General features: G+C 39.3%; 53 protein-coding genes and 1 tRNA gene (1 of these 54 running past the window's edge). 21 read left to right on the plus strand and 33 right to left on the minus strand.

Annotation, left to right across the window (positions count from 1 at the left end; genetic code table 11):
• The first annotated feature begins 115 nt into the window (after positions 1-115).
• Positions 116-958, plus strand: coding sequence for a patatin family protein (locus tag D0T57_RS07620; RefSeq protein WP_163272491.1), 843 nt, complete (start codon positions 116-118; stop codon positions 956-958).
• On the opposite strand, the gene D0T57_RS07625 is transcribed toward D0T57_RS07620, so the two are convergent.
• The 26 genes from D0T57_RS07625 to D0T57_RS07750 all read right to left on the minus strand — a co-directional run bounded on the left by D0T57_RS07625 (position 950) and on the right by D0T57_RS07750 (position 30,940).
• Positions 950-1,561, minus strand: coding sequence for a polysaccharide deacetylase family protein (locus D0T57_RS07625; protein ID WP_163272493.1), 612 nt, complete (start codon positions 1,559-1,561; stop codon positions 950-952). The two genes, D0T57_RS07620 and D0T57_RS07625, sit on opposite strands and share 9 nt — an antisense overlap.
• A 60-nt stretch (positions 1,562-1,621) precedes the next feature.
• Positions 1,622-5,086 carry a DUF2723 domain-containing protein gene (locus D0T57_RS07630; protein WP_163272495.1) on the minus strand — a complete coding sequence of 1,155 codons (3,465 nt, stop codon included), beginning with the start codon at positions 5,084-5,086 and terminating at the stop codon, positions 1,622-1,624.
• A 187-nt stretch (positions 5,087-5,273) separates the two neighbouring features.
• Positions 5,274-7,085 (minus strand): UDP-N-acetylglucosamine 4,6-dehydratase family protein, encoded by a 1,812-nt coding sequence (locus D0T57_RS07635; protein ID WP_255490537.1) that lies wholly within the window; start codon positions 7,083-7,085, stop codon positions 5,274-5,276.
• Positions 7,086-7,425: 340 nt separating this feature from the next.
• Positions 7,426-8,565: a DegT/DnrJ/EryC1/StrS aminotransferase family protein gene (locus tag D0T57_RS07640; RefSeq protein ID WP_163272499.1), complete on the minus strand. Its 1,140-nt coding sequence runs from the start codon at positions 8,563-8,565 to the stop codon at positions 7,426-7,428.
• Positions 8,558-9,163: an acetyltransferase gene (locus D0T57_RS07645; protein ID WP_163272501.1), complete on the minus strand. Its 606-nt coding sequence runs from the start codon at positions 9,161-9,163 to the stop codon at positions 8,558-8,560. The genes D0T57_RS07640 and D0T57_RS07645 overlap by 8 nt, the downstream gene beginning before the upstream one ends.
• A 5-nt stretch (positions 9,164-9,168) precedes the next feature.
• Complete coding sequence (locus D0T57_RS07650; RefSeq protein WP_163272504.1) at positions 9,169-9,777, minus strand: sugar transferase; 609 nt, start codon at positions 9,775-9,777, stop codon at positions 9,169-9,171.
• On the minus strand, positions 9,770-10,948 hold the full coding sequence (locus tag D0T57_RS07655) for a glycosyltransferase family 4 protein (RefSeq protein WP_163272506.1): 1,179 nt from the start codon (positions 10,946-10,948) through the stop codon (positions 9,770-9,772). Before D0T57_RS07655 ends, D0T57_RS07650 begins: the two co-directional genes overlap by 8 nt.
• Positions 10,949-10,972: 24 nt before the next feature.
• Positions 10,973-12,055 carry a glycosyltransferase gene (locus D0T57_RS07660; protein WP_163272508.1) on the minus strand — a complete coding sequence of 361 codons (1,083 nt, stop codon included), beginning with the start codon at positions 12,053-12,055 and terminating at the stop codon, positions 10,973-10,975.
• A gap of 4 nt (positions 12,056-12,059) precedes the next feature.
• Positions 12,060-12,605, minus strand: coding sequence for a serine O-acetyltransferase (locus D0T57_RS07665; RefSeq protein ID WP_163272511.1), 546 nt, complete (start codon positions 12,603-12,605; stop codon positions 12,060-12,062).
• On the minus strand, positions 12,602-13,501 hold the full coding sequence (locus tag D0T57_RS07670; protein ID WP_163272512.1) for a glycosyltransferase family A protein: 900 nt from the start codon (positions 13,499-13,501) through the stop codon (positions 12,602-12,604). Before D0T57_RS07670 ends, D0T57_RS07665 begins: the two co-directional genes overlap by 4 nt.
• The gene (locus D0T57_RS07675; protein WP_163272514.1) at positions 13,498-14,592 is read right to left on the minus strand and encodes an EpsG family protein; all 1,095 of its coding nucleotides are present in this window, start codon (positions 14,590-14,592) and stop codon (positions 13,498-13,500) included. Before D0T57_RS07675 ends, D0T57_RS07670 begins: the two co-directional genes overlap by 4 nt.
• A gap of 97 nt (positions 14,593-14,689) precedes the next feature.
• Positions 14,690-15,889 (minus strand): glycosyltransferase, encoded by a 1,200-nt coding sequence (locus tag D0T57_RS07680; protein WP_163272516.1) that lies wholly within the window; start codon positions 15,887-15,889, stop codon positions 14,690-14,692.
• On the minus strand, positions 15,861-16,982 hold the full coding sequence (locus tag D0T57_RS07685) for a glycosyltransferase family 4 protein (RefSeq protein WP_163272518.1): 1,122 nt from the start codon (positions 16,980-16,982) through the stop codon (positions 15,861-15,863). The genes D0T57_RS07680 and D0T57_RS07685 overlap by 29 nt, the downstream gene beginning before the upstream one ends.
• A 292-nt stretch (positions 16,983-17,274) precedes the next feature.
• Entirely contained in the window at positions 17,275-18,339 is a 1,065-nt protein-coding gene (locus D0T57_RS07690; RefSeq protein WP_163272520.1) for a glycosyltransferase, read from the minus strand.
• 26 nt (positions 18,340-18,365) lie between these two features.
• A complete protein-coding gene (locus tag D0T57_RS07695) occupies positions 18,366-20,189 on the minus strand; it encodes a glycosyltransferase (RefSeq protein ID WP_163272522.1) in 1,824 nt (607 codons plus the stop codon).
• 5 nt (positions 20,190-20,194) lie between these two features.
• A complete protein-coding gene (locus D0T57_RS07700; protein WP_163272524.1) occupies positions 20,195-20,734 on the minus strand; it encodes an acyltransferase in 540 nt (179 codons plus the stop codon).
• Positions 20,735-20,900: 166 nt separating this feature from the next.
• Complete coding sequence (locus D0T57_RS07705; RefSeq protein ID WP_163272526.1) at positions 20,901-22,430, minus strand: polysaccharide biosynthesis protein; 1,530 nt, start codon at positions 22,428-22,430, stop codon at positions 20,901-20,903.
• A 37-nt stretch (positions 22,431-22,467) separates the two neighbouring features.
• Positions 22,468-24,810, minus strand: coding sequence for a polysaccharide biosynthesis tyrosine autokinase (locus D0T57_RS07710; RefSeq protein ID WP_163272528.1), 2,343 nt, complete (start codon positions 24,808-24,810; stop codon positions 22,468-22,470).
• Between the two features lie 6 nt (positions 24,811-24,816).
• Positions 24,817-25,629: a polysaccharide biosynthesis/export family protein gene (locus tag D0T57_RS07715; RefSeq protein ID WP_163272530.1), complete on the minus strand. Its 813-nt coding sequence runs from the start codon at positions 25,627-25,629 to the stop codon at positions 24,817-24,819.
• Between the two features lie 332 nt (positions 25,630-25,961).
• Positions 25,962-26,534: an adenylate kinase gene (locus D0T57_RS07720; RefSeq protein WP_163272532.1), complete on the minus strand. Its 573-nt coding sequence runs from the start codon at positions 26,532-26,534 to the stop codon at positions 25,962-25,964.
• Positions 26,535-26,550: 16 nt separating this feature from the next.
• Positions 26,551-27,090, minus strand: a complete 540-nt coding sequence (gene hpt, locus D0T57_RS07725) for a hypoxanthine phosphoribosyltransferase (protein WP_163272534.1) — start codon at positions 27,088-27,090, stop codon at positions 26,551-26,553.
• Positions 27,091-27,223: 133 nt separating this feature from the next.
• Positions 27,224-27,712, minus strand: a complete 489-nt coding sequence (trxA, locus tag D0T57_RS07730) for a thioredoxin (protein WP_163272536.1) — start codon at positions 27,710-27,712, stop codon at positions 27,224-27,226.
• Positions 27,709-27,867, minus strand: a complete 159-nt coding sequence (locus tag D0T57_RS07735; protein WP_163272538.1) for a hypothetical protein — start codon at positions 27,865-27,867, stop codon at positions 27,709-27,711. The genes trxA and D0T57_RS07735 overlap by 4 nt, the downstream gene beginning before the upstream one ends.
• A complete protein-coding gene (locus D0T57_RS07740; RefSeq protein WP_163272540.1) occupies positions 27,833-28,072 on the minus strand; it encodes a DUF6132 family protein in 240 nt (79 codons plus the stop codon). The genes D0T57_RS07735 and D0T57_RS07740 overlap by 35 nt, the downstream gene beginning before the upstream one ends.
• Before the next feature lie 13 nt (positions 28,073-28,085).
• Positions 28,086-30,533 carry an FAD-dependent oxidoreductase gene (locus D0T57_RS07745; RefSeq protein WP_163272542.1) on the minus strand — a complete coding sequence of 816 codons (2,448 nt, stop codon included), beginning with the start codon at positions 30,531-30,533 and terminating at the stop codon, positions 28,086-28,088.
• 47 nt (positions 30,534-30,580) lie between these two features.
• Positions 30,581-30,940: a MarR family winged helix-turn-helix transcriptional regulator gene (locus D0T57_RS07750; RefSeq protein WP_163272544.1), complete on the minus strand. Its 360-nt coding sequence runs from the start codon at positions 30,938-30,940 to the stop codon at positions 30,581-30,583.
• Between the two features lie 743 nt (positions 30,941-31,683).
• On the opposite strand from D0T57_RS07750, the gene asnA reads away from it, so the two are divergent.
• Positions 31,684-32,721 (plus strand): aspartate--ammonia ligase, encoded by a 1,038-nt coding sequence (gene asnA, locus D0T57_RS07755; RefSeq protein ID WP_163272547.1) that lies wholly within the window; start codon positions 31,684-31,686, stop codon positions 32,719-32,721.
• Between the two features lie 344 nt (positions 32,722-33,065).
• Complete coding sequence (locus D0T57_RS07760) at positions 33,066-34,733, plus strand: nucleoside kinase (RefSeq protein WP_163272549.1); 1,668 nt, start codon at positions 33,066-33,068, stop codon at positions 34,731-34,733.
• 17 nt (positions 34,734-34,750) lie between these two features.
• On the opposite strand, the gene rnc is transcribed toward D0T57_RS07760, so the two are convergent.
• Genes rnc through D0T57_RS07775 form a run of 3 tightly spaced genes read right to left on the minus strand, consistent with a single transcriptional unit; the run spans position 34,751 to position 37,129 of the window.
• Positions 34,751-35,602, minus strand: coding sequence for a ribonuclease III (rnc, locus tag D0T57_RS07765; RefSeq protein WP_163272551.1), 852 nt, complete (start codon positions 35,600-35,602; stop codon positions 34,751-34,753).
• Between the two features lie 6 nt (positions 35,603-35,608).
• Positions 35,609-36,871 carry a beta-ketoacyl-ACP synthase II gene (gene fabF, locus D0T57_RS07770; protein WP_163272553.1) on the minus strand — a complete coding sequence of 421 codons (1,263 nt, stop codon included), beginning with the start codon at positions 36,869-36,871 and terminating at the stop codon, positions 35,609-35,611.
• 21 nt (positions 36,872-36,892) lie between these two features.
• Positions 36,893-37,129, minus strand: a complete 237-nt coding sequence (locus D0T57_RS07775; protein ID WP_163272555.1) for an acyl carrier protein — start codon at positions 37,127-37,129, stop codon at positions 36,893-36,895.
• A gap of 159 nt (positions 37,130-37,288) precedes the next feature.
• On the opposite strand from D0T57_RS07775, the gene D0T57_RS07780 reads away from it, so the two are divergent.
• On the plus strand, positions 37,289-37,864 hold the full coding sequence (locus D0T57_RS07780; protein WP_185154644.1) for a phosphoribosylglycinamide formyltransferase: 576 nt from the start codon (positions 37,289-37,291) through the stop codon (positions 37,862-37,864).
• Here D0T57_RS07780 and D0T57_RS07785 read toward each other — a convergent pair.
• Entirely contained in the window at positions 37,861-39,237 is a 1,377-nt protein-coding gene (locus tag D0T57_RS07785) for a hypothetical protein (RefSeq protein ID WP_163272557.1), read from the minus strand. The genes D0T57_RS07780 and D0T57_RS07785 overlap by 4 nt on opposite strands.
• Before the next feature lie 423 nt (positions 39,238-39,660).
• On the opposite strand from D0T57_RS07785, the gene D0T57_RS07790 reads away from it, so the two are divergent.
• A complete protein-coding gene (locus tag D0T57_RS07790) occupies positions 39,661-40,179 on the plus strand; it encodes a hypothetical protein (RefSeq protein ID WP_163272559.1) in 519 nt (172 codons plus the stop codon).
• 94 nt (positions 40,180-40,273) lie between these two features.
• Here the strand turns inward: D0T57_RS07790 and D0T57_RS07795 are convergent, their stop codons facing one another.
• The 3 genes from D0T57_RS07795 to D0T57_RS07805 form a co-directional block, all read right to left on the minus strand.
• Positions 40,274-40,687 (minus strand): PaaI family thioesterase, encoded by a 414-nt coding sequence (locus tag D0T57_RS07795; RefSeq protein ID WP_163272561.1) that lies wholly within the window; start codon positions 40,685-40,687, stop codon positions 40,274-40,276.
• Between the two features lie 22 nt (positions 40,688-40,709).
• Positions 40,710-42,065, minus strand: coding sequence for a dihydrolipoyl dehydrogenase (gene lpdA, locus D0T57_RS07800; protein WP_163272563.1), 1,356 nt, complete (start codon positions 42,063-42,065; stop codon positions 40,710-40,712).
• A gap of 97 nt (positions 42,066-42,162) precedes the next feature.
• Positions 42,163-43,140, minus strand: a complete 978-nt coding sequence (locus D0T57_RS07805; RefSeq protein WP_163272565.1) for an adenosine kinase — start codon at positions 43,138-43,140, stop codon at positions 42,163-42,165.
• An 81-nt stretch (positions 43,141-43,221) separates the two neighbouring features.
• Here D0T57_RS07805 and D0T57_RS07810 point away from each other — a divergent pair.
• From D0T57_RS07810 to D0T57_RS07885, 16 genes are all read left to right on the plus strand, one after another.
• Positions 43,222-43,295 (plus strand) — tRNA-Asn (locus D0T57_RS07810).
• Between the two features lie 318 nt (positions 43,296-43,613).
• Positions 43,614-44,606 (plus strand): MoxR family ATPase, encoded by a 993-nt coding sequence (locus D0T57_RS07815; RefSeq protein ID WP_163272567.1) that lies wholly within the window; start codon positions 43,614-43,616, stop codon positions 44,604-44,606.
• Between the two features lie 159 nt (positions 44,607-44,765).
• Complete coding sequence (locus D0T57_RS15835; protein ID WP_255490538.1) at positions 44,766-44,879, plus strand: four helix bundle protein; 114 nt, start codon at positions 44,766-44,768, stop codon at positions 44,877-44,879.
• 82 nt (positions 44,880-44,961) lie between these two features.
• Positions 44,962-45,831, plus strand: coding sequence for a DUF58 domain-containing protein (locus tag D0T57_RS07825; RefSeq protein WP_163272569.1), 870 nt, complete (start codon positions 44,962-44,964; stop codon positions 45,829-45,831).
• Between the two features lie 55 nt (positions 45,832-45,886).
• Positions 45,887-46,954, plus strand: coding sequence for a hypothetical protein (locus tag D0T57_RS07830; RefSeq protein WP_163272571.1), 1,068 nt, complete (start codon positions 45,887-45,889; stop codon positions 46,952-46,954).
• 8 nt (positions 46,955-46,962) lie between these two features.
• Entirely contained in the window at positions 46,963-47,934 is a 972-nt protein-coding gene (locus tag D0T57_RS07835) for a VWA domain-containing protein (protein ID WP_163272573.1), read from the plus strand.
• A gap of 120 nt (positions 47,935-48,054) precedes the next feature.
• The gene (locus D0T57_RS07840) at positions 48,055-49,077 is read left to right on the plus strand and encodes a VWA domain-containing protein (RefSeq protein WP_368666907.1); all 1,023 of its coding nucleotides are present in this window, start codon (positions 48,055-48,057) and stop codon (positions 49,075-49,077) included.
• A gap of 73 nt (positions 49,078-49,150) precedes the next feature.
• On the plus strand, positions 49,151-49,930 hold the full coding sequence (locus tag D0T57_RS07845; protein WP_163272577.1) for a tetratricopeptide repeat protein: 780 nt from the start codon (positions 49,151-49,153) through the stop codon (positions 49,928-49,930).
• Positions 49,896-50,792 carry a BatD family protein gene (locus tag D0T57_RS07850; protein ID WP_163272579.1) on the plus strand — a complete coding sequence of 299 codons (897 nt, stop codon included), beginning with the start codon at positions 49,896-49,898 and terminating at the stop codon, positions 50,790-50,792. The genes D0T57_RS07845 and D0T57_RS07850 overlap by 35 nt, the downstream gene beginning before the upstream one ends.
• A 28-nt stretch (positions 50,793-50,820) precedes the next feature.
• A complete protein-coding gene (locus D0T57_RS07855; RefSeq protein ID WP_185154645.1) occupies positions 50,821-52,677 on the plus strand; it encodes a BatD family protein in 1,857 nt (618 codons plus the stop codon).
• 9 nt (positions 52,678-52,686) lie between these two features.
• Positions 52,687-53,511 carry a tetratricopeptide repeat protein gene (locus tag D0T57_RS07860; protein WP_163272581.1) on the plus strand — a complete coding sequence of 275 codons (825 nt, stop codon included), beginning with the start codon at positions 52,687-52,689 and terminating at the stop codon, positions 53,509-53,511.
• A 50-nt stretch (positions 53,512-53,561) separates the two neighbouring features.
• The gene (locus D0T57_RS07865) at positions 53,562-54,257 is read left to right on the plus strand and encodes a phosphatase PAP2 family protein (RefSeq protein WP_163272583.1); all 696 of its coding nucleotides are present in this window, start codon (positions 53,562-53,564) and stop codon (positions 54,255-54,257) included.
• 81 nt (positions 54,258-54,338) lie between these two features.
• On the plus strand, positions 54,339-54,593 hold the full coding sequence (locus tag D0T57_RS07870; protein ID WP_163272585.1) for a DNA-binding protein: 255 nt from the start codon (positions 54,339-54,341) through the stop codon (positions 54,591-54,593).
• A 149-nt stretch (positions 54,594-54,742) separates the two neighbouring features.
• Complete coding sequence (locus tag D0T57_RS07875) at positions 54,743-55,864, plus strand: universal stress protein (RefSeq protein WP_163272587.1); 1,122 nt, start codon at positions 54,743-54,745, stop codon at positions 55,862-55,864.
• Positions 55,865-55,950: 86 nt separating this feature from the next.
• On the plus strand, positions 55,951-56,805 hold the full coding sequence (locus D0T57_RS07880; RefSeq protein WP_163272589.1) for an aspartyl protease family protein: 855 nt from the start codon (positions 55,951-55,953) through the stop codon (positions 56,803-56,805).
• A gap of 296 nt (positions 56,806-57,101) precedes the next feature.
• Positions 57,102-57,671, plus strand: the beginning of a protein-coding gene (locus tag D0T57_RS07885) for a hybrid sensor histidine kinase/response regulator transcription factor (RefSeq protein WP_163272591.1). Its footprint extends 3,510 nt past the window's final position; only the first 570 of its 4,080 coding nucleotides appear in the window; the start codon lies at positions 57,102-57,104; its stop codon lies off the right edge, out of view.

Below are 57,671 nucleotides of genomic sequence, written 5' to 3' on the forward strand. Positions count from 1 at the left end.
TTATGCCTAAATTTGAAACGAGATACAAGAATAATTTCTCCACCAAGAAAATTCATTCTTTGTGGAGAAAACTATGAGGGAATTATTCAGTGAACCCTATGTATAACTTTGGCAAATGATTGATACTAAAGACATAGGGCTTGTGCTCGAAGGCGGAGGAATGCGTGGCGTGTTTACCTGCGGCGTGTTAGACTATTTTATGGACAACGATATAGAATTTCCATATGCCATAGGAGTCTCGGCCGGGGCATGCAACGGATTGTCGTATATGTCGAAACAACGGGGCAGAGCTAAGTTTAGCAATATAGACCTGCTGGACAAATATAAATATATAGGGATAAAGCACCTGATAAAGAAACGCAATATCATGGACTTCGACTTGCTGTTCCATGAGTTCCCCGAGAACATAATACCATACAACTACAACGCTTATTTTGCATCGCCTCGCCGCTTCGAGATGGTGACGTCCAACTGCCTGACAGGCAAAGCGGAATACTTTGAGGAAAAGAGTGACAGCAAACGGGTTATCGACATCGTGAAGGCTTCGAGCAGCTTACCTTTTCTTTGCCCTATAACTTATGTAGACGACATTCCCATGCTGGATGGAGGCATTTGCGACTCCATACCGGTGAGGAGGGCAATGGAGCAGGGATACAAGAAGAATGTAGTCGTGCTGACGCGCAACAGGGGATACCGCAAGGTGAGCAGGGATATAAAAATACCGTCATTCATCTACCGTAAATATCCGGCTATGCGCGAAGCCCTGAGCAACAGGAACAACCTTTACAATGCTCAATTGGAACTGGTAGAACAGCTTGAAGATAGAGGGGAGGTATTCGTTATCCGTCCTTTGAATCCGATAATGGTAGACAGGATAGAGAAAGATATAGACAAACTCACAAACCTGTATAATGAGGGGTATGAGTGCGGCAGGCAGGTTGAAGAATACTTAAAGTAGTTCGAAAGTATATCCCTGGTCTTTAAGCCATTCTATGCTAAGAGGTAAGGCACATTTCATATTATGCTCGGCTTTTACCGAGTCGTGGAATACAATAACCGAACCGTCGCGCGTGTATTTCTTTACATTCTCTAATACCTGTTGAGGTGTCAGCAGTTTGCTGTAGTCGCGGGTTACAACGTCCCACATTACAATCTGATAATGTTTTCGTAATGTAAAGAACTGAGGGATACGCATATGTCCATGTGGCGGGCGAAACAGGTCGGATTCGATATGCTCCGACGCCAGACGCGAGTTCTCCAGATAACGTTTCGAGAATGTCCTGATTCCTTGCAGATGATTGAAAGTATGGTTTCCGACTCTATGGCCTCGTTCGAGTACCATCTTGTAGATATCGGGGTGCTTATGTACATTGTCGCCTACACAAAAGAAGGTAGCTTTGATGCCGTACTTATCCAGGAGGTCGAGCACCCAGGGCGTAATCTCGGGAATAGGACCATCGTCGAATGTAAGGTACACAGTCTTTTGCCCTATTATGGGCTTTCGCCATATAGCTCCGGGAAAGAGCATGCGGTATATTATAGGGGGTTGTTCAATCAGCATATAGCCTGAAAAGGATAAGGATTCCGCTATTGCAGGGAATCCTTATACATCAATATAGTTTTAGTTTGAATAATACTTCTTCAATAGCTCGGGAGTGAACTTTTGCATCATTCCGCCAATACGGTCTATCAATGCTTTCTCCGAGTTCCTGACAACTGTGTCTTCGTCGAACATATAGCCACGCATTGTTATGCGCATAAGGTAATCCAGTGGATGGTTTCTGTCGTTAAAGTTAATCCTGTTGTTCAGGAACATCTCCGTTTCGCCCATTATCTGAGACGCGAAAACGTTATACTTATCTCTATCGAAGCGTTGGTAGACATCGAGTATCTGTAGTTTGATATTCATTATCTCGCGAATATCAGTACTACAACTTTGCATATCACGTACTTCCATGCTTGCATACCATTTCAGGCTTCCGTCTGCGCGGTACAGTATTTCATCTATTATCTGTTGAGCCTTTTCCGGCTTGCCCAGATGATAGTAGGCATCGGCAAAGGCAACAGACTCTATCCCACGAGGCACTGTATTGCCCGGAATAGCTTCCATGCATTTATCGAGAGCGATCAACGCCTTGTCGTCCTTACCCTGCATAAGCAAAGCGGAAACCAGTTCGGAGAACATCAGGCGGAACGAACGGCACATGCGCAGGCAGTTCTCGTCCAGGTAAATATTAGGGTTCTCTATTCCACCCCATTTGTACTTGTTGACCATGTTGTCGAACATCACATCGGTATGTACACCTGTGCTGTCTGCTTCGCCCGGTACAATGCGGTATGTTATACCTTCGAGCACCGAATGCTGGTTCAGCTTCAATGGTGGTTCGCCAATGGTAACGGCATAGTACATCGGGCGTTTCCAGCCATCTTTATTTATATTGTTGAGCATCTCCAGTATCATTATTTCCTGCCTGTAGATTCCTCCTTTGTTATCTCCTACGTTAATAATGAAGTCTTTAGCAGGTGTGCTGCCTAAAGCATTCCAGTTTACAGAAGATTCATCGATCGGCATCTTGAAGATGCTGGCAGGTACAATAACGCCCTTGTCTATCCCGAATGGGTTGTATGGGGCATAATTGTCTTTCGTCCTGACAATGTCTAATACGTCTGACAATAGCATTGTATCTTTATAGACTTGAGTATCATAGTAGTCTCCAAAATTGATGCGGCTGAGTTTATTCTCGTTCGAAGACTTGAACTCCCTTATCAGGACAGACTCGATATCTTTCTTCGATAATACATAGGCCGATTGTCCTTTCGAACCCTGATAGCGGTCTTCCGTCCACTCTATCGGCAGGGCAGGAGAATCGTAAGCGTCGCGGCGCATTTGGTCTACATACCAGTCTGTTTGTAGGTAGCTGAGGTTACATACACGTACATCGGTGCGGAAACCTTCTACCTCCTGTGCATACCACAATGGGAATGTATCATTATCTCCCATCGAGAAGAGGATAGCGTTTGGCTCGCAGCCAACAAGGTAGTTTTGGCCGAAGTCGCGCATTACGTAACGTCCGGAACGATCGTGGTCGTCCCAGTTTTCCGATGCCATTTGTATAGGTACAAATAAGGAAACGACGGTGGCTATAGCCGCAGCCGGTGTTTCCGGCAACCATTTCTTCAGCAGCTTCCAGATGAAGGCTACGCCGAAGCCGATCCATATGCAGAAGGCATAGAACGAACCTGCATAGGCGTAATCGCGCTCGCGCGGCTCGAACGGTTGTTGATTCAGATATATGATGATGGCTATACCAGTCATAAAGAACAGCATGAAGGTGACAAGGAACTGTTGTTCCCCTTCTTTACGTTTCGACAACTGGAAAGCAATACCCAAGATACCTAGTATCAATGGCAGCATGTAATACTTATTGTGTCCTTTATTTTCGGCTATACTTGGCGGCAGGTTGTCCTGAGGGCCTCTGCCCAATAGTTCGTCGATGAATCCGATGCCTGTTATCCAGTTTCCATCGGCAAGGTTGCCCACCGATTGTATATCATTTTGGCGGCCCGAGAAGTTCCACATGAAATAGCGGAAGTACATGAAATTCAACTGATAATCGAAGAAGAATCTCAGGTTTTCGAACATTGTAGGAGGTACGGAAGTGTCTTTTATTCCTCCCCATATCTGATATCCCAACACGTGCCTGCTCTCGGAAGAGTACATACGTGGCGCAAGCATTGTGTTGGTAAGCCCGTATGTCGGGATCGTGCCTGTAACAACATATTCGTCTTTCTGATCGGGAGATGTTTTTGCTACCTTGTCGTAGGTTTTCTTTTCGCTTTCGGGTGCAGCAAGGCGGCCAGTTGCGGCATCTCTTTTTTCTGTGGAAGCATATGTTTTACCATAGAACAGCGGGCGGTCTCCATATTGTTCACGGTTAAGGTAGCTAGCCAGTGTAAATACATTCTCAGGCGAGTTCTGATCCATTGGCGTATTGGCTATCGAACGAATAGGTATCAACGCGAATGATGAGTAGCCTATCAATATCACCAACAGGCAAAGGATACTGGTGTTTAAGAGCCGTGCTGTAACAATGTTCTTCGTAAAGAAGACAAAGGCAATAAGCCCACCCAACAAGATTATCCACAAGAGAATATCCGAGCCTATGAATGTAACGCCACTAAGTGCCATACAAACAATGAAGGCAATCTTGGCTCTTTTTATATCGCCTTTTGGGGAGATGGTTTCGTATAATCCCCAAAGGATAGAAATGCCAAGGAGTATAATGTATGTCAATGCTCCCGAATTGTATGAGAAACCTAAAGTGTTGACAAAGAACAGTTCGAACCATCCTCCTACTTTCGTAAACCCTGGAATTATACCATACATTAATATAACGATAAGCATGAACGAGCCAGCGAGAACGAGCAACGTATCGCGCAGACTTACATTTTTTGCTTTCTTGAAATAATATACCAACCCTATAGCCGGGATACATAGCAGGTTCAAAAGATGGACACCTATAGAGAGTCCCATTGCATATGCAATGAGCACAAGCCATTTGTCTGCGCCCGGTTGATCTGCCCGGTTCTCCCATTTCAGTATCAGCCAGAACACAAGAGCCGTGAACATGGATGAATAGGCATATACCTCGCCTTCTACTGCCGAGTACCAGAATGTATCGGTAAATGTATATGCTAATGCTCCCACAAGTCCGCTGCCTATTATAACGATAAGCTGTCCGAGAGTCATTTCTTTGGTCGTATCTGTATAGATAAGCTTACGGGCGAGATGTGTAATTGTCCAGAACAGGAACAAGATAGTCAATGCACTCAACAATGCTGACATCCTGTTTACCATAATGGCAACTTGGGTAGGGTCGGATGCAAACAGCGAAAAGAACTTACCGGTCAGCATGAAGAAAGGTGCTCCCGGAGGGTGTCCTACTTCTAGTTTGTAAGCTGATGTAATGAACTCCCCACAATCCCAGAAACTGGCTGTAGGTTCAACAGTCATAAGGTAAACAACTGCGGCAACAGCAAAACTGATCCAGCCGAAAACATTGTTTATCAGGTTATATTTTCTCATAATAAGAACGAGTATGAATAGTTTCGTCTATTTAAATGCTTGTTTTTTACACATTTGGATGCAAAGATAGTTAAATGCCCGAAAGTATCGTTTCTTTAGGGTTCGTTTTTGGCATTTAAATTAAAAAACTTCTTAAAAAGACCAAACCGGATAAGGAGTTAGGGGAGGGTAATAAGCTAGATGCTGCTTAATTGAGATTGGGTGAAACTACAGTTAAGAGATGCCTGTCTTTATCGAGGATTTCGTACTGGGAGTTTTGGCTTACATATTCCGGCACCAAGGTCTTCATAAGGCTCACCAACCGTATGATATCTTCTTCTCTGGCATATCCTATCATTTCGTCGATAATAGGTTCTATTTCCGAGAATTTATATTCACGCACTTTGGCTATCATCACCTTTTCGTGGGATGTAGGGATAGTTGTTTCCGAATCGTTCAGGAGTTCTTCGTATAATTTCTCTCCCGGGCGTAATCCGGAGAACTTAATTTCGATGTCTTTTTCCGGTTCTAAACCAGCCAGCTTGATCATTTTCTTGGCCATATCCAGAATCTTGACTGGTTCGCCCATATCAAAAACATATATATGCCCGGAATTTCCTATATGAGATGCTTCCAGTACCAACCGGCAAGCCTCTGGTATAGTCATAAAATAGCGGGTAATATCGGCGTGTGTAACGGTGAGAGGCCCTCCTGATTCAATTTGCTTGCGGAACAATGGTATAACAGAGCCATTGCTGCCCAGCACATTGCCGAAACGGGTAGTTACAAATTTTGTATTCGATTTATTCTTATTCTTGTCGATAGCAGCACTTTGGGTATAAATTTCGGCTATGCGTTTCGATGCTCCCATTATGTTTGTCGGATTTACAGCCTTGTCGGTAGAAACCATGACAAACATCTCCACTGAATGCTCTATAGACAAATCGGCGACGTTTTTTGTGCCTTTTACATTCGTTATGATGGCTTCGCAAGGACATTTCTCCATCATCGGTACGTGCTTGTATGCTGCTGCGTGATAGACGATATCAGGAGACACATTGTGGAAGACTTTGCTAAGTTTGTTCTTATTCCTTATGTCGGCTATAACGGCTATAAAGTTCAAATGCGGATATTTTTTCTCCAACTCTATATTCAGGTCGTTCAGTGGCGTTTCGGCCTGATCGAGACAGATAACACATTTGGGTGAGAAATTGGCTAGCTGCCTTACAATCTCACTGCCGATAGAACCGGCTGCACCAGTCACCATTACTGTCTTGCCATTGACGCATTCGCCTATGGAATCCATACTGATTTTTATTTCGGGGCGACTAAGCAAGTCTTCTATCTGCAATGGCCTGATCTCCTGATGGGTTGCATCATCAACCGATTTTATCCGCGACAGGTTCCTTAATGGGACTATATAAATCCTTATGTTCTTGGCTAAGAGTTTCTCAATATAGTTCGCATCGCGTTTTAGGATATCTCTATCCGTGAACAGGATGTTTTTTATATTGTATTTAGCAATATCCTCTATATCATTTATTATCAATATAGGGAGATTGGTCAATTGCCTGAAATTAGGGCTGTATTCTTTCAATATAAAGCCTTTGATTGTAAATCTGCTGCCTGGGGCATTTGTCATTTGTTCCAAAGATACGTCTTGCTCATCAGCACTCCATACATAAACCGGCGTCGGCTGATGTGTGGCAAATGCGGATACGAGGCGCTGAAATATGGAGATAACGACTATGCGGAAAAGAAACAGTCCTGTAAAACTCAGAAAAAAGAATGCGCAGCAGTAAGCTAATGTAACGCTTCCTGCCATTCCTAGGGCAAAGTGCAGTGTTGTGAAAATAAACGCATTTGTAGCTATAGAAGCCAGGAATAAGCGCTTTATCTCGTGAATAGTGGAGTAACGAACGATGCCTTGAAAGGTTCTCAGCAACAGGAAAAAGACTAAGCTATAGGAAAAGGCAATAATGAAATATGTGACAAAATCGGGATGTTGGATAGTCCCCATATTGTTATATATCTGCAATACTACAAAGTAAGACAAGAAAGACGCAAAAGATACGATAGCAAGATCTATTATAAGAACGAGCCACCTGCTTAAATATTTTTTTTCCAAGAAAGACTTAAATATCCTATCAAAAAACCTCTTTATTACATCCATAATGATTATAAATAAACAAGACTGGATAAAAATATATCCTGAAATCTTCGAAAAAAATCAAAAATAAATTGTCTTAGGTTCGTCTTTTGGCAAAGCATCAAGTTCAAAGATATGAATAAAACTGATGTTGTCCAAAAGCTTTTTCCATTTTTTGCGAATGATTACAATTTCCTTATCGTCCTCTCTATTACTTAAATAATGCCTTTACGACACCGACAACTCTCTCTAATTCATGCCTCTCTAATATAGAACCCGAAGGCAGACATAGGCCTCTGTCGAACAAATCGTCCGAAACGCCTTCTCCATAATAAGGGCAATCCTTAAATATTGGTTGCAAATGCATCGGTTTCCATAAAGGGCGCGACTCGATGTTTGCTGCATCTAAAGCCAACCTTAAATCTTCACGTGTTACACCATTCGATTTCTCCGTATCTATCAAGATTGATGTCAACCAATAGTTCGAATAGAAATCGGGTGTAGGCTCAGATTGAAAACTAATGGCATCTATGTTGCTAAAAGCTTCTCTGTAATAACAGTTATTGGCCCTTCTTTGTTCGATGCGTTCGGGCAGGACTAGCATTTGCCCTCTGCCAATGCCGGCCACAACATTGCTCATACGATAGTTGTATCCGATGTGAGTATGCTGATAATGAGGGGCTGCATCGCGCGCCTGTGTGGCTAAAAATCTTGCTTTCTTAACAAAATCTTCATCCTTTGCCACTAAAGCTCCACCTCCCGATGTTGTTATAATTTTGTTGCCATTGAACGACAAAGCAGAAATATCGCCTAATAGACCACAATGCGTATTTTTATATTTTGAGCCTAATGCTTCGGCAGCATCTTCCAGTATAGGTATCTCATATTTGTTGGATATTGCTATAATCTCGTCCATCTTGGCAGGCATGCCGTACAAGTGGACAGGAATAATGGCTTTAGGCTTTTTTCCTGTCGATAAGCGGTCTTTTATTGCCCGTTCTAAATGTTCGGGAGACATATTCCATGTATCTTTCTCACTATCTACAAAGATGGGGGTTGCGCCTTGATAAGCTATCGGATTGGCTGAGGCTGAGAATGTAAAACTTTGGCAAAGCACTTCGTCTCCTGCTTTTACATCTAATATAACCAAGCCGAGGTGCAATGCTGCTGTACCTGCACTCAATGCTGCAACATGGCTTCCTTCGCCTAAGAATGTTGCCAAGTCTTTTTCAAATGCATCTACATTTGGCCCCATTGGTACTACCCAATTGGTGTCGAACGCTTCTTGTATAAATTCTTGTTCGCGACCTCCCATGTGGGCAAGGGAGAGCCAGATACGGTTATTATTCATTATTTACAGTTTTATATATTTTACAGGGATTACCTACAGCCATTATGTTGTCTGGAATATTTTTACGAACAACTGAACCTGCACCTATTACAGCCCATTTTCCAATTTTTACACCGGGTATGATTATCGAACCTGCTCCGATAAATGAGCCTTCTCCAACTTCCACATTACCACAGAGGTTACATCCTGGGGCGATATGTACAAAATCGTGTATTATACAATCATGGTCTACTGTTGCTCCTGTATTAATAATAGTATGTTTCCCAACATTCACCGAAGATTGAACAATAGCACCTTGCATAATAACACTTCCTTGCCCGATATGTACAGTTTCTGAAACGACTGCAGTATGTGCTATAGCTCGAGTGTATATTACATCTTTAAGATTATCCACAATCTTTTTTCGGATTTCATTATTTCCTATACTAACGATTAAAGGAGAAGCAATTTCTTTATGATGAACAACTGGTATGCCTATTAGTTCAACAAGAGCTTCATTATCATCATATATCTCAGGAACAATCAGATTGTGTTCTTCCAAGATGTCAGCAATTACTTTGGCATGCCCTCCGGCTCCGTATAAATATACTTTTCCCATCTCTGTTAATTGGTGTTTCCTTTAAATTTTTCCATTGTGACACTTGTATCAGAACTTATTCCTTCTTTTCGAAAAACTTTTACAAAGGTCAAAAATAATATCCTCAAATCCAACAGAAAAGAGACGTTATCCACATACCATACATCGAATGCAAACTTCTCATCCCAGGAAATAGCATTCCGTCCATTTACTTGCGCCCACCCGGTGATACCCGGACGGACTTCATGCCTGCGCTTTTGTGTTTCGTTGTACAAAGGCAGGTACTCTTCGAGCAACGGTCTCGGTCCTATCAGGCTCATGTCGCCTTTTATGACATTCAGCAATTGGGGTATTTCATCCAATGAGGTTTTTCTTACAAAAGTGCCGACCGAGGTTAAACGTTCTGCATCGGATAATAAATTCCCATCTTTATCCTTTTTGTCATTCATTGTTTTAAACTTGATAACCTTGAAAATCTGACCATTTTTTCCGGGACGTCTTTGGAAAAAGAATGGTTTGCCATTGTTGGCAATTGCTAAAAATAAAGTTATAAGCAGGAATATAGGTGAGAGAAGAATGAATCCTACAAATGAAAACGAAAAATCGACCCCTCTTTTAATATATTTCTTATACATCCTTTTTGTATCGTTTTTCTAAAGCTTTATACTCTTCAAGTAAGGCTTCCCAGACTTTTTTTTGTTCGTAACGCGATATTATCATTTCTCGAGCATTCAATCTCAATTGTTGGAGATAATTCTTGTCGACTACAAATTTAATCATTTTATCTTCTAATACCATAGCATTTTTGGAAGGAATAATTGTGCCATTGTTTCCTTCCTCAATGATTTCGTTACAGCCATTTATGTTTGTAACAATTGCCGGTAAGCCCATTGCTCCGGCTTGCATTACAACATTGGGGAATCCTTCTCTATAACTGGGGAAAACTAAAGCATCGGATATTGCGAAATAGGGACGTACATCTGATTGCCAACCAATGGATATAATATGTTTATTTTTATTTATTACATCAAGTGTTTCTTCTTTTAACGGATCTAAATTAGACTCTAATGGGCCAACCAGCAGAAGTTTTACTTCTGTATATTTCTGGTTTATATTGTCAAAAGCTTTTATCAGTTCATTTATACCCTTGTCGGATACAAGACGGCCGACAAAAATGAATACGAAATCGTTTTCGTTTATATTTAATTCTTTTTTTAAACTTTGTTGTTGGCTGCTACTAAATAATAATGGGTTGAAAAAGGAAGTATCTATTCCATTTATATTACCATTGGCTATCACCTTGAGGGGTTTCGATGTTATTTTATATTGAATAAGATCTTTTTTTACACCCAGTCCTTCGGGATAAATGTTTGTTGCGCATCGGCATAATAGCCTATCCATCAGTATAAGAATAGATTGTAATATTCCATTTTTGGAAGGGAATATTAAACCTGTAAACGTGTGCATACGTATAGGAATGCCTGCAAATTTAGCGGCTAACATAGATAATAATCCAGCTTTTGGAGTAATAGAATGAACTATATAGGGTTGCTCTTTCTTAAAATATTTGTACAATAGATACAACGCCCTTAAATCTTTCAAAGGGCTGATTTTTCGTTCAATACAAATAGACCTGGTGCGAATGCCTTCTCTTTCTGCAACCGCATCTAAATCTTCGCCAGGGGAACTGATTCCTGTTATATCATAATATTGATTTAGATAACGCAGCTGTCCTTTAAGTAGTATATTCAAGGATATAGGGACAGTGGATATGCGGAAAAGCTTTTTTTTATGAGATAACTCCATTTGTTATGTTCATATTACATTTATTTACGACATTATTCTTTTATAGACATCTTCGTATGCATTAACGGTCTTTTGGATATCGTATTCAGAAGCTCGTTGCATACATTTTTCAGCTATTTGCTGATAGTAGGACTTATTATTCATTAGTTCTTGAATAATACGAGCCAAAGCTTTCTCATCTCCTTTGGGGAATAATATCCCTGCACCTTCTGTTATTTCATGCAATCCATCTACATCACTTGCGATAAAAGGCTTCCCAACCGACATTCCCTCTATACTTGATAAAGAAAGTCCTTCATAATGGGAGGACATTACGATTATATCTGATGCCTTCAATATCTGTGGTATATCGCTTCGTATACCTGTAAATATAACACGATCTGTTAATTCTAGTTCTCTGGCTAAGGTTTCACACACTTTACGTCGTGGGCCCTCTCCGACTAAACATAATTTATATTGCAATGGCAGATAAGAAAAGGCACGAATTACAGTATCTTGATCTTTTTCATGACGAAATCCAGCGACCATAGTTATTATTATAGCTTTTGGATCCGAAACGAGTTCTTTTTTATCCAATGTTTCCGCATCATAAAAAGTTGATATATTTATACCATTTGATATCATGTGAAATTTTTCACTATAACCAATATATTCACTCAAGAAATCCAATGTTTTAGGGGAAATAGAAATAATAGTATCGTATCTTTCGTATATGAATTTATCCAATAAGTAAAAACAAGGTGTTGACCGTCTTCGATTATTTGGACTATGTTCTGTTGTTACAAGTTTTACTTTACTAAAAGAAATATATTTAGCTAGAGCAACAAAATATTGGCAAGCGGTATTATGAGTATGTATTATATCATAATGTTTAAGAAAAGATATTATCTTAAAAATAAAAAGAGGATTATAAACGGATTGTCCTATTTCCAAATGATGTATGTTTACTCCTTTGTCTTGCAACTGTTTCTTGAAAGAGGTTTCGGTTCCATCAAACAATAGGACATCCACCTGATACCCTTTTTCGATATATAGTGGAACCATATCTACAATTAGCTTCTCGGCTCCTCCAAAATTAAGAGATGTTATGACCTGTAAGATACGCATATACTTAAAGTTTATATACAATATATTTCCCTGTTGGATTGTCTCTTCTTATTATTTTATTTTGAGAATTTATTACAATCGAATCATCAGGAACATCGAAGTTTACAAATGAATTGGGAGCGATTAAGACATTATTTCCGATTTTAATATTACCAACAACTACTGAATTGGGCTGCATACACACATTATCTCCTATAATTGGAGTTCCTCTCTTTTTTCCTTCAGAAGAACCAACAGTACAACCTTGAGCAATATTAAAGTTTTTTCCTATTATAGCCCCTGGATGAATAACAATCAACCCAAAATGTACGATTCGAAACCCTCTATCAATAGATGTCTGATATGGGATTTGTATCCCATACTTTATAGAATATCTACGTAATAAGAAAAAATACAAAGGAAATAACCAATTTTTCTTTTGACAATTACGAAGAAAGTAAATATATCTAAACCCTGGAGTAAAGAGTGTATATCTAAATAAAGACTTCAAGCTTCGGTTCCCAATATATCGATATAAGTCATCATATATGAAAGATTTTTTCTTCATCATTTTCTTTTTTTTAATTTAAGACGGATATATAGATTCAATAAAATTCCAAATGGGAACGATGCAATTATAAGTTTCATATTGGATACTTTTGCCAAATATGATATATCTTTAATAAAAATAACAGAGGATACCAAGTGTGTAGCATTCTTAAATCTTTCAATAAATGTCAATCCGTATTTAATTCTTGACAATCTTGAGAAAGCAAATCCTTTCGGATTATTTTTATATTGTCTAAATATATTTTTCGTAGAACCGTCAGCTAGATATTCGACTATACAAAATACCTTATTGACTGGTTTTAAATAATAATCTTGATCAATAAGCAAGTATTTATAATCTAAAGGAACAAATTTCTCGCCTTTAAAAACAGGATATTCGGGATAAGAGTTGACTATATCTGTTTTATAAACAAGTTTTTTATCACCTTTTACTTTGTATAATTGATATAATTCATTTAGTTTTACTTGATTTAGAAATTCTGGAATTTTTGTTCCAATAATAGAGCCATCTTCAATAGCATCTAATCCAATAATTCCGGCACAAGTCGGATTATCATCTATAGGTTTTATTTCGTTTAATATCTCTTCTATTGCATTTCGGGGCATATAATCATCAGAATCTATACAGATATTATATTTAGTTGTAATATTTTGATATGCTGTATTATGTGCTCCGTGCATACCTTGATTTTCCTGATAGATATAGCGAATAGGTATTTTGTTTTCTTCAATCCATTGGTCAACTAGCTCTTTCGTATTATCACTAGAGCCATCATCTATAATAAGCCAAATAAAGTCTTTACTTGTTTGCCTGCATAAACTCTCATATGTACGCCATATTGTATGGGCACGATTATAGGCTGGAGTAAATACTGTAAGCATTTTATTTTCTATCATCCTTTAATCCACATTAAAAAAGTAAATAAAACATGAGCCATCAATATAAGCCCAACCTTCTTGCCTTGATTTTTCCAAATAGGTAGCATCAATAATGGATATGCTAAGACGATCGGATACATAAACCATGAAAGATAGGCAAAACGATTGGAGAAACTGGCACGAATCAACATAACCCAGAAGGCATTTGCCAATATGTATGTGTGCAATAGTAACAAGTACTGGGAATCATATATTTTTTCCTTAAACACAACATACCAGCCTAATAGAATTGGCATGGCACTATACAAAAGAAAATCCCAGCGAAATCCGACACTACTAAATTGGTCATCGTATTCTCTATTGGTTAAATAATTATCTAACCGATCGTCAAATCCGAGCCCTGAAAAAATGTTTTCAACAAAGCTTCCTGCCACAGCACTGATAATAATAGAAAAGAACCAAAAGGAATAGATAACTTTAGTCTTCTGGTAGAAACAGGAGATAATCATACAAAGAATTGGTAATGCAGTAGACTTGTGAATACTAAAAGCTACGAAGCACAATATACCTGCGATTACTTGATCTCTTGTTTTCCCTTTTATGAAAGAAAGAGCTAAAATGACAAAACTACAAGCTAAACCATTCCGAATGCCATTAGTCCCATAAGAAAAAAAGGAAAAGGCTCCAAAACAAAATATTATTGCTAGCGTGGCATTATTAGATATCAGTCGTTTGCATGCCCATAATATAAGTAATACATATCCAGCTTCGACAAGCAGAAAGAATCCGTGGACATCCATAAATAGAGCGCATGTAGACATTAACCAGCTGAAAAGCCAATCTGAGGAATCAGGATCGTAAAACGCAGTATTGGCTTGAAGTGCATAATAAGACGATGCATAGTTTATGGTATCTCCAAAATAATAGCCTGAAACTGGTCTTAATCCAACCAGAATAATAAACAACACAACATATAATAAAATAAATGGGCTATTATTATTCTTTTCAAGAAAAGTATTTGAATGCTTATTTAAGTATATAGTATATATACACGAAATTAATAATGTAGAGAATATATAAGCAGGGTAATAAGATGCTGGAGAAAACATATTTTATCTTATTATTTCATAATTACAACAAATCTAATTTTTATCGAATAGTTTATAAAAACTATGGGATTCGGATATTAAATTATCGTTTAATACATTAATCTATCAAGCTGTATATCTTACGCACTTCATCGGAGTTGGAATAATCTGTCAACTTACAATTGTTTATTAGTTTTTTCTGTAAATCCGAATTTTGTAACAAGTATGAAATACCTTCTGCACAGCTTTCATTGTCCAAAGGTACAATAATTCCATCAAAACCATCCTGTAATTGGCTGGAAGAAGTTGCAAAATTTGTTATAACAACGGGCTTGCACAATATTTGTGCTTCGCGAACAGTTACGGCTTTCCCCTCGTATCTTGATGGCTGCACATAGATGTCACACGCTTTTATGTAGGGGTACGGATTCGTTTTTTTTCCTAATATTATTACATTGTTTTGCATTTGTGTTTCTTCTATCTTTGCGCGTATTAATTTTTCATCACCACCATATCCTATTAGATACCACCGAACATTATGCCCTTTTTGTATTAAATATTTACAGATAAAAGGAATATTATCAAAGTTTTTAGCGTCGCAGAAGCGCCCAACAGAGCAAATAGTATATCCATCTTTAACAGAAATTACCTCATTACATATGTTTTCTTTTAGAGACTGATCTCTAATAAAAATGGGAGATAAAATATTTTCTATTAAAACAATTTTGTTCGCTAATGAGGGGAATTGACCCACAAATGAATTTGTACTACTATCCGAGATAGATGCTATATAATTATACTGATTCCACATGCTAAATTCGGTTTTCTTATCAAAATCGAAAAATGAATAATCTGTATGTATCCAAGCTATCTTCTTTTTGCTCTTAACTTTATTGGCAGCAATGTAATGTGGCGTTAAAAAACTTATCGCTAAATCATATTCTTTATTGCTTATAGTAGGCAAAGAGCCTAGTAAATATTTTTGAAGGTAAGTTGGATAGACGAGATTCTCTGGCTTTAACTTATTTTGAGTACAGTACCTTTTTGCAAAAAAATGAGCCTTGAATTTATTAAATAATATGTCAAAATAGCCCTTTTTTAAGACTTTCTTGAAAGGTAATAACATACTGGCATACCTGTTGTTTTGAGGGATCAAGGATACTCCTTTTGGAATCAAGTTCATCAATTCACCATCATGAACAAATAAAAATAAGTCAATCTCATACTTTGTATAATCAAAACCGTTCAATAGGCCGATAAGGCTACGTTCGACTCCGCCGATTCGGAGATTATGAGAAATTATTATTATTTTTTTCATCTATTAATTCTTTAAATAAATCATCCCATAGGGGTACGATACTTTCAGGTAAGTATTTTTCTGCTTTTGTTCGAGCATTTTGTCCCATCTCTATGCGTTTATCTTCATTCTCTATTAGATAAATAATCCTATCTGCTAGTTGTTGAATATCACCAACAGAGACAAGAAAACCATCCTCTCCATTTGTTATAATATCTGCAGGTCCATATGGACAATCGAAAGAAATACAAGGTATACCATATGCCATAGCTTCAATTAATACCATGCCAAAACCTTCGAATCGAGATGTGAGAACGAATATTGAAGATTCCTGATATTTTTCATCAATCATTTTTACAGGATCATGTATAAAAACATTACTTTCAAGATTTTTTTCTATTATAAGGTCATGGTATGACGATTTTTTTTCATTTTTCCCATATATGTCTAATGTCCAGTCGTCATGTGCCTTAGAGACTCTTTCCCATATTTCGATTAGTATATCTTGAGCTTTTTGATAAGATAATTTTCCAACATTTATTACTTTTTTATTTTTCAACTCAGAGATTACTTCCGGATAAAAAGGTAATGGGTTGGCAATAACTTCTATATTCGATAATTTCCATTCTAACTTATTTCTTTCGGTTAAGACAATAAATCTATTATAAAGTCTCCCCCCAATATGCATAAGTTTATATAATATAGAGGTTTTTATGGATCCTAATTTTCCTGTTTGTCGAGATATTTCTTTTGAAACATGCCGCTCATAAATCATAGGACAAGGTTTTCTAAGAATTATGGGCAATAAGAAACCTTTCAATCCATCATCACAAACAGATATTATGTCCGGCTGTATTTTTTTTACAGATCTTATAATGCCCTTGATGTATGAATAAATTCCAGTATAAGACAGAGTATGAAATATTATTTGGGAACTGAATTTATAAAATGGTTCTTTGCCTTCTTCATTCAAGGAAAGTATATGCACCTCATATTTATAATTATCTGCTAAATAGGAGGCTTTAACTGATAAGACTCGTTCAAGTCCACCAGAGCCAGTAATTCCATTGGTGATATATAGTAATTTCATTAAATCAACTTTTTCATTTTTCATCAGTAAAGTTTATACCATTGAAGAAATTCCTACGCATATTCCAAGTAGTATTGGATAAACGTGAATATAGCATCATTAAGATTGCTATAGCTTTTAGCTGATTTGATTTTTGTAGGGGAATTAACATTAAGATATAATATTATTTAGAATTTATTTAAAGATAATTCTCTTATTTATTTCAAATACATTTAGAATACTACAAAATATACAAATGTCTATATAAATTACTCTCACATTTCGATAAAAACTTTTTAAGAAAAACCAATACTATATCAGTTTCTATTTTTATTCTTTATATAAACTTTTTTACCAATCTGGCTATATGAAAAAAATAATTATAAATCCTAACAAGAAATAATTTTTGAATCTTATAAGCGTAAAGATATAGTCGCCTTTCTCGATTTAAATATTTATGTTCTTCAACAAATGAGATTGCATCTTTAGTATAACAATGTTCCATTATTCGTTTCAATTCTTTTTTTTTCTCTTTTGTATTCCATATACAATCTTTATGAAACATATTGAAATTAATACATATCTCCACACTATTATAGAATCTTTTATTTAAATACTCATCATAACGAGAATCTTCAAGTTTCCAATAATTGCATAGGTTCTCGAAATGAGAACGAACTGAAACATATATATCAAAACGATCTTCAATAAAGTGAGAACGGGTATTCCCTATATTATAAATAAAATAGGTATATAGTATCTTTTGTGAAATATATGCCTTTTCAAGATATAAATACAACTTCAAATTGAAGACTTCATCTTGCTGAATACGTTGATCTTCATAAATTATATTATGTTTTTCTAAAAAAGACCGTCGGTAAAATTTATTCCAAGGAAAGCCATTTCCATTTTTTGTTAATAAAATAGTATCAACATATATTTGTTTCAATTCTTCATTACTATGAATCTCTTGCTCAACAAAAGTAATCTCATCCCTAATATTATTTCTGCCGACCTCGATTGTGGAAAATCCAAATAAAATGAAATCCACCTGTTTTTCTTCCATTATTCGAACATTATAGTCCAATAATTCTTTATCTGCCAGATCATCAATATCAAAGAAATAGATATACTTGCCACTTGCTTTACTCATTCCTAGGTTTCTGGCACTTCCTGCACCACCATTTTTTTTATGGTAAACTTTAATGCGCTCTTCTTTTACGCTCCAATAATCACATAATTCCCCACTACCATCTGTAGAACCATCGTCAATCAATAATATCTCTAAGTTTGCGTATGTTTGAGAAAGGATATTATTGATCCCTCTATCTATGAATTTTATTACATTATAAATAGGGACTATTATAGAAACTAATGGCTCGAAATTAATAAGTTCTTTCATATCACAAGTTTTATATAATTTTAATCTCACATAAAATCTGAGTTAAGATTCTTATTAATTTGAGGATAATAACCTATTATTGCTAACAGCTGTATATCATTCTCCAATTTATTACTTTGATATAAGGATTCGTTTTGGGATGATGATAATTCATATAGCTTTGATAAATTATTTTCTATTACTTTTATTTTTGTCCCGTTTAATATACACATACTCCATATCCAAATATCATCAGCCTTAGGAGATAGCCGCATAAATATTTGATCATTGCACACATTATTATGGAATAGATCTTTTGTGAAAATGATTCCAGAACCGCTGGTGCCAAAATTGAAATACGATTCTTCGTGCCCATTATATGAATAATTCCAATTTTTATAAGAATCAATACAGCCATCAGCTTTTCTTCTTATCATATGGGCTCTATGACAGTTTAAAACATATGGATTTTTCAAATATGCTTCATACAGTAATTCTAGCCAATTTGGTAAATAAAATAAATCATCATCTGCTGTTACAATTATATCTTGAGGATATTTTCTCAAAGTCGGCACTATTTTTTTATATGATTTAATATCTTCACACCATTCAATGGTAAGTCCAAAATTGCATAATTTCAGCAAATTGTCGGGCAGATCCTTTTCCTTATTAGGAAATTGCTCTGATGCAAGCCATAAGATCACTTGATCTGGCTTTATGGATTGACAGAGGAGGGTATTGATTGTATGATGAATATTATTAATCCTTGCAGGATAAGATGTCAATGATACAATTAATTGTTTATCACGTTTTATCAATGTAATTCCAGATTCCGAAACTTTTCTATAAAAAGAGGGGTGCTTAGAAAAGTTATTCCGAATCTTATGTTTTAAATTAAAATATTTTAATATCGTTCTTAAGTAACCGCGATATAATATTATTGGTAAAAATATATTTCTGGATATACAATATTCCAATATATATTGTTTTTTACTTGTAATATTAGGGTCAGAGGCAAGGAATCTTGAAGATTGAGGCGAAATTAATGGATAGCGTTTCAATTCTTTCATTTTTACCTTTAAAGAGAGCATTTGACGTTTGTTTGCTAATATTCTCCAATATAAGTATGGTTCAAATACAGATAAAACACCTTCTTTTGAAAAAAAATCAATAATAGACTGAATATTAGATATTTTATCTGTTATCTTCTTCCAGGTTACAGCATTATGAGATGTAATTGATAAATCATTACATTTATTATAAAAATAAAAAGGCTTGTTAATATAACTAAAGGAGTTGGCGAAATAAAATAGTTTAACAGTCATATAAAAATCTTCTGCATAGTTCAAGTTTTCTACACATCGGATTCTGTGTTTGTTGTATATACTTCTCTTAACCAATGTGTTGAATAGCATTGTATAATCTTTCAATAAATACGCTTGAATAAGCGCATTTTTATTAGAGTTATTAGTTACAGCAGATTGGTAGTCGTATTTATCAGGAAATACAAATGCATAATCGCACCATACCATATCGATTTTATTTTCATTAGTCTCTTTATACATTCTTTCATACATTAGCGGATCGACCCAATCATCACTATCAACCCATGCTATATATTCTCCTCTTGCTTCATCTAACCCCAGGTTTCTAGCAATACTTACACCCTCATTTTTTTTATGGAAAACTCTCACCCTTTTATCTTTTTCAGCAAACTTATCACAGATAATACCGCTACTATCAGTGCTGCCATCATCTATCAATAAAACCTCAAAATCAGTAAATGTTTGATTAATTATACTATTAATACAATTAATAAGATAGTATTCTGAATTATATATTGGTACGATAATTGATATCTTTGGTTCCATAATTATCATAATATTTTTCGATTCCATGTGATATTTTTTTTAACAATAATTGCAGGATTACCCACCGCAATACAATTAGCAGGTATGTCTTTAGTACAAATCGACCCATAGCCAACAATAGAGTTGTCACCAATAGTACAGCCCTTTAATATTGTAACAGATTGACTAATCCATACATGGCTTCCAATTATTACATTTTTAGGGAGATTGATTCGCTTATTTGCTTCATTAATAACAGAATGGGCATCAGAAGTTCGAATTAATATATTGCTACTAAGCATGCAATCGTCTCCTATATAAACAGAAGAGGAATCTTCTTGAGCTATTATTTTACACTCTCGAATAGTTGTTTCTTTTGAAATCTGTATGCGAGCATTATTTCCCACTACTTGAAACTGTCCTTTTCGGATAACAATATTGTCTCCCAAAATAATTTTTGAGTTATCTCCAAATATTGATAAAGAAGATTGTTCTATTACACAATTCTTGCCGATTTCTACAGATGAGTTATTCCCGTATACTCTTACTGCAGATCCTTTTTTCAAAGGGCTACAAATTGAAATTGTATTATTAAGACCTTTAGACTTTACAGGAACTAATAATAAAAATAATTTATGAAATAACAATCGTATGTACATATAGTAAGTATAAAAAATCATGCATTTATAGATGTTGCTCTAAATTAGAGATATATCTTGTTTTTATTTTACTCTATTTATTATAGTATTTTGTTTTTAACAATGCCAATAAAAACACTCGCTGCTTTTTATCTAACATAATAAAATAAGTTCCAGATATCAATGATGAGGTCGAAACTATACAAATAAATAATAAACGTATAATTCCAGGTTGTATATAAATATAAATCTGTAATGAAAGGATTGAGGCTATAACTGTTATTATAAAAGGCTTAATAATACTGTCATAAAGATAATGACTCACTAAAAACTGGGGACTTAATCCTTTTAAAAGAGAAAGATTTGAAATAATAATAACAACCATCATAACGCAGCTACATACATAAACTACATTAGCAGAATATCCTGATTTCAAAAAGAAATAAGATAAAGGTATCACAAATAAAAAAAAAGTTCCTGTGATTACACTAAGCCTTTTTATATCTCCAGTTGCATGAATTCCAATAGTAACTACAGAATTTATCAGCCCCAAGCAATTTAAGATAAGAATAATGCGACAGAAATCTACAGTATATTCTGGTACAATTCCTAACCAGAGTTTTAAAACGAATTCAACTTCGAACATTAAAGGTATTGTTAATAATAAGAAGAACAGAAGGGAGTATTTTGTCGCATTTATTAATAATTCGTGAAAAGAAAGCCATTCTCTAGTAGAATATTTTTTTATGATCTGAGGACGATAAGCCATTAATATATTATTAGCCAGTCCCAAGACAACGCCATTGACTGTAATTGCTATACTATTCGCTGCATTAAGAATTGTCCCAAAGAAAATATTTAATAAAATATTAGTCCCTTGAGTGCGAGCTACTACACACATATTCCCATACAAGTCCCATCCTGAAAATGATAGCATCGGCTTCAATATTTCTTTATTCCATGTAAAGTTAAATTTACACTCTTCAAACTTCTTCAAACAATAAATCCGATAAGTAAATGCAATAATAACAGAAACTAAAAATACCAATATTGCATAAAGTATTAATTTATCACAATCTCCAATTACTAAAAGATATACAATCAATAGTTTCAAAACGACGTTAGCTATTTCAACGTATGCATACACATCCATTTTCTCATGAGCGATAATACTTGCATTATAAGGAACCTGAGTTATCGTAATCATTGTAGACAATACTGAAAATTGATAAACCCAAATTGCAGCAGTCATCCGTCCTTCTGGTATCACTAGCTTGTTATAAACAAACCATAAACCTATTGTTTCAGCAAGGATAAATACAAATAAAGCAATCCCGATATGAATAATTAAGGCTGAACTAAAAGTCTCTTTTAACCTTAAATGGTTGCCTTGTCCCATTTCATACGTCAGAAAACGAGATGTCGCTCCACTCATAGAGGCATTGAGAAAAGAAAACATTGTAACAACCCCTCCTACAACACCATATACGCCATAATCCTCTACACCTAATGTATTCAATACCACGCGTGATGTATACAACGAGACCACCATAGAAAGCAGCATCCGAATATACAACATCACAGTATTTTTTGCTATTCGCTTATTATTAGATATTTCAGACATTAATTTTTCTTATAGTACATAATGGCTTAAAATAACTCTACTTCTCCCCATACCCATAAGCCTTCCCGTATCCATACTTATAATTCCTATCCAAAGAAGAACCATTATAAACTAAATACATATTATTCAATTTATCTTCCTCTTTCTGTGCATTTATAAAATTGATGGCAGTTTTAGGAGTCACTTCATTTCTTACAACATAGAGAGATAAATCGACAGCCTTATTTATAAGATAAGAATCGGAAACTAATCCTACCGGTGCCGTATCTACTATTAAAATATCATATTCTTGTTTCGCTTCAACAAAAAACTTCTCTAACGCCGGACTCATCAATAACTCATTCGGATTTGGAGGTACAACCCCTGACACCATAACATCCAGACCTGAACATATTTTAGTTTTATGGATCACACTCCTCCATCCTCTTTCAGGTTCTATCAAATAGTTTGTTAACCCGGCCTCATAAGTCAGATTTAAATATTCTTTCAGTTTGGGCTGACGGATATCTGCACCAACCAATAAAACCTTCCTGTTTGATACTGCAAAAGCAAGAGCCAGATTTATACTAATAAAAGATTTTCCTTCTCCTGAAATTGTCGAAGTAACAGCTATCATTTGATTGTTTCTGTATTGGAGTGCCATATCCAGATTATTCCTAAGTGATCGGAACATTTCTGTTATTGCTGAATTTGGCAAATTGAGAACAACCAAATCGTCTGCTGACTTATTTTCACAAATTTCTCCTATAATACTTGCTTCTGACAGTTTCTCTAATTCGTCTCTGCCTCTTAGATGTGTTCTAAACAGGTTTAATAGGTATATTACAACGATAGGAATTATAAAACCTAAAGCTAATCCTATCAATATTATCATTCTTGAATTTGGAGCAATAGGCCCCACGCCAAACTGAATAGAAGATATGGTACGGGCTTTTTCCGAATTTGATGCTATAGATAAATTAGTCTCCTCTCTTTTTTGCATCAAAAATAAGAATAAGCTTTCTTTTATTTGTTGTTGCCTCACCTTCTCTATTAACCCCTTCTCTTGCTGAGGAACTGAACGAACACGTGAAAGATTAGATTTTGATTGTCGCATAAAATCTTGTTTAGATATCTCATACGATTTTTTTACATTGCTTATAGACTGCGATATACCGCTGCGCATTGTATTTATCTCATCAGCCAATCTTATCCGCGATGGGTTTTCTTCTCCTGTTCCTTTCAGCAACAAATCATTACTCAATATTTTTGAGTTATATTCTGTAATAATTTGTGACAATGCTGCATCTGTAATACCTAAATTAGGAACCACCTTAAACTTATTTGCAGGATCATTTACAAATCTTTCTACTAATGAGATTATATTCAATTGTGTTTCGATCTCTTGTAGCCGTTGTTCATTTTGTCCTGTTTGCTGTATAAAGAGTGCGGCTTCGGAACTTAAATCAGTAATATTATGCTTTTGTTTATAATTTACAACCTCGTCTTCAGCACCTTCCAGTTCTTCGGAAATTTGCTTCAACCGCTCATTTATAAATAAAGATGTATTGTAAGATACCTCATTATTCGTTCTGACATTTTGCTCATTGTATTGTTTTATCAATTCTTTGACTATGGCTATGCCTTTATCTGCATTGTAGCTAATCATGCTTATATCCAGAATGGTTGAGTTCTTATTGGTATGGTTGACAGATAAGCCTCCCGACACACTAGCTATAGCTGATAACTTCCGGTTAATTATTATATTATATTTTGCTTCATCTTTGGCTGGCTTTCCTGTTAAAGTGATGTGCAGGACCGAAGAGTCGCTATCTAAAGAAAGAGATAATGGGAAATCTTTTTCTGATAGCTTTTTATTTATCTCATGTTCTTCACCATTGCTTAAAACACAGTTCCCTACGACCTCGTATTCTGCTCCCTGTTTCTTTATGTCAATATTCGCAATAGGGCTTTTATTAGAAGCAGATTCCATTTCTGCATGGAACGGAGATTCCGAATATATCTCTGTTTTTTTGAAGAAACTGTCTACATAATAAGATGTCGTTAAGTTTAAAGAATCAACGACATTTGATATTAAATCTGATGATTTAAATAACGCAATTTCATTATCCAGATTATTTATAGTAGGCATCATCATTAGAGCATTTAAATCCGGCCCTTTAGAACTACTAGATTTTCGACTCTTCTCATCATTCAGAAGAATAGACAACGATGGATTGTATTTTTTAGGTGTGGTCAGAACCTGTATAACAGCAATGCTTAGGCACACAAAAACAGACAAGAGAAACCATTTCCAATGTCGTATATACTCGAAAATAATGTCTAAGACAAAAGATATATCATTATTTTCTTCAAACTTTTTATTTTCAATCTTTTGCATACCTGTTTATCGAAGAATAAGTGTAACAATAGAGATAATTAAAGACACGGAAGATATTGCTAAACCTTCAATTCTTCCAAAGCGGGATTCATTACCTTTACTTTTATTAGTTTCCACATAAATCTTATCATTTTGTTGCAAATAATAAATATCATTATTTGCCAAAAGGTCTTCATTCTGAAGGTTAACACGATAGGTCTCAAGATTGCCGTTTTCTTTCTGGCGAATCAATAAAACGTTACTTCTCTTCCCGTATATTGTCATATCTCCGGCTGATGCCAAAGCATCGAGAATAGTCATCTGTCCATTATCTGATTTATAAATACCCGGGCTGGCAACTTCCCCCAGTACCGCAACCCTAAAATCGAGGAAACGCACATCTATAATAGGTTTCTCCGCGATATATTTAGGGTATATCAATGATGCGATATACTCTTTGACTTCATCGATTGTCATTCCTCCTATTTTAATCTTGCCTAAAACAGGGAAATTAACTACACCATCTTTGTCTACCACATAACTGGACGATCCACCACTACCACCAGAAGGGCTTTGGGATGAACTTGTAGCTGTTGGCGCTGCTGCTTGTAAATTAAAATCATTTGCTGCTCCCGGAATAATAGAATTAACCGAAATGCTTATCATATCATTCGGCATAATCTTGGGTTCATGATTTTTTAACGAGTAAAGTGCTGTGTCAATTGTCGATGTTTCTGCATTTTTGAAATAGGGTAAATCTTTATATGCATTACAAGAACTAAATAGTAAAGAACTTATTATTAACGCAATAACAATAAGAGAAGAAATAATCTTTTTCATTAAGATGTTTATTTATTCAAAATTCGGCTGTAAAATTAATCAATTTTTCTATAAAATAACTCTTTTTCAGAAGAATAAGGTTTTTTACTCTATTTTGATCATCCCCGATAAATATCTCTTTGCAAGCCCCTGTTTATGCCGGATATTTTAGCAAAGAGTAATTCGGTTTTGGAAATTCCAAAGAAATGGACCTGGTTATTTAATATTAATTAAGAATTTGGGCTGCTTCTTTTAGATATTTCCATATATTAAACCACAAAACGAAGAAAATGTTTAACAAAAAAGGCTATAAGTTACCTCATAACCTTTTCTGTTGTCCATATATGCCTGTTTTACTTTATGTTATCTACGGCCTCTGAAATTTTTAAAAAAATATCTTCCACTGTGCCAATTCCTTTTATCGGAACTAGTTTTCCTGTTGTTTTATAGTGTTCTTTCAGTGGAGATGTTTGATTTTTATATACATCCAGCCTCGACTTGATTGTTTCCAGATTGTCATCCGAACGCCCCGATTGTTGTCCGCGTTTGATTAGGCGGTCTATCAGCTCAGGTTCTTCCACTTCAAGGCTTACCACAATCGAAACTTCCTGCCCTCTTTCTTTCAGCATCTTTTCCAATGCTTCGCTTTGAGGAATTGTACGCGGAAATCCATCGAAAATTACTCCTGCCGCATCTTTTTTGCTGTCGAGCACGTTCGCCAGCATACCAATTACCACATCGTCGGGCACAAGTTGTCCCTTTGCGATATAATTCTCTGCGAGTTTTCCTAGTTCTGTGCCATTTTTCATTTCAGCACGCAAAACGTCGCCTGTGGAAATATGTGCAAGATTGTATTTCTTTATCAAATTCTCACTTTGAGTTCCTTTACCTGAGCCCGGAGCTCCAAAAATAATGACATTCAACATTTTCTTAGTATATTATTTATGATTGTTTTAGCTTATAGATATTAGGGAGGTTACGCCCGTAACCATCATAGTCGAGTCCGTAGCCTACAATAAAATCATTCGGAATTTCTAATGCGACATAATCCGGATGCACGGAATATTTCAACACATCGGGCTTCAGTAACAATGTTGTTACCAATAATTCCTTCGGCTCATCATCCATCAGCTGATCCAGAATCAGGTTCATGGTATATCCGGTATCTACAATATCTTCTACTATAACTACCGTGCGCCCTTTTATATCTTCTTCAAGCCCATATATTTCCTTAAGCTTTCCGGTCGACTTAGTTCCCTTGTAAGAAGACATTTTTACAAATGAGATTTCGCTGGGGATAGAAATTCGTTTCATCAACTCCGAAGCGTAGATAAAAGAACCATTCAGCACACAGACGAACAGAGGGTCTTTATCTGCTAATTCTGCATTCATCTTTTCGGCAACAGCATCTATAGCCGCTTCTATTTCTTCTTGAGTAAGAAACAGTTCAAATTCTTTATCTTTGATTTTTACAGTTTTCATAAGAAAACTTCTCCTGTTTAATTTCAGACTAAAATACAAAAATAGAATAATTAGATTAATTAACGATCAAATAGTCATTAAAAAAGTCGGAAAGTTATTTACTTGTCCGACTTAAAGCTATATGAGTATTACTTTACTGGCTTACTGTCTTTTTTAGCAATACTGTTTCTATCGCTTCTTTTAGCGCAGGTTTGGGTAACGCGCCCTGCGCCATTTGTGGAGTGCCATCCATTGGTACGAACAAAAGGCTTGGAATGCTGCGGATGCCAAACATGGCCGCAAGTTCTTGTTCCTCTTCCGTATTTATCTTATAGATATAGATTTCACCATCATATTCGGCTGCCAGTTCTTCCAATACAGGGGCGATAGCCTTGCATGGTCCGCACCAATCGGCATAAAAGTCGATCAAAGCAGGTTTGTCGCCAAGGTATTTAAATTCATTGGGATTGGCCTCATAGTTGGCTACTTTATTCAAAAAATCTATTTTGTTTAAATGTATTGTTTTCATTTTGTTCTCCTTTTCTACTGTTTTGGTTTGTTCTTGTTGATTTTCTTTTGTCTGTCCGTTGCAACCTCCAAGTACCAAGGTAAAGACAAACATTGTAAATAAGACTTTCTTCATTTATTTTCCATTATTTCTTTTCCCTCCTGCCGCACTTCCTCGTTGGCTGCCATCTGGCAATATCCGGTAATGCAACACGACGAAAAAAACGTTGTTGATAATATAACAAATACCATGCCCTTAATCCGTGTCGGCTGGCTTATCTTTTTCTTCATTCTTATCACTTTTCTTCAATAAGCTGAACAGCAAGCTACCCATGACAGCACCCCAAACCGTACTGTTGACCGGCGATGCGGTAATGGCACAAGTCCCGCTGGCACAACCTACGAAGTACCAGTAAAGATACCCTGTTGTAGCGCCTGCAATGGCGCCTGCTATGTACGTCCAATTGCGCTTAAAGATACTTACTATTTTATTCATACCCATTACGTTTTTAGATAAATAAATTAACATTAGCATTTTCAGCCCTGTCGAGATATGCGGCAACACCTCCCACTGTTATACCATCCATCAGTTCTTCTTTTTTTATCCCCATTACGTCCATCGACATAGAGCAGGCTATAAACTCCACACCGCTTTCTTTGGCTTGTTGCATCAAGGTTTCGAGGCTGTCTATATTCTTGTCCTTCATTATTATCCGCATCATTTTGCTGCCCATGCCACCCATATTCATCTTCGACAAGCTAAGCTTTTTGCTGTTCGATGGCAACATAAACCCAAACATCCTGCCCATCAGGTCTTTCTTTACATTCGGCTTATCCTTCTTTTTTATCACATTCAACCCCCAGAAGGTAAAGAACATACTAACCTTTTTGCCCGATGCCGCTGCTCCGTTGGCTATCACAAAAGACGCCAAAGCCCTGTCCAGATCGTCGCTAAAGACTACCAGTGTTTTGTCTTCGCCCTTCGGCATAGATAAGTTTCCTGCTTCTTTTGCCTGTTTTTCGACCGTAGCGGTGATAACTCCGCCCGAATTGGCCATGCCAATCACTTTTGCGCCTACCATTCTCGACCATCCGTTCAGGTCTTCGCCGAAAGCCTGGTCTGTAACCTTTATCTCCAGGCGGTCGCCATCAGCTATCTGGTCATAGTTCTTCTTTAGCTGCATTATGGGGCCGGGGCATTGCAAGCCGCAGGCATCTATCTTAATCGTTTTCATTTCTTTCAAAGCATCGTTGTTTTTCGCACCTGTATTTTCTCCCATTATTATTTCTTCTGCCGGCAAGCCCGCAGTGTCTTCTGTTGCAACCGAATAGGTCTGATATCCACCCGATAGGCTGTAGATATCGGAGTATCCATGTTGCAGCAATATCCGCGCAGCCAGATATCCGCGCAAGCCAACCGCGCAATAGGTTACCACCTTTCTGTCTTTGGGTATTTCGCTCAAATGCTCCCTGATTTTATCAAGAGGGATATTGACTGCGCCTTCTATATTGCCAAACGCAAATTCTTCTTCTGTCCTTACATCTATAATATATACATCCTGCTTTAATGCCTGCAATTCGTTCCACTGGATTATATTGACTTTTTTCCTTAAAATATTATCAGCAACAAATCCGGCAATGTTTACAGGGTCTTTCGCCGACGAGTATGGAGGGGCGTAGGCGTGTTCTATCTCCTGCAAATCGTATATTGTGCCTCCCTTCCGTATTACTTCGGCAAAAAGGTCGATTCGCTTATCCACTCCGTCGAAACCTACTGCCTGTGCGCCTAATAGCTTCCCATCTGCGGGCGAGAAGTTGATTTTGAGAGACAGTGGCAATGCTCCGGGATAATAACCTGCGTGTGAGCCGCCATGCGTATATGATTCGATATGCGGTATGTTTTCTCTGTTCAGCAGTTTTGAAGAAGCTCCTGTAGCTGCTACCGTCAAGTCGAAAACTTTTGCTATAGACGTGCCGATAGTTCCGTTGTATTTATATTTATTTCCCTCGGTAATGTTGTCGGCAACTATGCGTCCCTGCTTATTGGCGGGACCTGCAAGGGGGATGAGCGAATGTTTGCCTATTACGGGATTGAATACTTCGACAGCATCGCCTAATGCATAAATATCCTTGTCGGATGTCTGCATATATTCGTCCACCTTGATGCCGCCTAACGAGCCGATATCTAGTCCCGCCTCGCGCGCCAGCCTTGTCTCGGGGCGGACGCCAATGCTCAGGATAACCATGTCGGCATTCAAAGAGCCATTTTTCTCCAATAAGACTTTAATGCTTTCGCCTTGAGGCTCAAATCCTGTGACTCCTTCTCCCAGATACAGGGATACGCCTTTCTGCTTCAACTGCCTGTGTACCATCGCCGCCATTGCAAAATCGAGTGGCGCCATCACCTGATCGTTTTTTTCCACAACCGAGACTTGCAACCCGGCTTTATGCAGGTTTTCCACCATTTCCAACCCGATGAATCCGCCACCGATAACTACCGCCGATTTTGGTTTAAGCCTATCCAGATAGCCTTTGATTGCATCTGTATCCGGTACATTACGCAACGAAAAAATACGCTGGTTATCTATTCCGGGTAATGGGGGCTTAATCGGTTCTGCACCTGTGGAAATCACCAGCTTGTCATACGTTTCGTTATATGATTCACCGGTCGATAAATTGGTTATTGTTACATATTTATCTTTCGGGTTGATGCCAGTCACCTCCGATTTTACCCGTACATCAGCCTTGAAACGGTTTTCAAACCCTTCTGCTGTTTGCACAAAAAGCCTGTCCCTGTCGCCTATCGTGCCACCTATATAATATGGCAGGCCGCAATTAGCATACGAGATATATTCTCCTCTTTCTATAAGTACTATTTCGGCATTCTCATCTTGTCGCCTTAGCCTTGCCGCAGTTGTTGCGCCTCCGGCTACTCCTCCTATTATTAATATCTTCATTGTTTTTATTGTAAATATTTGCTATTAGCAATATAGTGGGTAAAAAATTATTCTTCTAATATTTTTATCAAGCTCACCAGCTCCGAAAAGTCCAGTTTTTTAGCTTGCATCTCTTTTGTCTTTTCTATGCCTTTGGTTGTCAGTGAGAAAATCATTTGCCGTTTGTCAACTGCACCCATCTCGCGATTAATATAACCCTTATCTTCCACTGCTGTGATTATGCGCGAAACGCGCGAGTTAGACAAGCCCACAAAATCGCACAGCTCGTTTGCCGAACGGGGTTTGCCATCTTTGAGGCAGCAGAGCAGCATACCTTCATTTATGGTAATGCCGTTGGTTTCGGCAAATTCTTTCTCGAAATTGTAAAGAGCCTTGTATATATCTTTTAGTTTACAAATTGGTTCCATGTATTTATTTGCTATTAAAAACTATTTGTAAAGTAAAGTATAATATTTGCTATTGGCAAATATTTTTGATAGTTATTATTTATATACTGATAGATGGGGCAGGCAGGGCTGTTAAGTTCTAAGCGAAATAATACTTTAAAAGAATAAAATATGACACTGAGATACACGAAGAAGCCACTGAGAAACACTGAGGGAGAAAAAATCTCAGAGAACCTCACTGTTATGCTCAATGTTTCTCAGTGTAATAAGAAATCAGAACTTAACAGCCCTGGATGGGGTAGGGGAGGCTGTCTTTGGTAAAGTACGCAGTTTTTACTGGTTTTGCATAAGATGATAATGTCGGGGTGCTTTGTGGCAAGGATAAGAAAGTAACATATACGCAATTTTATTCCTGTAACTTTATCTATAAGTGTAGGGTAATAAGCGTATTGCTGGATGAAAAGTAACAAGGAAAAAGTATGCAAAAGGTGTTACTTTTGTTACTTTTTAGAGAGATACAAGATACTAGTAGACGTGTTGGTTGCTGATAGAACATGAACTTGTGTCTCGTATCTAAAGAGAAGGTAACAACAAAAAACAGCCAAAAAGCGTTACTTGTGTTACTTTTTTAGGGAAGGATGTGAATAGTATATCTTTTTATTGTGTGTAATTTCTGACATTTTGGGTGAAATATTATTAAAATTATTTTCATATTAATACTAAAAAACTAACTTTGTTGAAATTTTAATACCTCAGAGCAAGAAATGAGCTATCTTATTAAACCAAAGAACTATAAACCAATACTCGATTTGCAGCAAACAGAGATGGGTATCAAGCGGATAAAGGATTTTTTTCAGCAAAACCTGTCGTCCGAACTTCGTTTGAGGCGTATCACTGCACCCTTGTTTGTGCTTCAGGGAATGGGGATAAACGACGACCTGAACGGGGTAGAGCGTGCCGTTACCTTCCCTATAAAAGATATGGGTGACGAACGCGCAGAAATAGTTCATTCTTTGGCAAAATGGAAACGGCTGACACTTGCCGACTATAATATAAAAGAAGGATTTGGCATATATACCGACATGAACGCCATACGTGCAGACGAAGAGTTAGGAAACTTGCATTCGCTGTATGTAGACCAATGGGATTGGGAAATGGTGATGTCGCCCGAAAAAAGAAACCTCGACTTTCTGAAGAAGATAGTAAAGCGCATCTATGCGGCTATGGTTCGCACCGAATACCTTGTTTATGAGGCGTTTCCGGCAATAACGCCAGTCTTGCCCTGCGATATAACATTTATCCATTCCGAAGAATTGCTCCAACGATATCCCAACCTGTCGGACAAAGAGCGTGAGAATGAGATAGCGAAAGAATACGGTGCCGTGTTTATTATCGGTATCGGCGGCAAACTCAGCAATGGCGAGCCTCACGATGGTCGCGCTCCCGATTACGACGACTGGACTACCCCTTCCGAAAACGGATACCAGGGGCTTAACGGCGACCTCATTGTCTGGAATCCGGTATTAGAGAAAGCCCTGGAACTGTCTTCAATGGGCATCCGCGTAGATAAAGAAGTGCTTATGCGGCAATTGAAGCTTGTAGGGCAGGAGTCGCGCACAGAGCTGTTTTTCCACAAACGCTTGCTGAATGGCGAGCTTCCTCAATCAATAGGAGGAGGGATAGGCCAATCGCGCCTGTGTATGTTCTACCTTCGCAAAGGGCATATCGGCGAAATACAGGCAGGTATCTGGCCTAGCGGGATGCGGCAGGAGGCCGAGATGGCGGGAATGCCCTTAATATAACGCAAGATTTTTTTTATCTATATTTTTTCATTATTTTAGAGTCGTTTAAATTTTAGCGAAAATTTATTTTATAAGCTCCAGTAAATATCTTAGCAGCTTTTTAATGCTCTTTTTAGCGTATTTTCTGCATTTTTATTTCGGTTTAGCCCGCTAAACCAGCAATAAAAACACATAAAATCCATCTAAAATTGAAAATCGACGAAGCGAAGGCGAGTCAAATAGCTATAAAAAAGTTCTGCTATAAAATTTAAACAGACTCTTATTTTTTGTAAGGATGTTTATCTATAGATACAGGGCGTCCTTTCTCTCTTGTAGACATATTCACATGCTATAAAACAAAATTAATGGAAAATAAAATTACAATACATTGCACCAATACTGGCACTTACAAGGATTTTCTTGCAGGTACAGACCTTATCGAAATATTAGACGCTTTTGGATACAAACCTGAATATAAGATTGTAAATGCAAAAGTAAACAATAAGACAGAGCCGTTGACATATCAGGCTTATCACAATAAGACTGTCGAATTTGTCGACCTGTCGCAGCCGTCGGGAATGAGAACCTACGTGCGTTCGCTCTGTTTCCTGCTGGCAAAGGCAGTGTATGAAATTCTGCCCGAAGCGCATTTGCTGTTAGAACACCCTATCTCTCTAGGGTATTTTTGCCGTGTAGAGAAGATTGCATCCCTCGACCAAAAGGCAGTTGATGCTATTAAATCGAAGATACGGGAATATATAGCTGCCGACCTGCCGTTCGAAGATGTAGAAGAAGAGACGGCGAAAGTAGTGCAGATGTTTCGCGAAAAAGGATTTGAAGACAAGGCAATATTGTTGGAAACCTTAGGCGACCTGTATTCCAAATATTACCGTATGGGAGAAACTGTAGACTATTTCTACGGATGCCTTACCCCTTCTTCCGGATATCTTGATTTGTTCGACTTGGAATTGTACAATGATGGGTTGTTGCTACGTGTGCCCAACAGAAACAATCCCGTAGGACTAGAGCCGGTTGTGCCTCAGCCTAAAATGTATAATGTATATAAGGAGCATTTGAAGTTCCTGAATATTATAGGCCTCGACAATGTGGGTGATATGAATAAAGCCACCCGTCAGGGAAAGATGACGCCTATCATCCAGATATCGGAAGCATATCAGGAAAAGACGATAGCTGATATTGCCGAACAAATAGCCCACAAGGCAAAAGACGGGGTGCGTGTAGTATTAATTTCTGGACCTTCGTCGTCAGGAAAGACCACATTCCGAATGAGGCTCGAAGTCCAGTTGATGGTAAACCTGTTGAAGCCGGTAGGTTTGTCGCTCGACGATTACTTTGTAGACCGCGAAACGACGCCTCTCGACGAGAATGGCAAGTATGACTTTGAGTCATTATATGCCTTAGACATTCCGAAGTTTAACGAGGATTTGGAAAAGCTTTTGGCTGGCGAACAAATAGAACTGCCGACATTCAACTTCACAACAGGAAAGAGGGAATACAAGGGGCATAATCTTCAACTACACGAAGGTTCTATCCTTGTCATAGAAGGCATACACGGGCTAAATCCAGAGCTGACCGCAAGAATACCGGAGTCTCATAAATTTAAGATTTATGTGTCTGCCCTGACTACTATTTCTCTCGACGACCACAACTGGATATCGACTACCGACAATCGCCTGTTGAGACGTCTTATCCGCGATTTCAGATACCGTAACTATTCTGCCATAGACACCATATCGCGCTGGCCTAGTGTGCGCAAGGGTGAAGATAAATGGATATTCCCATATCAGGAGAATGCCGATGTAATGTTCAATTCGGCTATGATGTACGAACTGGCCGCTCTTCGCCGCCATGCCGAACCTATTCTGATGCAGGTTCCCAACAATGTGCCGGAATATGCCGATGCACATCGGTTACTGAAATTCTTGCGGTATTTCAACTATATCAATGATAAAGAATTGCCGCCAACATCATTGTTGCGCGAGTTTCTGGGGGGTAGCAGTTTTACTTATTAAAGAGAGGGGATTCACCTTCACCCTTCTGGCTCAGGGTTTTCCTCGGAAACACAATCTTCGGTTTGTACTTTTGTATATTTCTCGTTGTGTAGTTGCTGCTGCTGTTCGTGGAGGTTGTATATATGGTTGCGGAAAGCTGCATTTCGGTGCAACTTGTTAAAGGCTTCTTTTGCTGCCTTTTGCTGCGACTCCTTTTTCGAATAACCGGTACCAAGTCCGGCCTGCTCTCCTACAATCTTTACTGCGGTCTTGAATATCGGAGTGTTGTTGCTGTCAACAAAGCTGTCTATCAGGTCGAAGCTGACCGATATCTTTTGTTTCTGGCTCCACTCTATCAGTCGCGATTTATAGTTAGCTTCCTGTTCGGCCACTGTTTCTATGTTCAGATGCTTGCCAATAAGGCTTTCGTCTACAAACTTCTTGGCAGCCCTGTATCCCTGATCTAGATATATGGCGCCAATCAGGGCTTCCAATGCGTTGCCATACATATGAGTATTGGGGGTTGTGTTGCGCGCCGAAGTCTTTATCAGTTTGTCTATCCCTATCTCTATAGCTATCCTGTTGAGCGTTTCCCTCTGTACTATCTTCGACCGCATATTGGTCAGGAAGCCTTCTTTCTTGTACTCAAACTGCTTGAATACTATATCGGCCACGATGGCGTCGAGAATGGCGTCACCAAGAAATTCGAGGCGTTCGTTGTTGATCCACCTTCCGTCCTTCAGCTTTATAGAGGATGATTTGTGCAGCAGGGCTTGTTCGTACAAGGTTATATTGAAGGGATAAAAGCCGAGTATTTTATAAAAAGACAAGTAAGGCTCCTTCCCTCTTTTGGGAAGAAGCCTTACTCCTCGGTATATCTTTTTAAGCACAGTGTTCTACTTCTTAAACTTTTTCACTATTACACATGCATTGTGTCCGCCAAATCCAAATGTGTTAGACAATGCAACATTAACGGTCCTTTTCTGAGCCTTGTTGAATGTAAGGTTCAACTTATAGTCTATCTCCGGATCTTCGTCACCTTCTGTGTAGTTGATCGTAGGAGGAACTATATCGTTTTGAATCGCTAATACACAGAACATAGTCTCCAATGCTCCGGCAGCACCCAAAAGGTGTCCTGTCATCGACTTGGTAGAACTGATATTCATATTGTATGCATGGTCGCCAAATACATCTTTGATAGCCTTGATTTCAGACGGGTCGCCTACAGGAGTCGATGTTCCATGAACGTTTATATAGTCCATTTCTTCCGGCTTCATATTAGCATCTTCCAAAGCGTTGCGCATCACTAATTTTGCACCCAGTCCTTCGGGATGTGATGCTGTAAGGTGATAAGCATCGGCCGACATTCCTCCACCTACTACTTCTGCATATATCTTCGCTCCACGGGCAAGTGCATGCTCCAATTCTTCGAAGATAAGGCATGCTGCACCTTCGCCGATTACAAATCCATCGCGACTCGCGCTAAACGGGCGCGAAGCGGTTTCGGGTGAGTCGTTGCGGGTAGATAGGGCTGTCATAGCATTGAATCCACCTACTCCCGATACAGAAATTGCTGCTTCTGCTCCACCTACTACCATTACATCAGCTTTGCCGAGACGTATCTGGTCGAAAGCTGTGATAGCACTATGTGTAGATGAGGCGCATGCCGATACTGTACCGAAGTTAGGGCCTCTCAGGCCGTGACGGATAGAAATATGGCCTGCGGCTATGTCGGAAATCATCTTAGGGATGAAGAATGGGTTGAACTTAGGGCCCATTTCTTGATGGGTGTAAAAGTATCCGACCTCTTCTTCGAAGGTTTTGATACCTCCGATACCTGCCGAGAATATAACTCCAATCCTATCGCGGTTTGCTTTTTCGAAATCAAGTTTTGAGTCAGCGATAGCTTCTTCCGAAGCTCCTATAGCCAGTAAAGTGTATCTGTCGCATTTGCGGGCTTCTTTTCTGTCAAGGTAGACAGACGGATCGTATCCTTTTACCTCGCAAGCGAATTGTGTTTTGAATTTTGACGCATCAAAATGAGTAATAGGTCCAGCCCCACTTACTCCTGCTATGGCATTTTTCCATGTAGTTTCTACATCGTTGCCAATAGGTGTTACCGAGCCTAGACCTGTTACTACTACTCTTTTTAATTCCATAAGTAAATATTGGAAAAAAAATTATTTTGCATTTGCTTCGATGTAAGAGATAGCGTCTCCTACTGTAGCGATTTTTTCAGTTTGGTCATCTGGAATAGAAATGCCGAATTCTTTTTCAAATTCCATGATTAATTCCACTGTGTCAAGTGAATCTGCTCCAAGATCGTTAGTAAAGCTAGCTGTGTTAGTTACTTCTGATTCTTCAACACCTAACTTATCAACAATTATTGCTTTCACTTTTGATGCTACTTCTGACATAATTTCTAATTTTGATTAATAATAAATTTTTAATTTCTAATTTTGTCGGTGCAAAGTAACGTTTTTTTATATATACGAAACAAATATTTCGCGGACAAAAATAGTTAAAACTGCACATTTTTTTTACTTGTGTGCAGATGTAGCAAATAATGTATTATTATGAATATTGCCATTTTCGCCTCAGGTTCAGGGTCTAATGCCGAAAATATCGCTAAATATTTTCAAGGCAATCCCAATATTTCTGTTTCCCTTATCGTATCGAATAAAAAGGATGCTTATGTACATCAAAGGGCTAAGAATCTGGGGGTCGAATCTGTTTCTTTCTCTAAAGAAGACTTTCTATCTACAGATAAAGTTTTAAAATGTTTATGCACAAAAGATATTGAATTTATCGTACTGGCAGGGTTTTTATTGAAAATCCCTCAGAATCTTATAGATGCCTATCCCAACGGGATAATCAACATTCATCCGGCACTGCTTCCTAAATATGGTGGCAAAGGGATGTATGGCGACAATGTGCATAAGGCGGTAGTAGGCAATAGGGAAAAAGAGTCGGGTATCACAATCCATTATGTGAATGAGAATTACGACGAAGGTGCGATCATTTTCCAGGCAAAATGCGATGTTGCCCCCACTGATACCTATGAAGATGTTGCAGAAAAAGTGCATACACTAGAGTATAAGCACTTTCCTGTGGTGATTGACAAACTTCTCGAAAAAGAAGCCGGGATTTAATCCTGATTTTGTTGTTTGTGCCTTTCCTTGATACGCCTTACTGAGCGCTTAGGCTTGCCATCGGGAGAGGTGTTATCGTCTTTATTTTCCTCTACTTTGTTTTCCCGTTTTACTACAGGTATCGACCTGTGCGAAGAAGGCGCAGACCTCTGTGGAGCAGGGGCAGTCAATGCTTCTCTTTCTTTATCTTGTTGCGGCGAGTTCACTGTTCTTGTCAAAACCCGTGTCTGGCTTTCCCTACGGACGTTTTGCTCTTGACGTCTCGGTTTTTCAGTAGGTATTTCTTTTGCCTTGTCTACCTGTTTTCGAGCAGGAACTTCACTCGTTGTCTCGACAGGAGCTTTTGTCGGCATTGCAGGTTTTTGCTCATAGCCCTGCATTGGCTGAGGAGCGGGGCGTCTTTCTTCCCTGTCGCCGGTTTCTACTTGCTGGTTGTTTACGGTTCTGCCAAGCACTCTGGTTCCTGTTGTTTGTTCTTGTGTATGTGTTGTTTGTGGCTTTTTAACCTCTGGTTTCTTCTTTTCTTTTTTCTCGGGAGATACAGTCTTGTCAACAAACTTTCCATCCGAAGTGTATTCGCGTTTTACTACAGGCATAGGCTTTAATGACGATTTTTTAGCCTCGCGTGTTATTCTTTCCAAATATTCCGAAGCTTCTTCAGCCGTCGGTATAGAGCTTTCGTTGGATACAGTCTGCTTGTCATATTTGTTGAGAGCCATGTCGGAAGGTATTTTTATCCTATTTAGGGCTTTATCTGTTACCAGATACCATATTTCGCCATTAGGATTTCCCGAAAATGTGCCTTGCACCCTGAGTTCCCGCTTTACCACCTCCGAGGGGTTCAGTTGCATTGTCACACTTTGAGGGACTTCTACTCCATTTATATAATAAGTCGGTTTGTCTCCATATTTTATCATTTTCATAGCGAGTTCCTGAACCGTTGGTTCTTCGTTTCGTCTTTCGCTTATGTATTTATCAACCAGGGCTCTGGCTTGTTTTTCTTTTAGCCTTTTCATCCTGTGGAACTGGGAAAGCCGGAATCCTAAAGCGTCGTTTGGATTTTTGTTTAGCTTCTGTTCTATATCTATTTCTCTCAATAGTTTGTCTATTTCGAGCGTAGCTTCTTCCAGATTGTTGTAGGAAGAATTCATATTGGTATATACAGAGTCTAATGCTGGGTCTTCTAACAGGAATGATGCATATTCGTCCAGTCCTTTCACGGTGTTTACCACTTTGGTCACCTCACCCGAGGATGTTACATATGTATTCTTCCCGATTTGTTCGGCTTCTCGCTTTGTTACAGGCTTGAATATTTGCGATGTGGCAAATAAGGGAAAAAACAGTGCGATGAGTAACGTTGTATATTTGTTCATATTTAATTTTTACTTTACAGTAGTCTTGTACAGCAGGGTAATTACCCTAAGTTATTGAATTACATACAAAGATACAAGTTTTTTCTATAAAGGTGATTCTTGTTACAAAATTTAGCATTATTCATGGAGTCTATAATTAAAATTTAGAGAGGTAGTTTTTTTGTTTCTCTTTCTTACTCCTGTCTTGCAATGAATTCGGTATTGGTTCAATCTGTTTTTATGATAAAATTTGAACAGGCTCTAAACGGTTGCTTATATTGCTTAAATGTTTAAGCAAGAGATGTTTTGAAATTGCTTGCAGTCTATGTAGCTCTAGAGTATCATTGAAAATGTGCAATATAGAACTTTATTCAATATAATGTCTGTTGGGAATGTATTATTTGTTATATTTGTGATTGGAATAGGAGACAATAATTTTATAAAATGGGAGAACCAAGTCCTGATATCAGGCACGGAACCAAGCTGATAAGCGCTATGAGGGTTCTGTTTGTCGCATGTGGTTTTTTGTTGCTTCAATTAGCCGTCCAAGTATATTTGCTATGTTGCTATAAGAATGAAATACCTGTATCGAGAGATATGGTTATTGCAAGTGATATTGCCCTAAGGTTGATGGGCTTTCTGTATATAATAATCCTTCTCATCTCTGTTGTTTTCTTTATCATCTGGTTCAAACGGATATATTCAAATTTAAAACTTAGAGTAGGAGCGAAAATAAGACGCATCAATTACTGGTGGCTTCTATGGATAACACTTTGTGCTACACCTATCATTTCGGCCTTTGCCTTTAGTGGTTATTCCTTGACTAATCTCATCAGGCAATCGGCATGCTCTGCTTTATCGGCCATTGTGTCTATGGTACTGATATACATTGCTATAATAATAGTGAAAAAGCATAGCGATAAAGAGGAGCAATCTTCTCAAAATATGAATATAACCGGATAGTGTTCTGTTTTTATCCGTTGCGCCTATATCAGTGGGCAACATCATCTAACCACTGCTTGCAGGTTTTGGCTACAGCAGGGATATTAACTGGAGGTTATTCGCCAGATGTTTCGAATGGCAGCTCGCACTCTTTCCTGTAACCATTTCCGTTGAATGTCGCAACCAACTCTCCGTCTTCGTTGGTTACTTGTACTTCACAGTTGGACAGCTTCTTATGATTGAACGCCTCTTTAGCCTCGGCGTACAGGAAACCTTCTTTTTCCGATTTAAAGAAATTGATGTTCGACGAAACAGACAGCGTAAGCTTTCCATGACTGTTTGTTGCCACGGCAAAAGCAAAATCGGCTAATGTAAAGATTGCGCCTCCCTGGCATACCCCGCCTGCATTCAGGTGCAATGGGGTTATCTTCATGCGCGCTTTAGCATATCCTACACCCGCCTCCAGTAGTTCTACACCTGCTGATTTTGCAAATTGGTCGTTTTCAAAGAATTTACCTATTCCTGACATTCTATCTGGTTCCTTTAATTTATCAGTCGAATAATATTTCATGTATAATTTCGCCCACAGTAGGGTGAGGGAATACAATTTTTCGAAACTCTTCCACCGTAAAGCCTTTTTCGATGGCAATGCCTGCAATAACTATCAGTTCCGAAGCCGGATTGCCTAACATATGGCAGCCGATGATTTTATTGTCGTCCCCTGTTATCAGTTTGCAAATGCCATTACCCAGTTCGTTTTCGGCTACAAATCGGCCTGAATATGCCATCGGTAGTTTTTTTACGGTGTAGCTTATCCCTTTTGTCGTCAGCTCTTCTTCGGTTTGCCCTACCCCTGCTATTTCCGGATTTGTGTACACTACTGCGGGGATGGCTTTATAGCTCATCATGTCACTCTTGCCTAAGATATTGTTTACAGCCACTTCGCCTTCGCGCACGGCAGTGTGTGCAAGAAGTGAATGCCCTGTAATATCTCCGCAGGCATAAATATTCGGGTGGCTCGTTCTCATATGTTCGTCCACTTTCACACCCCTCTTCAATAGTTCGATGTTCAACTTATCAAGGTTAAGATTAGCCGTAACGGGCGCACGCCCTGTGCTGAGCAATATCTTTTCGGCAGGAAGAGTGGATTGCTCTCCGTCTTTTTCGATAACTACTTCTCCGTCTTTTACCTCGATCACTTTGGTGTCAATGTAGAAATCAATGCCTTTCTTGGTATATTCAGCCCTTAACATAGCCGAGAGTTCCTTGTCCATTGCGCCAAGTATTTCGGGCAACATCTCCACGATGCCGACTTTTACACCGAGGGAGTTGAAAAAAGATGCAAATTCTACGCCTATAACACCACCACCTATTATGACTAAAGATTGGGGCAGTTCTTTATTGTCCAATGCTTCTTTCGATGTCCAGAAAGAAACACTATCCAGTCCTTTTATCGGAGGAATCATGGTTTCTGATCCGGTACATAGCAATACTTTTTTTGCCGCGTAAGTTTTATTACCGTTTCCGACAAGTATATTTTGATTTTCATCTTCACCCAGCAGGCATACCTCCTCGTTTATTATTTCCACTTCGTGTTTAGCCAGCTTTTGCTTGATGCCGGCTACAAGTTTGCGCACCGTCTTTTGTTTCCGGGCTATTATCTTCGGCAGGTCGAAAGAAGGTTCGTCGGCAACCGATATTCCATATTTCGGGGCACTCTTTATATTATCCAGTGTTTTGGCAGAATATAGCAGTGTCTTGGTGGGGATGCAGCCTTCATTGAGGCACACTCCGCCAAGGGCATTTCTTTCAAATAATACTGTTTTAAGTCCGTTTGCCGAAGCTCTTTCTGCGGCGGTATAACCGGCAGGGCCTCCGCCTATAATTGCTATATCGTACAGTGTCATATTTCAAATGGTATAATTGAGGTTATTAATGTATGCTAAGTTAACTCAAAAAGACATCCCACCCAAACGAAACCTGCCTATTCCTCCTAAATCATTTTTAATAACTTGTTATTTCATCTCTTAGCCTGTCCCATTTACTGTCGGGTATCTTTGCCCCTACACTTTGTATTACCTCCGAAGCGAGAAGTGTACCCATTTCTCCGCAAGTTTCCAACGGGAAATTGTTTATCAGCCCGAATATGAAGCCAGAGGCATACAAGTCTCCTGCGCCGGTGGAGTCAGCACAATTTACCTTTCGCGCCGGGATGAATATCTTATTATTTCCTTGCTGTATCCACGATCCTTTTGCCCCTGTTTTCACAATAGCTATATCGACTATTTCGGCCAACTGCGAAACGGCTTCTTCAGCCTCCATGTTGTACAGGGCTTTGGCTTCATCTTCATTTGCAAAAACGATGTCTACATATTGGGGGATAATATCCAGCAAGAAATCCCGGCTGGCTTCTACTATATTATAACTTGCCATATCGAGGATAACTTCCGATCCGGCTTCTTTTGCCAGGATTATCGCCCTCTTTATCAGTTCGTAATTCTGAACCAGATAACCTTCGATATAAAAATACTCGTATCCTTTGAAGTCCTCCGGATTTAAAGAGCCTGCATCGAGTAATGCTGCTGCTCCTAAATAAGTACCGAATGTGCGCTCACCATCTTTTGCAATGAAGAAAGTTGATGCCACTCCGCTAGGTTCATCTACTTCTGTCAGGTACGAAGTGATATTATATTTGTGCATGTCTCTTTTGAAGTGGTTGCCAAATTGGTCTTTGCCTATCTTCCCAATGAATCCTGTGTCAACTCCCAGTTGTGCCAAACCGACTATAGTATTGGCAGCTGAGCCTCCTGATACTATTTCAGGATTGAGCTTGTCCATTTCCTTACTGATAATTTCCAGTTTGGCTTCATCTATCAGTTGCATGCTTCCTTTTGGTAAGCCGAGAGTAATCAGTATATTATCATTGTCTATCGATGCTAGAACATCAACAAGGGCATTGCCCATTCCCAGTACTTTTTTCATTTTTATTAATTTTTTTGCGTAAAGATATTGCATAATTCAGAAATATGCCCTAATTTTGCCTCGCTTTTGATAAGAAAATATGCTTCCTTAGCTCAGTTGGTTAGAGCATCTGACTGTTAATCAGGGGGTCCCTGGTTCAAGCCCAGGAGGGAGCGCAAAAAAAGAACTGCAATTTGCAGTTCTTTTTTTGTTTGGAGTCTTTTCTTCCAAAAATTTGGCTTCGTCGGTTTTCATTCGCCCTTAAAAGCTGATATTACAATAATTTTAATTTTAGTCATGTGTTGTGTGTGTGTTTCTATCTTTCGCGACAATAGCATACATTAAGACTATTTACAATTAGTTAAGTCCTGTTTTTCAGACCTTAAATTTTTTTAACTCCTAATAATCGCATTTCAGATTTAACATTTTTATTTTTGTCCTGCTTAGTAAAGGATATATAAAGGATTTACAGAAACAATTAATAAATATATAATATGGCGCAAGTTGATATTAGAGAACTGACAGAAAGAATACAAAGCAAAAGCTCGTTTGTGGAAGCACTCACAATGGGTATGGATAGGGTAATCGTAGGGCAAAAGCACCTTGTGGAATCGCTTCTTATTGGTCTCTTGGCCGATGGGCACATCCTGCTCGAAGGGGTTCCCGGACTGGCAAAGACCTTAGCCATAAAATCACTTGCTTCGCTGATTGACGCAAAATACAGCCGTATACAGTTTACACCCGATTTGCTTCCTGCTGACGTTATCGGAACAATGATTTACAGCCAAAAAAACGAAGAGTTCTTCGTAAAACACGGCCCTGTATTTTCCAACTTCGTATTGGCCGATGAAATCAACCGCGCTCCGGCAAAGGTGCAAAGTGCCCTTCTCGAAGCCATGCAGGAACGTCAGGTTACCATCGGTGAAAAAACATACAAGCTGCCGTCTCCGTTTCTGGTAATGGCCACTCAGAACCCTATTGAGCAAGAAGGGACCTATCCGCTGCCGGAAGCACAGGTAGACCGTTTTATGATGAAGGTTGTGATCAGTTATCCTAAAAAAGAAGAAGAAAAACTAATACTGCGTGCGAACCTTGCCGGCGAATATGGCAAATTGCAGCCGGTGATGAAAGCCGAAGAAATCATAAGTGCCCGCGAAGTTGTCAAGGATGTATATCTGGACGAGAAAATAGAAAAATACATTGTCGACATCGTGTTCGCAACCCGTTTCCCTGAAGAAAACGGATTAGACTCACTGAAAGGAATGATAGGTTTCGGTGCATCTCCACGTGCCTCTATCAGCCTTGCACTTGCTGCCCGCGCTTACGCATTTATAAAGAGAAGAGGATATGTTATTCCGGAAGATATACGCGCAGTTTGCCACGATGTGTTGCGCCACCGTATCGGGCTGACTTACGAGGCAGAAGCCAATAATACAAACTCTGACGAAATCATCAGCGAAATACTGAATAAGGTTGAAGTGCCTTGATCCGGTTAGCAGTCAACAGTTATCAGTTAACAAAAACTGAATTTGTACATGGTTGCAAATAGCTTTTTATGACAAAGCTTATTCTTTTGCTATAAGGCATAGTAAATGCATATAAATGCATAGTCGATAAAAAAAGAGCTTGTATTATCAAAATAACTGTTGAGATGTGGAACAAGTGTAGGAGGAAACATTGCCGAAGCTAATGGGGCTATCTCCGATTCGGATTTTTTCGCAAAAATGAGCATAGCCTATAAAGAGATAATAGCTAAATGATATATTCAATATTAAAGGCAACACGTATAAACAAAAAAATGCTGATTGTTAACTGTTGACTGATAACTGTTAACTGACCAATATGGAAACAAGCGAATTATTAAAAAAAGTACGCCATATAGAGATTAAGACCCGAGGGCTGTCGCGCAATATATTTGCCGGACAGTACCACTCGGCCTTCAAAGGGCGGGGGATGGCTTTCTCCGAAGTGAGGGAATACCAATATGGTGACGATATCCGCGATATAGACTGGAATGTAACAGCACGCTACAACAAGCCATACATTAAAGTCTTTGAAGAAGAACGCGAACTTACCGTTATGCTCCTTGTCGATGTATCAGCAAGCCAGGATTTCGGGACAAGAAATACCTTCAAGCGCGATATAGTTACCGAAATTGCAGCAACACTTGCATTCTCGGCTATTCAAAACAATGATAAGATAGGCGTTATTTTCTTCTCGGACAAAATAGAAAAGTTTATTCCCCCAAAGAAAGGACGGAAACACATCCTGTTCATCATCAGGGAACTTATAAACTTCGAGGCCGAAAGCTCGAAAACCGATATGGGAATGGCCCTGAAATATCTGACCAATGCCATAAAGAAACGTTGCACCACATTCATGATATCCGACTTCATAGATATACAGGACTATGACAGTGCTCTTACCATTGCCAACCGGAAGCACGACATTGTAGCTTTGCAGGTATATGACAAGCTGGAAACTCAGTTGCCGGACGTAGGGCTAATGAAAATACTGGATGCAGAAACTGGTGCAGAACGTTGGATAGATACGTCGTCGCGAAAAGTAAGGGATGCGTATAAAGACTGGTGGCAGAAACAACAAAGCCGGATGCAGACTTCGTTCAACAGGAGCAAAGTAGACAATGTATCTGTCAGCACCGATGAAGATTATGTAAAAGCCTTACTGGCATTGTTCAAGAAAAGAAATTAAAAGAAAAACAAAGCATGCCGGTTGTCCGGCATATAAAAACCGGTAAAATTCACTTATGTCGAATAAGCTAAAATATATATTATCACTTATTATAGTGCTATGTTTCATCAGCCTGACCGGCAATGCCCAAAGGGCGACCGTGAGGGCGACAATAGAGCCGTCGGATATACTGATTGGCGAACATGCTATAATAAACGTTGAGGTTATCTCCCCATTAGGACGGGATATTATATTCCCGGTTTATCCGGATTCCTTAATTCAGGGAATAGAAGTATTACAAATGCTGAAGCCCGATACAGTGCTCAACGAGGTAATGACCATCAGCCAGAAATATGTGGTTACATCATTCGACTCCACTCTCTACCACATTCCTTATATGCTGGTGGTAGATGGCAACGACACATTGAAAACTAACGACTTCGGGCTGAAAGTATCGGCTCCGCAGCTTTCCGATTCTACATTGGCATATCTGGAAAAACTAAAGAACCACGAAACAGACTCTATAGATTTCGTGCAGCTGCAAATATCCGATATCAAAGATATACAAACACCGCCAATGGTTTGGCAGGATTATCTGGAGTACCTGCTTATTCCTCTTGTTGTAATACTTGTGCTGGCTCTTATTGCGGCAGCTATCATATTAATAATGAGAAAGAAAAGAAAAGGGTACTATTTCACTCCTAAAATAGAGCTTCCGCCACATGTTGTTGCACTCGAAGGACTGGAAAAACTAAAAGCCTCGAAGCTTTGGCAAAAAGGACAGGAAAAAGAATATTACACCGAACTTACCGATATCCTCCGCAACTATATCGACCGCAGGTTCAATATAGATGCCCCTGAAATGATTTCGGAAGACATTATCTCAGCCGTTCATCTGGCTACCGATACCAAATCGGCTACCGAAGGGCTGGCTCAGATATTGCAACTGGCAGACCTTGTCAAGTTTGCTAAATATACACCTTTTGTCGACGAGAACGATCTCAGCATGGTGAATGCCTATCTGTTTATCAACCAGACGAAGATAGAAGAACGCCCTCCAATGGAAGAACAAAAGGAAGGCTCCGGAACTCAGGAAAAACAAGCAGGAAATAGTTCAGACGATCAGAAACAACCTAAAAGCTAAAAGATACAATGGTATATGCTAATCCACAATATTTATTCCTGCTCTTATTGCTGATACCCCTTATCGGATGGTACATCTATAAGCTCAGGAAAATGCAGGCAACCTTCAAACTGTCGTCCGGCTTTGCTTTCGACAAAGCCCCTTCGACCATAAGGGTATATATGCGCCACTTGCCTTTTGCCTTACGCGCTATAGCGATTGCACTTATCATCATAGCATTGGCAAGGCCGCAGAGCGTAAATTCGTCCGATATATCGAAAACAGAAGGTATAGATATAATACTGGCACTCGACGTATCGAGTACAATGTTGGCTCAGGATTTTTCGCCCAACCGGCTCGATGCCGCCAAAAAAGTAGCTGCGGAGTTTATCAACGACCGTCCCAACGACAAGATCGGGCTTGTAATATTCGGAGGCGAAAGCTTTACTCAATGCCCGCTGACTACAGACCACCGCGTGTTGCTGAACCTGCTCAACGAAGTGAGATTCGGCATGATAGAAGACCGCACCGCCATAGGATTGGGGCTTGCCACATCGGTAAACAGGCTGAAAGACAGCCAGTCGAAATCGCGCGTAGTTATATTGCTTACCGACGGATCGAACAATGCCGGGCAAATAGCACCATTGACAGCAGCCGAACTCGCCGCCTCGTATGGCATCAGGGTATATACGGTAGGTGTAGGGTCGCGCGGAAACTCTATTGCGCAACTGGGCAATCAACGGATGATGGTTTCGGGCGAATTTGACGAACGCACACTTACCGAAATAGCATCCATCACAGGCGGCTCGTATTTCAGGGCAACCGACAATACCAGCCTGCTTGAGATATATGACGATATAAACGAGATGGAAAAATACCATATCAGCGTGAATACGGTTACAAAAAGAAAAGAACTATTCCCTCCTTTTGCCCTCATAGCGTTGGTGTTGGTAGGGCTCGAACTGATTACACGCCGTACATGGTTGAGAAATATTCCATAAGGGGTTGATGATGTGTATATAATAAAACAATAATTTTACAGAAATACGGCAAAATAAGACCGAACCGGCATTTGGTTTGTAACCCGTAACCTGTACTTGTAACTAAAATATATGAGCGACATAATTAAATTTGCGAATCCCGAATATCTATATCTGTTCCTTGCCATACCGCTCCTTATTGCAGGCTTTATATTCCTGAATATACGGAAACGGAAAAGCGTGGAAAAACTCGGTACATTGGCTTTAGTAAAAGCAATGATGCCCGAATTGTCACTGAAGCGTTCTTATCTTAAATTCTGGCTTACATTGGCGGCAATAGGCTTCGGCATCATTGTCATAGCCCGCCCGCAATTTGGTACAAAAGTAGAGAAAGTGGAGAAAAAGGGGATAGAGCTTGTCATCGCCATCGACGTATCGAATTCTATGCTGGCAGAAGATATAAAACCAAGCAGGCTGACAAAGGCGAAACAGATACTAACCCGCATCATCAACGAACGGCGCGACGATAAAGTGGCGATAGTCGTTTTTGCAGGAGAAGCATTTATACAACTCCCGTTGACCCCCGATACCCAGTCGGCTAAATTATTTCTGGAAACAATACAGCCCGACCTCGTTCCCGTGCAGGGTACAGCTATCGGGAGTGCTATCAATATTGCAATGACCTGTTTCTCAAACGACGAAGATATAGACAAGGCAATAGTACTGATTACCGATGGCGAAAGCCACGAAGGCGATGCCGAACAGGCTGCCGAACAAGCCGCTAAAAAAGGAGTTCATGTAAATGTAATAGGAATAGGCACTACCGAAGGTGCTATGATACCCATTGCCGAAGGTGCTACAAACATGAAGCGCGACACGCAGGGGCAACCCGTAATATCGAAACTGAACGAAGAAATGTGCCGAGAAATAGCTAAAGCCGGTAAAGGGCTTTATGCTCAGGCTGATAATTCGAACAGTGCGCTGAAAGCCTTACAAGAGGAACTGGAAAAGCTACAGAAAAAAGAGATAGACGGTATGGCATATTCGGATTATGACGAAAAATATCAGATATTTGCATGGTTTATGCTTGTCCTGCTGCTTTTGGAAGTATGTATTTTCGACAAGAAGAACAGGATATTCAGGAATATCAGGCTGTTTAAATAAATTAAAACCCAAACCTGTAATACTGTCTTTTTTTAATAGAACATTAAATGCTATTTGTTAGTTATATATCAGAATGAAGAAAACGTTACTTACCATATTATTCATAACTTTTGCTCTCGGCCTGTCGGCGCAAAAAGAAGCCCGCAAAGCTGTACGGTCGGGCAACAAGGCGTATAAAGAGCAATTATATGGCACTGCCCAGGGCGAATATGAAAAAGCATTGGGGCATGATGCATCATCGAAAGAGGCCTCATACAACCTGGCAAATACGTATTACAAGCAACAACGCTGGGATGATGCCCTCAAAGAATATGACCATTACCTCACGTTGGAAAAAGACAATCCGGAGAAAATGAGTGCAGCATGGAGCAACGTAGGGAACACATACCTGAAGAAAAAAGCAAACGAAAAGAGCCAGGCTCAAGCGATGCAAAACCAAGGCCAGCAGCCACAACAGGGAGGCCAGCAAACCGACCACCTGAAACTATCGATGGAGGCTTATAAGAATGCCCTTCGCCTGAATCCTACGGATGATGAAACCAGATACAACCTTGCCGTCGTCCAGAAAATGATTCAGGACAGGCAAAACGAGGATCAGAACCAAAACCAGGATAAACAGCAAGATCAGGATAAGCAGGACAAACAAGATCAGCAGGATAAACAGCAAGATCCGAAACAAGACAAGAAAGACCAGCAGCAAGACGAAAACCAAATGTCGCAAGACAATATGCAACAAATACTGCAAGCCATAGAACAAGACGAAAAAGCAACGCAGGAGCGGGTACAGCAACGAAAAGCTGCCGAACAGAAACAGAAGAATGAAAATAACAGAAGGCAAAATAAAGACTGGTAGGAAGATTATGTATAAGACTAATATTACGCAATATTTACTGCCGATATTCTTCGCAGCAATGTTTTGCCCTGCAATAATGCTAGGGCAGGATATTAAGCTAAAGATAGAAGCCCCCGAAAGCACTGTTGTGGGAATGGTAATCAGGGTAAGCTACATAATAGAAAGCGATACGGTGATAACGGAATCGGATGCTACAAATTTTGTATTCAAGAATATAGAAGGGTTCGAAATCCTATATGGCCCGGCTGTTTCACGGTCGTCTTCCACATCTATCGTAGGAGGCGAAAGATCTTCCAGCTACAGCATAAGATCGACATATAATCTGAAAGCATTGAAGGAAGGGGAATATACCCTACCAGCTGCCGAAATAAAATACAATGGCAAAAAGTACAAGGCGGATGCCGTTAAGGTAAAGGTGAAAACCCCGACCGACAAGCCAGAAGAAGTAGATGCTTTTATAAAAACAATAGTGTCGAAACAAAGGGTCAATCTCTCCGACACGCTCACCCTCACATACAGGCTATATACTACAAAAGAGAAAGGCCGGATCATTCACACCGACTTTCCGCAGCCAAAAGGCTTCTATGCCAGTAATGTTACTCCTTATCGGGAGGAATTTCCGATAGAAAAAATAAACGGAAAAGAATATAAGATAATCGACCTTCAAGTGCTTGTATTACAACCTCAGAAAGAGGGGACTTTTACAATTCCCGAAGGAGAAATCGTTCTGGAATTTGCAACGCCTACGGGTAAAAGGGTAAGAGATTTTTGGGGCAATTTTATTAATGAGACTATAAGAAGCGAAAAAACTATAAAGATAGAAGAGACAACAATCAGGGTGCAAGACCTGAAAGCTGTATAAATAACACTAAACAAAAGACTAAAGATAAATGATAGTGAAAAAGTATTGGTTTTTATTGATATTAATACTCATTAGCATTACCAGTGTATTTGCCGACAACATTACTTTCAGGATAAATGCGCCTCAGGCTGTTGTCGTGGGAGCAAGGACGCAAATCCAGTATGTACTGAACGGAGCAGAAACCCAAGACGAGCCGCAAATGCCAGACATTAAAGGCTTTGATGTTATATTCGGGCCATCTAAGTCTGTACAATCCTCATCTTCCGTTGTCATTCAGGGCTCGCAGGTCAGTTCGACAAATAATACCACAATAGTTTACACATACACCCTCATAGCCAAGGAAGCGGGAACATTTACAATGCCTGCCGCTACCATAAAGGTCAATGGGAAGACATACAAATCGAATACGGCACAAGTAAAAGTTTTGCCTCCCGACAAGAATGCACAACAAGACCCCGGAGGAGGAAGCCAACAACTGACGGCACCAACTTCTGCCGATGCCAACCTCAGCGCATCGGATATATTTGTCCGCATCATACCATCCAAAGTTAGATTTAAGGAACAAGAGGCTATAGTAGCCACCTTCCGGATGTATTCGGCATTGCCCATCGTGCAGTTTACCGATGCAAAGTTCCCCGAATTTGAAGGATTCATAACCGAAGACTTCGATATGAGGCTCAACCAGCAGATAGACGTCGAGCGGTACAACGGCCGCAACTATTATACCGTAAACTTCAAAAAGACACTGCTGTTTCCTCAGCGGTCGGGCAAGATTACAATCCCCAGCGGGATGATAGAAGCCATAATAAGAGTTCCTTCGGGCAGAAAGGCAAGAACCTTCACGGGACAACTGGTAGAACTTGCCGTTGAGCAGCAGCAATCGTTCCGATCCAGCCCTGTAACCCTTGATGTATCGGCATTGCCTGCCGAAAGCAAACCTGTAAATTTCTCTGGTGCAGTAGGCGATTTCTCTTTTACGCCGACAATATCGGCGCAGAAAGTAAAAGCAAACGATGCTGTCACCATCAAGCTGGATATAAAAGGTACAGGAAACCTGAAACTGATAAAAAATCCTGAGATAAAATTCCCTGACGAATTTGAGGCATACGATGCACAGGTCAATGTAGATGCGCAGCTTTCGCAAGACGGATTGACGGGAACCAGAACGGTAGAATATATGTTCATACCACGCTTGCCGGGAAAATATACCATACCTCCTATTGAGTTTTCTTACTTCGACCTGAAAAGCAATAAATATAAAACGATCTTATCGCCTGAATATACGCTCGATGTTGCAGTAGACCCAAATGCCGGAAAGAACATTTCGACCAGCTACTCCAACCAGCGTGAAGTGAAGGTAGATCAGGATATACGCTATCTGAAAACAGGAAGCCTGTCATTTAAAAATCCGAATGAATTTATAGCCGGCTCTATGTCCTATTGGCTATGGTACATCATACCATTATTGCTATTTATTACCTCCCTGATTATATATAGGAAACAGATAAAAGCGAATGCCGATATAGCCCTTATGCGCACCAAAAAAGCAAATAAAGTGGCAACCAAGCGTCTGAAACTGGCTAAACAATATCTGCAATCGGGCAAGAAAGACAATTTCTACGAAGAGATATTACGAGCCGTGTGGGGTTACCTGAGCGATAAGCTGACCATACCTGTCGCCGACCTCAATAGGGAGAATATAGAAACCGAATTGTCGAAATATGGTGTAGGTGACGAACTTACCCGTCAGTTTATAGAGATACTCGATACAGGAGAATTTGCACGTTATTCGCCATCCGGTTCGGGTGATGCTATGGACAACCTGTACAATGAAACGGTAGACGCAATAGGAAAAATGGAAAATACAATCAAAAAAATAAAATAAGACAGCCTTATGAAACAATTCATATTAACAGCTTTATTCTTATTTTCTATATATACCTGCCAGGCTCAGGATTCTATTCCTGCCGTGCAGCACAACGATTCGGTAAAAGTAGAGAATAAACAGGCAAGTGGAAACGATGCCAACGAGCTAGCCACTGTAGCCTACAACGAAGGTCGCTTCAAAGACGCGATAGCCATACTCGAAACCGCAAGGAAAGAAGGGCTGGAGAAAGGTGTGGAATCGTCTGTCTTATATTACAATTTGGGCAACGCCTATTTCAGAACCAATGATATGGGCAACGCCCGCTTGAACTATGAAAGGGCAGCCCTTCTCGATCCGGGCGACAGGGATATAAAGCACAATATAGAGTATATGCTGACCAAGATAGAAGACAAAATACTGGTGGCCGATACATTCTTCCTGCATACATGGTTCAGGGCGGCACAAAACCTGCTCAGTTCCAACGGGTGGGCTATATTATCCGTAGTCTCGTTCCTGCTACTTATCGGTAGCCTTGTATTGTTCTTTTTCAGCCGGAATGTTTTCGCTAAGAAAACAGCATTCTATATCGGGCTGTTTGCCCTCATCCTTGTCGTTTTCGGCAATATATTCACATTTAAACAAAAAGATAAGATAGAACATCGCCAAACCGCAGTTATTATGTCCGGTACAGCGCCTATACTTAGTTCGCCCGATATAAACAGTAAGGAATTATTCACCCTTCACCCGGGAACAAAAGTATATGTGACCAAAGAAGACCGTAGCTGGCTCGAAATCGAAATCGACAACGGACATATAGGCTGGGTTCAGCGCGAAAAGCTGGAAATCATTTAGAATAAGAAAAAAAGGTAGCTGTCTGCCTTCACAAAACCGAAATTTTGCACATGAGTATTGTCGAGAAGATATTACCTTATGAAAAAAAAATATTCCTGTGGCTCAACGATCATCACACCGATTATTGGGACGCTTTCATGTGGCTATATAGCGACCGGCATACATGGTGGCTGCTGGGGCTTGTAACTATATTCGTCTTCTTTTTTAAGAATAAATGGCAGGAGGCTTTCCTCCTGATTTTTTGTGCGGTACTTATCGGTTTTTTTTGTGACAGCATCCCCACCAATATCATCAAGCCCTTCTTCGAACGCTTCCGTCCATCGCACCATCCCGATTTTTCGCACTTAGTAGACATTGTAAACAATTACCGGGGAGGTCCGTATGGGTTTATATCCATACATGTAGCCAATGGATTTGGCATTGCAGTATTTGCATCACTATTGCTCAGATACAGATATTTTACCCTCGTCATCATAAGTTGGGTTTGTATCACAGCCTATTCGCGCATATATCTTGGCGTACACTTCGTTTCGGATGTGGTTGGCGGCGCTGTATGGGGCTCGCTTACCGGGTTTCTCGTTTATTATATATATTTAACCTGCCGTCGCTATTTACTCAAAATACCTGAAGGGAGAATCAAAAATCCGATATACTCGGAAGAAAGAGCACACATCTTAATGGCAACTATAGGAATTACTATTCTATTTATCTCCATTTATAGCATATTTTTCAATATTCCCTCATAGAAGGCATTGTTTTTCAGAAAAGATTTTTATAACTTTAGAACATATTCCTAATCAATATGTACCATTTAAAACGTATAGAGTATGACTAAAGTTATTGCATTTTCAGAACTTCGCAAAATCAAAGACAGTTTGCCAGACGGAAGCATACAAAAGATAGCCGAGGCATTGCAAGTGCCTGCGGAAACAGTTCGGAACTATTTCGGAGGTTCGAGTTACGATAAAGGACAAAGTTGCGGTGTACATATAGAGCCCGGTCCTGATGGCGGATACGTTTCGCTCGACGACACCACGATATTGGACATGGCTCTTGAGTTAGTCGAAACAAAGGAAGCCTAAAAAAGGAGGAGGAAAAAGAAACAGAGAGATGAATACCCAAAAGGATTCATCTCTTTTAGAATAGAAAAGATATTTCCTGACAGCAGCTAAGAGGTAAGACGGAACTAAAATGGTACTTTTAGTGTTAACTCATAAATAACAAAATAATTATGGAGGATAAATTTGTAACGTTGGCCATTCATACCGACGAAAAAGCCAGGATTTTGAAAAACGTACTCGAAGCCGAAAACATCGAAGTACACATAGACAGCATAGATATCACCAACCCGAAAGTATCGCCGGGTGTGCGTATCCGTATCAAAGAGACAGACCTGCCCAAAGCGCTGAATGTAGTGGAAAGCCGCCACCTGTTCAGCTACGACCACGAGGAAACTTACCGTACCGACGATGGGCGCAGACGCGTACTTGTCCCTGTCGACTTTTCCGACTATTCGCTCAAGGCCTGCCGTATAGCCTTCAATCTGGCAAAGGAGCTGAATGCCAAAGTCAAGATATTGCACGTTTATTTCAACCCTTATTACCCTACAGCCCTACCTATGGCTGAGGCCTTTGCCTATCAGGGAAAAGAGGAAATTGAATTTCAGAACGTAATAGAGAAGGTAAAAGAAAATATACAGAAGCTATGCAACACGATAGACAAAAAGGTGTCGGAAGGCGAGTTTCCTGCCGTAAACTATTCGTATGTATTGCGCGAAGGGCTACCGGAAGAAGAAATCGTGAACTTCACCAAGGAATATAAGCCTACCCTGATAGTAATGGGCACAAGAGGAAAAGACCAGAAAGATGCCGACCTGATAGGTAGCGTAACGGCCGAGGTCATAGAAATGACGCATGTGCCACTGATTGCCATTCCTGAGAAAACTCCGTTCACAGACTTCAAAGAGGTAAGGCACATCGCTTTCCTTACCAACTTTAGCCAGCGCGACCTCGTTTCTTTCGACCTGTTGGTCAAATTGCTCGAACCATTCGAAGATATAAGGATTTCCATCACCCATATATCTATAAAAAAGGGTGACCAGTGGGACGAAATAAAACTGGAAGGTATAAAAGCATATTTCCAGAAGCAATATCCGAACCTCAATCTCGATTATAAGTTGATAGATACAAGCGATATGCTTTCGAGCCTCGATGAATATATAAAGAACGACGGAGTGCAGGTTCTTGCTTTGACAACCAGCAAACGCAATATATTTGCCCGGATGTTCAGTCCGAGCATCTCGCGCAAGATGTTGTTCCACTCCGATACGCCATTGCTTGTATTAAGGGGATAATTATAAAAAGAGTACACCCTACGGGCAGTTACGAGTATCTGGCTGTAGGGTGTAGCAACTTGTAACTTTCGGCAGAATAGTTTTTTATGGCGCGACTGTTATTCTTCACATTCTCTTTTTTCTTTTGCACCTGTTGCTTCTGCATTCCCGGCGATTCTATACCAAAGGATGCAGTTAAATTCCATAGCTTCAAGAATAATGTAATACTCAACGGATATATTAACGATACCATCCCGATAAAAGCGATGCTCGACATCGGTGCGTGGGGGCTGGCTGTACCCGAACGTTTCAGAAAAGACGGGGAGAACAGGAAGCAGTTTGAGCAGATAAGGTTTTCAACCGGAAAATGGGCAAAGACAATGCCTGCTACGTTTATGAATGCCAATAGTCAGTTTTTGAAATGGTATGGAGACGAATGTGTATTGCTGGGGTGGGACTTCTTCAACAGGCGGATTATGGAGATATCGTATAAAGGTCACTACATAAGGGAGTTGAGCCGCCGGGAGCTGAATGGACTGTCGGGATACGACACCATTCATTACGAAAACCGGGGCAGGAGACTGCTTGTAAATGCAAACGTAACAATCGGAGGAAAAGAAATAAAAGGAAAATACTGGATAGACACAGGGCTTAACGGTACACTATTCTTTACCCACGATGTACTAGCCCGTTACAATATCAACCTGGAAAAAGCAAAAGAGGGGCGGGCAAAGAATCTTGATGTCAACCGTACAAAAGTCAACCTTGTAAAAGCAGATTCGATACAAGTAGGTAACAGCCTGTTGACTGATAAAGATGTTATATTCTCCCAATCGGAATGGTTTGTGTTCAAAGAGAACGAACTGTATGTGGGTTTGATAGGCAATCAGTTCTTCAAATATTTCTCGGTGATTTTCGATTTCCGGGAAAACGTACTGTACCTCAAACCTGTGGGAAACTAGATTGCGGATTCGTATTTTCTTAGTTTTACTTTATCTATATAGTACGGATAATAAGCGTATTGCCGGGTAAAAAGTAACAGTGTGGAAAAACGGAAAATAGTGTTACTTTTGTTACTTTTTCCGTTGGTATTTAGCTTATAGCCAATAGCTATTAGCTCTACATAAGGGACGAAAACTTGTTTACTGATCGCTGAAAAAACGTTACATTTGTTACTTTTTTAGCCTTGTTCCCCAATCCCTGCCCCTTAGACGGAGTTGGACAGGTGAGGAAAGGAACACAAAATATTCGTACCAAAATGAGATATACTTTAATTGCCTTATTCGCCTGTTTGCTGTTCTCATTATCCATATTGGCTACAGAACGCTATTACTTTACCAACCTGTCTTTAAAAGATGGATTGTCGCAGATCACGGTCACCTGTATCTATCAGGATAAGAAAGGTTTTATGTGGTTTGGTACGCGCAACGGGCTTAACCGTTACGATGGATACAAGTTTGATACATACATCCTTCATCCCGGTAACGATTCTTCCATAAGCGACAACCATGTATTCTGTATAACAGAAGATAATGAAGGCAATCTCTGGGTGGGAACCAATCACGGGCTCAATAAGCTGGATTTATCGACAGGCAGGGTGCAGCAGTATTACTCAGAAGAGGGCAATGCTAAATCCCTCTCCAACAATATGGTGCTTTCACTGTGTAGCGACGAAAAAGGGAATATATGGGTAGGAACTGGCAGCGGACTCAATCGTTACGAGAGCAATACCGACTCTTTCGTGCGTATCGGGCAGAATGGCATATTACAGAAGAATCCTGTCTACGGATTGGCATATAAGAACGGCAAACTATATCTGGGTACACAC

Origin of the sequence: Dysgonomonas sp. 511 (genome assembly GCF_010501105.1) — a bacterium.
Classification (GTDB): Bacteria; Bacteroidota; Bacteroidia; order Bacteroidales; family Dysgonomonadaceae; genus Dysgonomonas.

What these genes read in the sequence shown, in the direction of transcription:
- D0T57_RS07620 (WP_163272491.1), top strand. Translation starts at nt 116, where the DNA reads ATGATTGATACTAAAGACATAGGGCTTGTGCTCGAAGGCGGAGGAATG.
- D0T57_RS07625 (WP_163272493.1), bottom strand. Translation starts at nt 1,561, where the DNA reads ATGCTGATTGAACAACCCCCTATAATATACCGCATGCTCTTTCCCGGA.
- D0T57_RS07630 (WP_163272495.1), bottom strand. Translation starts at nt 5,086, where the DNA reads ATGAGAAAATATAACCTGATAAACAATGTTTTCGGCTGGATCAGTTTT.
- D0T57_RS07635 (WP_255490537.1), bottom strand. Translation starts at nt 7,085, where the DNA reads ATGGGGACTATCCAACATCCCGATTTTGTCACATATTTCATTATTGCC.
- D0T57_RS07640 (WP_163272499.1), bottom strand. Translation starts at nt 8,565, where the DNA reads ATGAATAATAACCGTATCTGGCTCTCCCTTGCCCACATGGGAGGTCGC.
- D0T57_RS07645 (WP_163272501.1), bottom strand. Translation starts at nt 9,163, where the DNA reads ATGGGAAAAGTATATTTATACGGAGCCGGAGGGCATGCCAAAGTAATT.
- D0T57_RS07650 (WP_163272504.1), bottom strand. Translation starts at nt 9,777, where the DNA reads ATGTATAAGAAATATATTAAAAGAGGGGTCGATTTTTCGTTTTCATTT.
- D0T57_RS07655 (WP_163272506.1), bottom strand. Translation starts at nt 10,948, where the DNA reads ATGGAGTTATCTCATAAAAAAAAGCTTTTCCGCATATCCACTGTCCCT.
- D0T57_RS07660 (WP_163272508.1), bottom strand. Translation starts at nt 12,055, where the DNA reads ATGCGTATCTTACAGGTCATAACATCTCTTAATTTTGGAGGAGCCGAG.
- D0T57_RS07665 (WP_163272511.1), bottom strand. Translation starts at nt 12,605, where the DNA reads ATGATGAAGAAAAAATCTTTCATATATGATGACTTATATCGATATATT.
- D0T57_RS07670 (WP_163272512.1), bottom strand. Translation starts at nt 13,501, where the DNA reads ATGATAGAAAATAAAATGCTTACAGTATTTACTCCAGCCTATAATCGT.
- D0T57_RS07675 (WP_163272514.1), bottom strand. Translation starts at nt 14,592, where the DNA reads ATGTTTTCTCCAGCATCTTATTACCCTGCTTATATATTCTCTACATTA.
- D0T57_RS07680 (WP_163272516.1), bottom strand. Translation starts at nt 15,889, where the DNA reads ATGAAAAAAATAATAATAATTTCTCATAATCTCCGAATCGGCGGAGTC.
- D0T57_RS07685 (WP_163272518.1), bottom strand. Translation starts at nt 16,982, where the DNA reads ATGAAAAATGAAAAAGTTGATTTAATGAAATTACTATATATCACCAAT.
- D0T57_RS07690 (WP_163272520.1), bottom strand. Translation starts at nt 18,339, where the DNA reads ATGAAAGAACTTATTAATTTCGAGCCATTAGTTTCTATAATAGTCCCT.
- D0T57_RS07695 (WP_163272522.1), bottom strand. Translation starts at nt 20,189, where the DNA reads ATGGAACCAAAGATATCAATTATCGTACCAATATATAATTCAGAATAC.
- D0T57_RS07705 (WP_163272526.1), bottom strand. Translation starts at nt 22,430, where the DNA reads ATGTCTGAAATATCTAATAATAAGCGAATAGCAAAAAATACTGTGATG.
- D0T57_RS07710 (WP_163272528.1), bottom strand. Translation starts at nt 24,810, where the DNA reads ATGCAAAAGATTGAAAATAAAAAGTTTGAAGAAAATAATGATATATCT.
- D0T57_RS07715 (WP_163272530.1), bottom strand. Translation starts at nt 25,629, where the DNA reads ATGAAAAAGATTATTTCTTCTCTTATTGTTATTGCGTTAATAATAAGT.
- D0T57_RS07720 (WP_163272532.1), bottom strand. Translation starts at nt 26,534, where the DNA reads ATGTTGAATGTCATTATTTTTGGAGCTCCGGGCTCAGGTAAAGGAACT.
- hpt (WP_163272534.1), bottom strand. Translation starts at nt 27,090, where the DNA reads ATGAAAACTGTAAAAATCAAAGATAAAGAATTTGAACTGTTTCTTACT.
- trxA (WP_163272536.1), bottom strand. Translation starts at nt 27,712, where the DNA reads ATGAAGAAAGTCTTATTTACAATGTTTGTCTTTACCTTGGTACTTGGA.
- D0T57_RS07735 (WP_163272538.1), bottom strand. Translation starts at nt 27,867, where the DNA reads ATGAAGAAAAAGATAAGCCAGCCGACACGGATTAAGGGCATGGTATTT.
- D0T57_RS07740 (WP_163272540.1), bottom strand. Translation starts at nt 28,072, where the DNA reads ATGAATAAAATAGTAAGTATCTTTAAGCGCAATTGGACGTACATAGCA.
- D0T57_RS07745 (WP_163272542.1), bottom strand. Translation starts at nt 30,533, where the DNA reads ATGAAGATATTAATAATAGGAGGAGTAGCCGGAGGCGCAACAACTGCG.
- D0T57_RS07750 (WP_163272544.1), bottom strand. Translation starts at nt 30,940, where the DNA reads ATGGAACCAATTTGTAAACTAAAAGATATATACAAGGCTCTTTACAAT.
- asnA (WP_163272547.1), top strand. Translation starts at nt 31,684, where the DNA reads ATGAGCTATCTTATTAAACCAAAGAACTATAAACCAATACTCGATTTG.
- D0T57_RS07760 (WP_163272549.1), top strand. Translation starts at nt 33,066, where the DNA reads ATGGAAAATAAAATTACAATACATTGCACCAATACTGGCACTTACAAG.
- fabF (WP_163272553.1), bottom strand. Translation starts at nt 36,871, where the DNA reads ATGGAATTAAAAAGAGTAGTAGTAACAGGTCTAGGCTCGGTAACACCT.
- D0T57_RS07775 (WP_163272555.1), bottom strand. Translation starts at nt 37,129, where the DNA reads ATGTCAGAAGTAGCATCAAAAGTGAAAGCAATAATTGTTGATAAGTTA.
- D0T57_RS07780 (WP_185154644.1), top strand. Translation starts at nt 37,289, where the DNA reads ATGAATATTGCCATTTTCGCCTCAGGTTCAGGGTCTAATGCCGAAAAT.
- D0T57_RS07785 (WP_163272557.1), bottom strand. Translation starts at nt 39,237, where the DNA reads ATGAACAAATATACAACGTTACTCATCGCACTGTTTTTTCCCTTATTT.
- D0T57_RS07790 (WP_163272559.1), top strand. Translation starts at nt 39,661, where the DNA reads ATGGGAGAACCAAGTCCTGATATCAGGCACGGAACCAAGCTGATAAGC.
- D0T57_RS07795 (WP_163272561.1), bottom strand. Translation starts at nt 40,687, where the DNA reads ATGTCAGGAATAGGTAAATTCTTTGAAAACGACCAATTTGCAAAATCA.
- lpdA (WP_163272563.1), bottom strand. Translation starts at nt 42,065, where the DNA reads ATGACACTGTACGATATAGCAATTATAGGCGGAGGCCCTGCCGGTTAT.
- D0T57_RS07805 (WP_163272565.1), bottom strand. Translation starts at nt 43,140, where the DNA reads ATGAAAAAAGTACTGGGAATGGGCAATGCCCTTGTTGATGTTCTAGCA.
- D0T57_RS07815 (WP_163272567.1), top strand. Translation starts at nt 43,614, where the DNA reads ATGGCGCAAGTTGATATTAGAGAACTGACAGAAAGAATACAAAGCAAA.
- D0T57_RS07825 (WP_163272569.1), top strand. Translation starts at nt 44,962, where the DNA reads ATGGAAACAAGCGAATTATTAAAAAAAGTACGCCATATAGAGATTAAG.
- D0T57_RS07830 (WP_163272571.1), top strand. Translation starts at nt 45,887, where the DNA reads ATGTCGAATAAGCTAAAATATATATTATCACTTATTATAGTGCTATGT.
- D0T57_RS07835 (WP_163272573.1), top strand. Translation starts at nt 46,963, where the DNA reads ATGGTATATGCTAATCCACAATATTTATTCCTGCTCTTATTGCTGATA.
- D0T57_RS07845 (WP_163272577.1), top strand. Translation starts at nt 49,151, where the DNA reads ATGAAGAAAACGTTACTTACCATATTATTCATAACTTTTGCTCTCGGC.
- D0T57_RS07850 (WP_163272579.1), top strand. Translation starts at nt 49,896, where the DNA reads ATGAAAATAACAGAAGGCAAAATAAAGACTGGTAGGAAGATTATGTAT.
- D0T57_RS07855 (WP_185154645.1), top strand. Translation starts at nt 50,821, where the DNA reads ATGATAGTGAAAAAGTATTGGTTTTTATTGATATTAATACTCATTAGC.
- D0T57_RS07860 (WP_163272581.1), top strand. Translation starts at nt 52,687, where the DNA reads ATGAAACAATTCATATTAACAGCTTTATTCTTATTTTCTATATATACC.
- D0T57_RS07865 (WP_163272583.1), top strand. Translation starts at nt 53,562, where the DNA reads ATGAGTATTGTCGAGAAGATATTACCTTATGAAAAAAAAATATTCCTG.
- D0T57_RS07870 (WP_163272585.1), top strand. Translation starts at nt 54,339, where the DNA reads ATGACTAAAGTTATTGCATTTTCAGAACTTCGCAAAATCAAAGACAGT.
- D0T57_RS07875 (WP_163272587.1), top strand. Translation starts at nt 54,743, where the DNA reads ATGGAGGATAAATTTGTAACGTTGGCCATTCATACCGACGAAAAAGCC.
- D0T57_RS07880 (WP_163272589.1), top strand. Translation starts at nt 55,951, where the DNA reads ATGGCGCGACTGTTATTCTTCACATTCTCTTTTTTCTTTTGCACCTGT.